The 52,580-nt window shown below is 43.0% G+C and carries 45 protein-coding genes and 1 pseudogene; 27 read left to right on the forward strand and 19 right to left on the reverse strand.

What is annotated here, in order from left to right; genetic code table 11:
• The coding region (locus V7K36_RS05380; RefSeq protein WP_335113817.1) for a COR domain-containing protein at nucleotides 1–2,230 on the forward strand (2,230 nt) is incomplete at its 5' end.
• A 472-nt stretch (nucleotides 2,231–2,702) separates the two neighbouring features.
• On the opposite strand, the gene V7K36_RS05385 is transcribed toward V7K36_RS05380, so the two are convergent.
• Complete coding sequence (locus V7K36_RS05385) at nucleotides 2,703–3,410, reverse strand: Uma2 family endonuclease (protein ID WP_335113818.1); 708 nt, start codon at nucleotides 3,408–3,410, stop codon at nucleotides 2,703–2,705.
• A gap of 118 nt (nucleotides 3,411–3,528) precedes the next feature.
• Here V7K36_RS05385 and V7K36_RS05390 point away from each other — a divergent pair, with 118 nt between their 5' ends.
• The 7 genes from V7K36_RS05390 (at nucleotide 3,529) to V7K36_RS05420 (ending at nucleotide 16,765) form a co-directional block, all read left to right on the forward strand.
• Nucleotides 3,529–4,521, forward strand: coding sequence for a helix-turn-helix transcriptional regulator (locus V7K36_RS05390; RefSeq protein WP_335113820.1), 993 nt, complete (start codon nucleotides 3,529–3,531; stop codon nucleotides 4,519–4,521).
• A gap of 227 nt (nucleotides 4,522–4,748) precedes the next feature.
• A complete protein-coding gene (locus V7K36_RS05395) occupies nucleotides 4,749–5,330 on the forward strand; it encodes an AMIN domain-containing protein (protein ID WP_335113822.1) in 582 nt (193 codons plus the stop codon).
• Nucleotides 5,331–5,395: 65 nt separating this feature from the next.
• A complete protein-coding gene (locus V7K36_RS05400) occupies nucleotides 5,396–7,381 on the forward strand; it encodes a TonB-dependent siderophore receptor (protein ID WP_335113824.1) in 1,986 nt (661 codons plus the stop codon).
• 903 nt (nucleotides 7,382–8,284) lie between these two features.
• Nucleotides 8,285–9,043 (forward strand): sucrose-phosphate phosphatase, encoded by a 759-nt coding sequence (locus V7K36_RS05405; RefSeq protein ID WP_335113826.1) that lies wholly within the window; start codon nucleotides 8,285–8,287, stop codon nucleotides 9,041–9,043.
• Complete coding sequence (gene ruvA, locus V7K36_RS05410) at nucleotides 9,043–9,675, forward strand: Holliday junction branch migration protein RuvA (RefSeq protein WP_335113828.1); 633 nt, start codon at nucleotides 9,043–9,045, stop codon at nucleotides 9,673–9,675. Before V7K36_RS05405 ends, ruvA begins: the two co-directional genes overlap by 1 nt.
• A 79-nt stretch (nucleotides 9,676–9,754) precedes the next feature.
• Complete coding sequence (gene bioF / locus V7K36_RS05415; protein ID WP_335113830.1) at nucleotides 9,755–10,921, forward strand: 8-amino-7-oxononanoate synthase; 1,167 nt, start codon at nucleotides 9,755–9,757, stop codon at nucleotides 10,919–10,921.
• 768 nt (nucleotides 10,922–11,689) lie between these two features.
• Nucleotides 11,690–16,765: a PAS domain S-box protein gene (locus V7K36_RS05420; RefSeq protein ID WP_335113832.1), complete on the forward strand. Its 5,076-nt coding sequence runs from the start codon at nucleotides 11,690–11,692 to the stop codon at nucleotides 16,763–16,765.
• A 517-nt stretch (nucleotides 16,766–17,282) separates the two neighbouring features.
• Here V7K36_RS05420 and V7K36_RS05425 read toward each other — a convergent pair.
• The 6 genes from V7K36_RS05425 to V7K36_RS05450 form a co-directional block, all read right to left on the reverse strand.
• Nucleotides 17,283–18,371 (reverse strand): sensor histidine kinase, encoded by a 1,089-nt coding sequence (locus V7K36_RS05425; RefSeq protein WP_335113834.1) that lies wholly within the window; start codon nucleotides 18,369–18,371, stop codon nucleotides 17,283–17,285.
• A 5-nt stretch (nucleotides 18,372–18,376) separates the two neighbouring features.
• On the reverse strand, nucleotides 18,377–19,087 hold the full coding sequence (locus tag V7K36_RS05430; RefSeq protein WP_334829170.1) for a response regulator transcription factor: 711 nt from the start codon (nucleotides 19,085–19,087) through the stop codon (nucleotides 18,377–18,379).
• The gene (locus tag V7K36_RS05435; protein WP_334829168.1) at nucleotides 19,088–19,786 is read right to left on the reverse strand and encodes a LabA-like NYN domain-containing protein; all 699 of its coding nucleotides are present in this window, start codon (nucleotides 19,784–19,786) and stop codon (nucleotides 19,088–19,090) included.
• Between the two features lie 604 nt (nucleotides 19,787–20,390).
• The gene (locus V7K36_RS05440) at nucleotides 20,391–21,470 is read right to left on the reverse strand and encodes a fatty acid desaturase (RefSeq protein WP_335113836.1); all 1,080 of its coding nucleotides are present in this window, start codon (nucleotides 21,468–21,470) and stop codon (nucleotides 20,391–20,393) included.
• A 217-nt stretch (nucleotides 21,471–21,687) separates the two neighbouring features.
• Nucleotides 21,688–22,740 (reverse strand): fatty acid desaturase, encoded by a 1,053-nt coding sequence (locus V7K36_RS05445; RefSeq protein ID WP_335113838.1) that lies wholly within the window; start codon nucleotides 22,738–22,740, stop codon nucleotides 21,688–21,690.
• A gap of 208 nt (nucleotides 22,741–22,948) precedes the next feature.
• Entirely contained in the window at nucleotides 22,949–23,770 is an 822-nt protein-coding gene (locus V7K36_RS05450; protein WP_335113840.1) for an acyl-CoA desaturase, read from the reverse strand.
• A gap of 86 nt (nucleotides 23,771–23,856) precedes the next feature.
• On the opposite strand from V7K36_RS05450, the gene V7K36_RS05455 reads away from it, so the two are divergent.
• The gene (locus V7K36_RS05455; protein WP_335113842.1) at nucleotides 23,857–25,089 is read left to right on the forward strand and encodes a methionine gamma-lyase family protein; all 1,233 of its coding nucleotides are present in this window, start codon (nucleotides 23,857–23,859) and stop codon (nucleotides 25,087–25,089) included.
• 139 nt (nucleotides 25,090–25,228) lie between these two features.
• Here the strand turns inward: V7K36_RS05455 and V7K36_RS05460 are convergent, their stop codons facing one another.
• The 9 genes and pseudogenes from V7K36_RS05460 to V7K36_RS05500 form a co-directional block, all read right to left on the reverse strand.
• Nucleotides 25,229–26,500 (reverse strand): toll/interleukin-1 receptor domain-containing protein, encoded by a 1,272-nt coding sequence (locus V7K36_RS05460; protein ID WP_335113844.1) that lies wholly within the window; start codon nucleotides 26,498–26,500, stop codon nucleotides 25,229–25,231.
• A gap of 48 nt (nucleotides 26,501–26,548) precedes the next feature.
• Nucleotides 26,549–27,673, reverse strand: a complete 1,125-nt coding sequence (locus V7K36_RS05465) for a TIR domain-containing protein (protein ID WP_335113846.1) — start codon at nucleotides 27,671–27,673, stop codon at nucleotides 26,549–26,551.
• A 717-nt stretch (nucleotides 27,674–28,390) separates the two neighbouring features.
• Nucleotides 28,391–29,290 carry an oxidoreductase gene (locus tag V7K36_RS05470; protein ID WP_335113848.1) on the reverse strand — a complete coding sequence of 300 codons (900 nt, stop codon included), beginning with the start codon at nucleotides 29,288–29,290 and terminating at the stop codon, nucleotides 28,391–28,393.
• Between the two features lie 300 nt (nucleotides 29,291–29,590).
• Complete coding sequence (locus tag V7K36_RS05475) at nucleotides 29,591–29,941, reverse strand: cupin domain-containing protein (protein WP_335113850.1); 351 nt, start codon at nucleotides 29,939–29,941, stop codon at nucleotides 29,591–29,593.
• Nucleotides 29,942–29,961: 20 nt separating this feature from the next.
• Nucleotides 29,962–30,138: a hypothetical protein gene (locus tag V7K36_RS05480; protein ID WP_335113852.1), complete on the reverse strand. Its 177-nt coding sequence runs from the start codon at nucleotides 30,136–30,138 to the stop codon at nucleotides 29,962–29,964.
• A gap of 371 nt (nucleotides 30,139–30,509) precedes the next feature.
• Nucleotides 30,510–30,908, reverse strand: coding sequence for a hypothetical protein (locus V7K36_RS05485; protein ID WP_335113853.1), 399 nt, complete (start codon nucleotides 30,906–30,908; stop codon nucleotides 30,510–30,512).
• 62 nt (nucleotides 30,909–30,970) lie between these two features.
• Nucleotides 30,971–31,299, reverse strand: a pseudogene (locus V7K36_RS05490) (zinc-binding dehydrogenase); the annotation flags it as partial.
• A 21-nt stretch (nucleotides 31,300–31,320) separates the two neighbouring features.
• Nucleotides 31,321–32,019 (reverse strand): SRPBCC family protein, encoded by a 699-nt coding sequence (locus V7K36_RS05495; protein ID WP_335113855.1) that lies wholly within the window; start codon nucleotides 32,017–32,019, stop codon nucleotides 31,321–31,323.
• A 142-nt stretch (nucleotides 32,020–32,161) separates the two neighbouring features.
• A complete protein-coding gene (locus V7K36_RS05500) occupies nucleotides 32,162–33,259 on the reverse strand; it encodes a DJ-1/PfpI/YhbO family deglycase/protease (protein WP_335113857.1) in 1,098 nt (365 codons plus the stop codon).
• A 358-nt stretch (nucleotides 33,260–33,617) separates the two neighbouring features.
• Here V7K36_RS05500 and V7K36_RS05505 point away from each other — a divergent pair, with 358 nt between their 5' ends.
• The 3 genes from V7K36_RS05505 (at nucleotide 33,618) to V7K36_RS05515 (ending at nucleotide 35,593) form a co-directional block, all read left to right on the forward strand.
• The gene (locus tag V7K36_RS05505; RefSeq protein ID WP_335113859.1) at nucleotides 33,618–34,016 is read left to right on the forward strand and encodes a DUF6335 family protein; all 399 of its coding nucleotides are present in this window, start codon (nucleotides 33,618–33,620) and stop codon (nucleotides 34,014–34,016) included.
• A gap of 422 nt (nucleotides 34,017–34,438) precedes the next feature.
• Nucleotides 34,439–34,930 carry an orange carotenoid protein N-terminal domain-containing protein gene (locus tag V7K36_RS05510; RefSeq protein WP_335113861.1) on the forward strand — a complete coding sequence of 164 codons (492 nt, stop codon included), beginning with the start codon at nucleotides 34,439–34,441 and terminating at the stop codon, nucleotides 34,928–34,930.
• Nucleotides 34,931–35,335: 405 nt separating this feature from the next.
• Nucleotides 35,336–35,593, forward strand: a complete 258-nt coding sequence (locus V7K36_RS05515; protein ID WP_335113863.1) for an orange carotenoid protein N-terminal domain-containing protein — start codon at nucleotides 35,336–35,338, stop codon at nucleotides 35,591–35,593.
• Between the two features lie 42 nt (nucleotides 35,594–35,635).
• Here the strand turns inward: V7K36_RS05515 and V7K36_RS05520 are convergent, their stop codons facing one another.
• Nucleotides 35,636–38,116 carry a hypothetical protein gene (locus V7K36_RS05520; RefSeq protein ID WP_335113865.1) on the reverse strand — a complete coding sequence of 827 codons (2,481 nt, stop codon included), beginning with the start codon at nucleotides 38,114–38,116 and terminating at the stop codon, nucleotides 35,636–35,638.
• 846 nt (nucleotides 38,117–38,962) lie between these two features.
• The gene (gene shc, locus V7K36_RS05525) at nucleotides 38,963–40,879 is read right to left on the reverse strand and encodes a squalene--hopene cyclase (RefSeq protein WP_335113867.1); all 1,917 of its coding nucleotides are present in this window, start codon (nucleotides 40,877–40,879) and stop codon (nucleotides 38,963–38,965) included.
• Nucleotides 40,880–41,015: 136 nt separating this feature from the next.
• On the opposite strand from shc, the gene V7K36_RS05530 reads away from it, so the two are divergent.
• From V7K36_RS05530 to V7K36_RS05540, 3 genes are read left to right on the forward strand one after another with little or no spacing between them, the layout of a single operon-like run.
• Nucleotides 41,016–42,227, forward strand: a complete 1,212-nt coding sequence (locus V7K36_RS05530) for a glycosyltransferase (protein ID WP_335113869.1) — start codon at nucleotides 41,016–41,018, stop codon at nucleotides 42,225–42,227.
• A 45-nt stretch (nucleotides 42,228–42,272) separates the two neighbouring features.
• On the forward strand, nucleotides 42,273–42,509 hold the full coding sequence (locus V7K36_RS05535) for a hypothetical protein (RefSeq protein WP_335113871.1): 237 nt from the start codon (nucleotides 42,273–42,275) through the stop codon (nucleotides 42,507–42,509).
• On the forward strand, nucleotides 42,506–43,285 hold the full coding sequence (locus tag V7K36_RS05540) for a nucleotidyl transferase AbiEii/AbiGii toxin family protein (RefSeq protein WP_335113873.1): 780 nt from the start codon (nucleotides 42,506–42,508) through the stop codon (nucleotides 43,283–43,285). Before V7K36_RS05535 ends, V7K36_RS05540 begins: the two co-directional genes overlap by 4 nt.
• A 129-nt stretch (nucleotides 43,286–43,414) precedes the next feature.
• Here the strand turns inward: V7K36_RS05540 and V7K36_RS05545 are convergent, their stop codons facing one another.
• On the reverse strand, nucleotides 43,415–43,765 hold the full coding sequence (locus V7K36_RS05545; protein ID WP_335113875.1) for an ArsR/SmtB family transcription factor: 351 nt from the start codon (nucleotides 43,763–43,765) through the stop codon (nucleotides 43,415–43,417).
• A gap of 81 nt (nucleotides 43,766–43,846) precedes the next feature.
• Here V7K36_RS05545 and trxA point away from each other — a divergent pair, with 81 nt between their 5' ends.
• The 12 genes from trxA (at nucleotide 43,847) to V7K36_RS05605 (ending at nucleotide 52,387) form a co-directional block, all read left to right on the forward strand.
• Nucleotides 43,847–44,170 carry a thioredoxin gene (gene trxA / locus V7K36_RS05550; RefSeq protein WP_104906809.1) on the forward strand — a complete coding sequence of 108 codons (324 nt, stop codon included), beginning with the start codon at nucleotides 43,847–43,849 and terminating at the stop codon, nucleotides 44,168–44,170.
• A gap of 208 nt (nucleotides 44,171–44,378) precedes the next feature.
• On the forward strand, nucleotides 44,379–45,173 hold the full coding sequence (locus tag V7K36_RS05555; protein ID WP_335113877.1) for an SDR family NAD(P)-dependent oxidoreductase: 795 nt from the start codon (nucleotides 44,379–44,381) through the stop codon (nucleotides 45,171–45,173).
• A 118-nt stretch (nucleotides 45,174–45,291) separates the two neighbouring features.
• A complete protein-coding gene (locus tag V7K36_RS05560) occupies nucleotides 45,292–46,404 on the forward strand; it encodes an alkene reductase (RefSeq protein WP_335113879.1) in 1,113 nt (370 codons plus the stop codon).
• A gap of 166 nt (nucleotides 46,405–46,570) precedes the next feature.
• Nucleotides 46,571–47,236: a nitroreductase family protein gene (locus V7K36_RS05565; protein ID WP_335113881.1), complete on the forward strand. Its 666-nt coding sequence runs from the start codon at nucleotides 46,571–46,573 to the stop codon at nucleotides 47,234–47,236.
• 6 nt (nucleotides 47,237–47,242) lie between these two features.
• Complete coding sequence (locus V7K36_RS05570; RefSeq protein ID WP_335113883.1) at nucleotides 47,243–47,551, forward strand: hypothetical protein; 309 nt, start codon at nucleotides 47,243–47,245, stop codon at nucleotides 47,549–47,551.
• 215 nt (nucleotides 47,552–47,766) lie between these two features.
• The gene (locus V7K36_RS05575) at nucleotides 47,767–49,065 is read left to right on the forward strand and encodes an MFS transporter (RefSeq protein ID WP_335113885.1); all 1,299 of its coding nucleotides are present in this window, start codon (nucleotides 47,767–47,769) and stop codon (nucleotides 49,063–49,065) included.
• A 246-nt stretch (nucleotides 49,066–49,311) separates the two neighbouring features.
• Nucleotides 49,312–49,536 (forward strand): hypothetical protein, encoded by a 225-nt coding sequence (locus tag V7K36_RS05580; RefSeq protein WP_335113887.1) that lies wholly within the window; start codon nucleotides 49,312–49,314, stop codon nucleotides 49,534–49,536.
• A gap of 119 nt (nucleotides 49,537–49,655) precedes the next feature.
• On the forward strand, nucleotides 49,656–49,751 hold the full coding sequence (locus tag V7K36_RS05585; protein WP_335113889.1) for a hypothetical protein: 96 nt from the start codon (nucleotides 49,656–49,658) through the stop codon (nucleotides 49,749–49,751).
• A gap of 132 nt (nucleotides 49,752–49,883) precedes the next feature.
• Nucleotides 49,884–50,006, forward strand: coding sequence for a hypothetical protein (locus tag V7K36_RS05590; RefSeq protein WP_335113891.1), 123 nt, complete (start codon nucleotides 49,884–49,886; stop codon nucleotides 50,004–50,006).
• A 125-nt stretch (nucleotides 50,007–50,131) separates the two neighbouring features.
• A complete protein-coding gene (locus V7K36_RS05595) occupies nucleotides 50,132–50,821 on the forward strand; it encodes an SDR family NAD(P)-dependent oxidoreductase (RefSeq protein WP_335113893.1) in 690 nt (229 codons plus the stop codon).
• A 34-nt stretch (nucleotides 50,822–50,855) separates the two neighbouring features.
• Nucleotides 50,856–51,632: a class I SAM-dependent methyltransferase gene (locus tag V7K36_RS05600; protein WP_335113895.1), complete on the forward strand. Its 777-nt coding sequence runs from the start codon at nucleotides 50,856–50,858 to the stop codon at nucleotides 51,630–51,632.
• 56 nt (nucleotides 51,633–51,688) lie between these two features.
• Entirely contained in the window at nucleotides 51,689–52,387 is a 699-nt protein-coding gene (locus V7K36_RS05605; RefSeq protein ID WP_335113897.1) for a glutathione binding-like protein, read from the forward strand.
• Nucleotides 52,388–52,580 lie beyond the last annotated feature (193 nt).

Consider the following 52,580-nt stretch of genomic DNA (forward strand, 5'->3'; position numbering starts at 1 on the left):
CCTCAGTAGCAACCAAATAACCCAGATTCCAGAGGCGATCGCTAATTTAACCAATCTGAGGGAGCTTCACCTCAGTAGCAACCAAATAACCCAGATTCCAGAGGCGATCGCTAATTTAACCAATCTGAGGGAGCTTATCCTCGATGGAAACCAAATAACCCAGATTCCAGAGGCGATCGAAAGTTTGCTGGAATTGGAAACACTAGATTTACGGGGAAATCCGCTTCCTATTTCACCAGAGATTTTAGGATCTTCTGATAATGTTGGTTCAGTTAAAGACATTTTCAATTACTTGCGATTACTCCGTAGCGGTGAAGTGCGTCCACTCAACGAAGCCAAACTCTTACTCATCGGACAAGGCAGCGTCGGTAAAACATCCCTCATTGAGCGACTAATCCACAATAAATATGATAAAAATCAACCCCAAACCGACGGACTCAATGTAGAAACTTGGAACGTGCAGGTCAATAGCAAAGACATCCGCCTGAATGTTTGGGACTTTGGCGGACAGGAAATTTATCATGCCACCCATCAGTTTTTTCTGACTAAGCGCAGCCTCTATCTCCTCGTTTGTAATTGTCGCACCAGCGAAGAAGAAAACCGCATCGAATATTGGCTGAAACTAATCGAAAGCTTCGGGGGAAAGTCCCCCGTGATTATCGTTGGCAACAAAAAAGACGAACAACCCCTCGACATCAATCTCAAGGCGTTACGCGAAAAATATCCTAACATCCAAGCGATTATCGAAACCTCCTGCCAAAACAATATCGGCATTGATGAACTTCGCACCGCTATTTTGCAGGAAGTTGGCAACCTCAAAGAAGTCTACGGCCTTCTACCCTTGACATGGTTTGAGGTTAAACAACAACTCGAATCCATGACTGAAGACTTCATCAGCTACAATCGCTACATCGGCATCTGCCACCAAAAAGAGATTCCCGAAGAACAAAACCAAGAGCAACTAATCGACTTGCTGCATCGACTTGGCTTAGTTCTCAACTTCCGCGATCATCCCATCCTCAAAGATACCAACGTCCTCAAACCCAACTGGGTGACAGAAGGTATTTACGCGCTCCTGAGCGATGAAAACCTCAAAACTAAAACCAAAGGCATTTTCACCCCCGACGATCTCACCCGCATCCTCAATCCAGAGCGCTACCCCACCAAGCGTCACAAATATCTGATCGAACTAATGAAGGAATTCGAGCTTGGCTTTGAACTAGAATGTGAGCCACCACAATTCCTGATTGCGGGACTTTTGCCTAAAGACCAACCAGACGAAACAGAACTCGACGACCGAACCCTGGAATTTCAATACCATTACAAAGTTCTCCCCGAAAGCATCATCTCCCGCTTCATTGTCATCACCCACGAAAAAATTCATAACCAAATCTATTGGCGCAGTGGCGTAATGCTTGCCTATCAAGAAAACAACGAAATCTACAACATCGCTCGGATCAAAGCCGATCCCGAAGACAAAAAAATCTTCATCACCATTAGCAGACGTAAAGAAACCCGCCGCTTATGTCTCGGCATTCTCCGCGATGTGTTCCAAAAAATCCACAAAAGTCTTCCCAATCTCGAAATCACCGAATGGGTTCCCGTCCCCAATCACCCCAATGATCCGCCCCTTGACTACCAAGAACTTCTCGGACTTGAGAGAATGCGCGTTGTTGAATATCCAATTGGTAAACTCAACATAAACATTAATATCCGTCAACTTTTAGATGGCTATGAATCACTAGAATCGCGTCAAAAAATACCAGAAAGCGATCGCTTTACAATTGTCAACCAGATTTACAATAATAACCAGCAAGGAGAATATAAACCTATGACAGAAAACACAAACAACTTTCAAGGCGCAAACATCGGTAACTTTGCCAAGGAAGTCAAAGACAACGCCAGACAGCAAGCCTCTAACTTCAACCAAACAAGCGGCGCAAACATCAGCGAAATTCTGCAACTGATCGGCAACCTGCGCCAAACTGCCGCCCAATTCCCACCAGATGACCGCGAAGGTATCATCATTGATATTGATGATGTAGAAGTAGAAGTTCAAAAGCCAGAAAAAGAACGCAATTTACGCAAATTCCAAATCCGTCTACTAGCTTTACTAACTGCTGCTACTGTAGTCGCTGCCCCGATCGCAAGTATGACAGATTTTACAAAGAATGTTCTGGAAATAGGGAGCAAATTAGGCATAGAACTAAAGCTTCCCTCTGCTAAATAGACTTTGCTAACTCCAGGGGCGATCGCAAATTCAAGTTTTACAGCTATTAAAGAACAAATAAGCGATCGCTATTCATCAATAACTTTTAGAGGATGTTTGAAAAGTCATGATTGATGTATCAGATATTTTTTACCCCACCCTAACCCTCCCCTTATAAAGGGGAGGGAACCGGATTTTCTTATTTCCCCCCTTTATAAGGGGGGATTAAGGGGGGTAATAATTCGATTAAAATCACAACATACCACTTTTCAAACAACCTCTAAGGCGATCGCATAGCTTGAAATGATGCCCGCCTTTGATTTGATGAGAATTGAACTAGCGCTCGCCGAAATAACAAATGGGTTCCCCGAAATAACAAATGGGTTCCCCGAAATAACAAATGGGTTCCCCGAAATAACAAATGGGTTCTCCGAAATAACACAACCCAACCTACGAATCAAGGCATTTTTTGATTTGGCAAAGGTATTGTAAATCAGCTATTGTTCAACTGCTGAGTAAACGCTTGATGTTCAACTGAAGTTAGTCCTTTGTGCAATACTGCCAACACCTGTTGCATATTTACCACAACTAATGCTGAGACATCAAGCCACAATCCTGGAAACACTTGACTTTCAATTATTCCTGACGTATTTGGTATCAATGCCACATATTCACCATCCTGTAAGCTGAACCAACTAACAGTACTTTCAAAAACCTGCCAAACAATATATTCCTGAATGCCATTACGGCGATAGGCGCGTTTTTTCTCATGCAAATCTTTGCTAGCACTGCTGGCGGCAACTTCTGCTACTAATTCTGGCGCATCTTCCACGTAACCATCAGCACCTAAATAAAACAATCTGCCATAGGCTGCATCGATTAATAAAATGGCATCAGGCTGGGGTTCGTTATCTAAATCCAGCCGCACAGTTGGATTATCGCCCAGTCTGACACCGGGCGTAGCTACTTTATAATTTCCCAGCCAAATCATCAAATTACCATGTGTTTCGGCGTGGGCTTCAAAGCGCAAAGGTGATGTCACGTAAACGACTCCTTCAATCAATTCGGCTTTCTTGACATTCGGCATGGCATTGTAGCGACGCTCAAACTCTGGACGAGTGAGGAGATCGCCACTCTCAAGAGGCGGAATGTAGGACGGAGAATTGTTTGGAGTCGGATGTTGTCCAGACGTGTTGACCACGAAAGCAGGCGGTAGAGGTGGTTGAATTGATTGTATCGTAACCTGAGTTCGGGATAAATAGCAGTAAAATTATTGAAAATAATTAGCATTAATTCCGACCATTTACTAGTCGCTAACTATGACTATTACCCTAACGCCGCAACAGGAAAGAGAACTTTGGGCAGAAGCTAAACAAAACAGCCAGCAAAACTTATCAGAGCCTTATGAATCCTATTGTCAAATACCCAGGCAACTGGGTAAAGGATATACGCGAAGCATAGAAGTGCATCCCCAAGTGTGGCTGGGGATTGGTAACTACGAATACTACGATGAGATACTGGAACCAAGCTGTGAATGCGTTCACCCTTTGGAATTTGCTGTCTGTCTTTCAGGAAAAATAACAGATGAATTTGGAGGGCAATTAGGAGAAGGATACACACTCATTTCAGGTGGCGGCATTCAACGAAAGATGACTTTTTTGGATTCTCAAACGCATGTGGATATTGGCTTTAGTATGCCTCCTGAGTTGTTGGCAACCTTTTTCCCGACAGGAGACGGAGAAATTTCACCGCAACTACGTTTTTTGGCAAAAGGTAACGAGTGGCAGACATTGCTCTATCCAAAAACCACAACAGCAATACAGAGAGTGGCACAGCAAATAGTCAACTGTCCTTACCACGGGATGGCGAAGCGTTTGTATTTACAGGCGAAGGTGCTAGAGTTAATGGCGTTGCAACTTGCCCCCTTCTTAGCTGAACAAGCTGGAGTGCAACCATCACCAAGATTAAAGAATACAACGATCGCTTGCATTCATCAGGCTAAGGAAATTTTGCTCTCTCGTCTAGAGAATCCGCCATCGATACTAGAATTGGCGCAAATGGTGGGGGTGAGCGATCGCACTCTCCTGCGTGGTTTTAGAGAATTATTTAACACAACGGTCTTGGGCTACCTGACCAAAAAACGTATGGAGCTAGCACAGCAATGGTTACAGCAAAGCGATGATCGCACTATAAAAGAAGTCGCTAATTTACTGGGCTACACAAATCCTGTTCACTTTGCTGCTGCATTTAAACGCCAATTTGGGATCACACCCAGCGAGTGTATGTTGGGCAAAAAGTCGGTTAGGCGATGATGTGGCGGTTTTTTGTGGCTAGACATGACACCTATTGTCTCTATAAGATACACTCCAGTCTTATTAATAACTGTTGTCATTTATAGGACTTACGGATTCAGATCCCCCAACCCCCTTGACAAAGAGGCTTTAGAAGTTCCTCCCTTGTCAAGAACGGTTAGGGGTGATTTTCAGTGCGTAAGTCCTAATTTAATCAGAGTTGGTTCGGTGGAGTGTGAGGAATAATTTTGAAAATTCAGCGATCGTTGTCTAATACTTCGCTATGGTTAGTAATAAGTTTTCTGCCTTTGTTGATGGCAGAATCTGTACGGGCAGAAGTGAAACAGAATGAACAAACAGTAATTACAAGAATTAAGCGATTGAGCGAGATTGAACGCCCAGCCACCAATGTTAGCGAGTTGTTTTCTCAATCGTCAACACCTTCAAGTGAAGTCGTGGAAGTGACGGCAGTGAAGGCAAATCCTACCGCCAAAGGTGTGGAAGTGATTCTACAAACTACCAAAGGTCAGCAGTTACAAATTACGAATCGCAGTGCTGGTAATAGTTTTATTGCTGATATTCCTAATGCCCAGCTGCGCTTACCATCAGGCGAGGCATTTACATTCCGTTCCGAAAAACCACTTACGGGAATTACTGAAATAACAGTCAATAACTTTGATGCCAATACTATCCGGGTGACAGTCATAGGTGAGCCAAGCTCACCGACAGTCGAGTTATTTGACAGTGATGAAGGTTTGATTTTCGGGTTGACAACTGCTGCATCTACTGCACAGCAGCCACCAATTCAACCAACACCTCAAGTCAAGTAGAGCAGCCAACAAACCAAACTCAGCCGAAGCAACCATCAGCGCCGGATGGTCAGCCAATTGAACTAGTGGTGACAGGGGAACAAGATGGATACAGTGTACCAGATGCGACCACTGCCACCAAAACCGATACACCCTTGCGCGACATCCCGCAATCAATTCAAGTTGTACCCCAACAGGTACTCCGCGACCAACAAGTCACCCGCTTGAACGATGCTTTGAGAAATGTTCCCGGTGTGACTACAGTATTTGGATCACCTGGGAATAGCGAAGAAAGTTCATTTACCATTCGGGGCTTTGAGTTTGCGAATCCGCTCAGGAATGGTCTGGCAGATCCTTTGGGTGGACGCTCACTGGAACTCTCCAATATAGAGCGAGTGGAAGTCCTCAAGGGTCCGGCTTCAGCTTTGTTTGGTAATGGTAGTCCTGGTGGCACAGTCAACTTGATTACCAAGCAGCCCCTCGCCACTCCTTACTATGCCCTTGAAGCAACTGTTGGAAGTTACAGCTATTATCGGGGCGCTATAGACCTGTCTGGGCCTTTAAACGATGACAAAACAGGGCTGTATCGACTGAATGTGTCTTATAAAGATGCAGGCAGTGTTATCGATTTTGCTCATGATAAAAATCTACTCATTGCCCCAGTTTTTAGTTTTGCAATTGGTGAGCGAACAAAACTAACTCTGGAAGGAGAGTATATAGATGCAGACACCAATCGATTGTCGCTACCAGCCGTCGGCACTGTACTACCTAACCCAAATGGGAAAATACCACGCAACCTTAACACGAGTGGACCTAACAGGAGTGACAATTATGTTCATGAAGACATTGGTAGAATTGGATACACCTTAGAACACAAATTCAGCGACAACTGGTCATTAAAAAACGCTTTTCGAGCAGAGCTTTATCATTTTGAAACCGGCAGTTACTTTTTTACTAGTCTCAACCCTGATAACCGAACACTAAATCGAGGATTTGGTGTAACAATCTTTGATACCGAGGCTTACAATCTGGCAACAGACATCATTGGCAAATTCTCAACTGGCTCCATCCAGCATCAGTTGGTGTTTGGATTTGACCTGAGTAGAAATGATACTAAATCTTCCGATACTGATAAGGATGGTACATTCCCCATTGACCTGTTTAACCCAGTGTATACCCAACCCTCTGGTGAAAACTTGAGTCCTGTAAAACAGTCCTATCTAACAGAGGCACTTGGTATTTATGTCCAAGATCAGATCGCGCTGAGTGAGAATCTGAAGTTGCTGTTGGGTGTACGGTTTGATGCCTTTAAAGAGACGGATGGAGATTTGGTAGCAAACACCGAAAGCAGCCAGTCAGGAGACGCGTTTAGCCCTCGTTTCGGTATTGTCTACCAACCAATCCAGCCAATTTCACTCTATGCCAGCTACAGTCGTTCCTTTACCCCATCGATTGGAACTAGCTTTGATGGCAGCCTTTTTGAACCAGAACGTGCCACGCAGTATGAAGTCGGGGTTAAGGCAGATTTGAATGAGAGAATTTCTACAACACTTGCTTTCTATAATCTGACTCGCTCCAATGTCTTGACTGAAGACCCAAATCATCAAGATTTTTCGATTCAAACAGGTGAGCAGCGCAGTCGGGGTATCGAATTCAACATTGGGGGTGAAATCTTACCCGGTTTGAATGTGATTGCAGGTTATGCTTACACGGATGCCACAATCACCAAAGACAATACTTACACACCAGGTAATTATCTCAACAATGTCCCAAAAAATAGTTTCAATTTGTGGACGAAGTATGAAATTCAATCTGGTAGTCTCAAAGGACTCGGCTTTGGTTTGGGATTATTCTATATAGGCGAACGGCAAGCAGATTTAGAGAATAGCTTTCAGTTGCCGAGCTATTTCCGTACTGATGCTGCTATTTTCTATAAACAAGGACAGCTTGGCGCACAGCTTAACTTCAGAAATCTGTTTGATGTGGATTATTTTGAGTCTGCTAGGAGCATTTTGCGTGTTTATCCTGGCGAGCCGTTCACCGTGCAGGGCACGATTTCGTGGGAGTTTTAATAATCTGTGGGGAAAGTAAGGGAATGGCGGGGTCAATCAATTTTGGATTTTAGACTTCGGCGTGAGGGCTATATTTAGAGGAGGTCAAAAACAGTAGCCTAAATCTTCTCTTAGTCCACGGAGGTGGACGAGAGTTTGTGTAGTCGCGAATTCTATTCGCCCAATACTTTTCAAACATCCTTTAACTTCTCCCACTGTTTATCGATATTACTCATACGCCTTCTGAATACGTTAAAAGTTTTGTCATGTTTGCTAGAGTGCTGTAGGAAATCGCTTCACATTCAGTTTCTCAAGCCATCATTACCAACTATGAGCCAAATAGCTTAGGCGTAGCCCGTCGTAGACATCGCTCAAATTCAAATACTAATTGTCAAAGTTTGAGCGTTTGCAGCAAATGCTTAAACTTTGATAAGTAATGTTTAAGCGTTTGCAGGAAATGTATAACTAATTGTCAAAAATGCTTCATATTTTGCAACAAATGCTCTTTAAACTATAAGTAATGCTTAAGCGGTTGCAGGAAATGTATAACTAATTGCAGCAAATGCTTTATACTTTGCAACAAATGCTCTTTAAACTATAAGTAATGCTTAAGCATTTGTAGTAAATCTATAACTAATTGCAGCACATACTTCATACTTTGCAATAAATGCTCTTTCATTTATAAGCAATGCTTAAGTCATTGCAACAATCATTGTAATGAAATTATAGTAGGAACAAAAAATTCAGTTCTATCCAAATAAAAGCCCATCCTGAAGCTTACAGGGTGAGTTTTTTTGTGTTTCACTGGACGCATTACAGCGCCAGGACTGAGCAGATCAATTGATGAGCAGTTGTGGGGCGTTGCTAAATAAGTGCAAAAAGGACATAAACTTTTTGATGGTAAAACTGGCAAAAGAGGTGGTTATGGCTAAATTTCTTTTTGTAACTGACTTGGATGACACTCTCGTGTATCGCACGGTGGGCGATGACAGCGCTTTACCAGAACTAAATCAACTGCTGAAGAGACATCGCCAAGAATACGGTACGAAAATTGTTTATTCTACTGGGCGATCGCCTGTACTTTACAAAGAACTCCAAGCTCAAAAAAATCTTTTGCAACCCGATGCTCTTGTCCTCTCTGTGGGTACTGAAATTTACCTTGATGGTACTGATACTCCAGACTCAGATTGGTCAGAAATCCTCTCTCCGGGATGGGAACGGGAAACTGTATTATCTATTACTGAAAAATATTCTAAGTTAGTTCAGCAACCAGATTCAGAACAGCGTCCCTTCAAAGTGAGTTTTTTCCTACAACAAGAAGCATCTGCAAATGTTCTCCCACAACTTGAAGCGGAGTTGCAGAAATTTAAATTAAATGTAAAGTTAATCTACAGTAGCGATATTGACCTTGACATTGTACCCCATAGCAGCGATAAAGGTCAGGCAATGCAGTTTTTGCGCCAAAAGTGGAAATTTGCAGCAGAACAAACAGTTGTCTGTGGTGATTCAGGTAATGATATTGCTTTATTTGCTGTAGGCAACGAACGGGGAATCATTGTGGGGAATGCCCGAAAAGAGTTACTCCAATGGCACGATGAGTATCCCTCTGACCACCGCTACCTGGCAAAAGGTTTTTGTGCAGGTGGAATTATCGAAGGATTAAAATATTTTGGCCTCTTGTAATGATTAGTTATCTAAAAGGTATAGTCGCTGGTATCCAAACAATTGGCGCTAATCGCGTGATTCTGACTTTGGAAGTGAATGGCTTGGGGTATGATTTGCAGGTTCCCCAACGCCTAGCAAACCAGTTACCAGAGTCGGGAGGAGTGGCACAAATTTTTACCCATTTCCAAATTCGGGAAGAAGTGCCGTTACTATATGGCTTTGCTTCGCCAGCCGAACGAGATTTATTTCGCCAGTTGCTGACTGTCACCGGTATTGGTGCAGCCTTAGCGATCGCACTATTGGACACTCTGGAACTACCAGATTTAGTCCAAGCAATTATCGCTGGCAATACCCAAATCTTAATTCAGGCTCCCGGTGTCGGCAAGAAAATCGCCGAACGCATCTGTTTGGAACTGAAAAGCAAATTAGTCGAGTGGCGCAAATCAGCCGGGTTCTTCGTCGCCACAGGTGGCCCAGCACCAGGAATTCTCGAAGAGGTGCAAATGACCCTCTTCGCCTTGGGATATACTGCCCATGAGGTAAGTCACGCCCTGCATGTGGTGAGTGAAGATATCGGACTACCCAAAGATGCCTACGTGGAAGATTGGATTAAACAAGCGATCGCTCATCTCAGCAGCGAACAAGTTTAATAGTCATTAGTCATTAGTCCTTTGTTATTCTTCCCTTGCCTCCCCTGCCTCCCCTGCCTCTCTACTCCCCACTCCCCCCATGCCCACTGACCCTTATGCTTGGCTAGAACAGTCCTTAGCAACAATTCATCAAGCAGATTGGTATCGTTCAGTACAAACAATCCACAGTCTTCCGGGTGCAACTGTGGTTTTAGCTGGACAAGAGGTAATTAATTTTGCCAGTAATGATTATTTGGGACTTGCAGGGGATCAGCGCTTAATCGCAGCCGCGATCGCAGCGATCAAAGAGTTTGGCACTGGTAGTACTGGTTCTAGATTACTCAGTGGGCATCGAGAATTACACAGTGAGTTAGAACAGGCGATCGCATCTACCAAACAAACAGAAGATGCCTTGGTATTTAGTTCCGGGTATCTAGCCAATTTGGGTACAATTACCGCTCTGGTTGGCAAGCGTGATTTAATTTTCTCTGACCAGTACAATCATTCCAGTCTGAAAAATGGGGCGATTCTCAGTGGTGCAGCAGTTGTGGAATATCCGCACTGTGATCTTGCAGTATTAAAAACCCAGTTGAGTCAACAGCGCCAAAACTACCGACGCTGTTTGATTCTGACTGATAGCGTCTTCAGCATGGATGGCGATTTATGTCCAATACCCGCACTGTTGGATCTCACTGATAAATTTAGCTGTATGCTGCTAGTTGATGAAGCTCATGCCACTGGGGTGCTAGGAAAAACTGGCGCGGGATGTGTCGAACATTTTGGATGTACGGGAAAGCAGTTAATTCAAATTGGTACCTTGAGTAAAGCTTTGGGTAGTTTAGGCGGGTATGTGGCGGGAAGTAGCGCCCTAATTGACTTTTTGCGGAACCGCGCACCCACTTGGATTTACACCACTGGGCTTTCACCTGCTGATACGGCGGCAGCCTTAGCAGCAATCAAGATAGTGCAACAAGAACCGCAACGCCGTGCCCAATTGTGGGAAAATATACATTACTTGAAAAATTTACTGCAACAACAGTTACCTAATCTAAAATTGCTGCGATCGGAATCAGCCATATTATGTTTTCAATTGTCCAGTGCCACAGATGCCCTTAAAGCTGGAAAACAGCTAAGAGATGCTGGCATTTTTGCTCCAGCAATTCGTCCCCCCACAGTCCCCACAAGTCGGATCAGAATATCTTTAATGGCAACTCATGAAGCAGCACATATTGAAAAATTGGTAGCAGTGCTGAAAGATATCTGTTAATTCGTGAGTTTCCAAGTAGAGCATTTTATTAATTTGTAGTAGATTCTCTGAGTGATCTTACTCTGCGGTAACGTTTAAATTTCAACCCTCAATTGCCACGATTTTACGCAAAACTGTATGTATTACAGCATAATTCAAGTATTTGAACCACATCTGTCGTAGGGGCACAGCATTGCTGTGCCCTTACTGCGTGGTCTATTTACCTGAAAATAGCTGTAATACCATTTCACTTTAATAATGATACAAATAGGTTGGTAAAGGCATGGCAATGCCATGCCCCTACGAGAAATCTATGTGTATCAAGGTTATCGTGAAATGGTATAAGTAAGTGGGCGTCAATATTAAAGGTTTCTAGTAAAGGCTTTAGCCCGGAAAATATGACTGGAGATGATTACTACGAACCAATTTAATTAATTTTATATCGCGTAATATAGTTTGATTTATTCTTACCCACTTACTGATAGCAAGGGTGCATCTCACTCACTTTTGTAAAAATATCCTTAGACCTAACGAATGGAATTCCCGCACCAGTTCCTTCAAGTTGCGGATTTGTGGCTTTCAATTTTTACAAATTAAACAGGATTGCTGTATATAAAATTAACCATAATTTTTTACCTTTCATAGTACATTGTTGAGAAATTGGCTTCTAACAAAAGGAGTTTTTAAAACTAAAGAAAAATCTATCTGTGGATAAGTTACTAAAATTTACAAACTAGCTTAGGGTATGTAGAGCCTCTGCAATAAGTATTGCTTCTTCCAAGACATTTCATGCCCTATATTAATTATTCCCAATTACTGCGTTATGGCATTGTTGTATTAATTGTCGCACTTGCATTAGTGCTAATGTTGATACTAGACCCCTGCTTAAGCATGAATGGAACTCCTTTTCTGCTGTTTTTTAGCGCTGTAATGGTGAGTGCTTGGTATGGTGGTTTGAAGTCAGGGCTGTTAGCAACCGGCTTGTCTGCGTTACTGAGCGATTACTTCTTTCTCCCCACAGCTTATGATCTGAGTTTTGACTTATCCAATTTTGTGCGAATTGGATTGTTTGCATTACAAGGATTGCTCTTTAGTATCCTATGTGATGCATTAAAGACTGCTAAAAGAGGCGCTGATGAAAATCTCCAAAAGCTGAGAGTTAGTGAGGAGCGATTTCGATTAGCGTTAAGTAGTTCAGATATCGTGGTTTTTCAGCAGGATCGTGATTTGCGATATCAGTGGATTCATAATCCTCAAGGTCTAGATACTACTGAGGAAATGTTAGGTAAGTCAGATGATGAAATATTTCCAGTTTTAGTAGCAGAACAATTGAGGGCAATTAAGCTGAAGACACTAGAGACTGGTGTTTCAACCCGTGAAGAGGTTTATCTAACAATTTCTGGAGAAGACCGTTACTATGATTTGCTGGTTGAACCGCTAAAAAATGCAGACAATAGCATTCAAGGTGTTACTTGTGCGGCTGTGAATATTACCGAGCGCAAGCAGGTAGAACTCGAAAAAGCCACGTTGCATCAGGAACTCCAGCAAGCTATTAGGCAAAAAGACAAATCCCTGGCGTTACTCAATGCTTGGCTTACTAGTTCACCAGTGGGGCTAGCTTTTCTCGATACTGAACTGCGCTACATTCATGCTAATGAAGCCCTTGCCGTTATCAACGGTGTACTGCAAAGTCAACATATTGGCCGCACCATTAGGGAAGTACTACCGGAATGGGCAGAGCAAATCGAGCCTATATTTGAGCAAGTGATGAAAACTAGGCAGCCCTTGCTTAACCAGGAAGTTAGCGGTGAAACCTATCCGCCTGGGGTCTATCGTTATGGTCTTGTCAGCTATTATCCGGTGTGTTTAACGGATGGGCAGTTATTGGGAGTGGGCATTAGTTCAATTGATATTACGCAACTGAAACAAACTGAGCAAGCACTGCGGAAAAGCGAAGCGAAGTTTCGCAGCGTGGTTGAGTCAAATATGATTGGTATTGGCTTTTGGGATAGAGACGGCAGCATCACAGATGCTAACGATACCTTGCTGAATATGGTGGGTTATTCTCGTGAAGAATTAGTTTCTGGAAAACTTAACTGGCAAAACTTGACTCCTACAGAATATCTGCCACTTGATGAGCAAGCACTGACTCAATTTCAAGACAGCCCCTTTTGCACCCCCTATGAAAAGAAATATATCCGTAAAGACGGCTCACGCTTGCCGATTTTGGCAGGTGCTAGCCATTTTGAAGGGACTGTAGATCGAGGAGCTTTTTTGATCCTAGATATTACTGAGCGCAAGCAGGCTGAGGAAAGACTCGGATATATCGCCCAAATTAGTAGTTTACTCTCTAGTTCGTTAGATTATGAACAAACTTTACAACAGATCGCTAAAATATCAGTTCCCCAGCTAGCTGATTGGTGTAGCGTTGACATTTTAAATGAAGATGGTTCCATTCGCCGCCTACCCATTGCCCATGCAGACCCATCCAAAGGGGACTTGGCGCGTAAACTTGAACAGTATATCCCAGATCCCAAGGGTGCAAATGCGTTGGCTTTGCCCGCCTTCGGCATCGCTAAGGTACTGCAAACTAGGCAACCAGAATTAATTTCAGAAGTATCTGACTCGCTATTGGTGGCGACTACTCAGAATCACGAACACTTAGAACTAATTCGGCAAATCGGGATCAAGTCTTTGATGATTGTGCCTTTAATCGCACACCAACAAATACTCGGCTGCATCACCTTTGCCACAGCAGAATCAGAGCGTCGCTACGATCACTCTGACTTAACTTTAGCAACAGATATTACCCATCATGCTGCCTTAGCAGTGGAAAATGCCCAACTTTATCGAGATATCCAGCAGGCTTTTGTCCATTATGCCGAATCTCTATCTCTTCTAGATGCGCTACTAGGAGCTGCTCCTGTTGGTGTATGCTTTTTGGATCGGGAACTCCGATATATCCGAATTAATCAAGTTTTCGCTGATATTAATGGTTTGACCATAGAAGAGCATCTCGGACGCAAATTTGGGGAAGTGTTGCCAAAAATGGCGGCTGAGTTTGAGCGGCAGTTTCAGCGCGTGTTGGATACTGGAGAACCCCTAGTAAATATGGAAATTAGCGGTGAGACAAGGGGACAACCCAAGCGTTACGGCTACTGGCTGGGCAACTATTACCCAGTCAACAACGCAATGGGTGAAACGGTAGGAATTGGAATTATTTTGGCAGATGTGACAGCAGCAAAGCAAACAGAAGTTGCCTTGCGGGAAAGCGAAGAAAGGTTTCGGGCAATGTTCAATCAGGCAACTGTCGGCATTAGTTTAATAGCCTTGAATGGACGATTTATTCAGGTTAATCCTGCCCTATGTGAGATTACTGGATACAGCTATGAAGAGTTAATCGAGATCAACTTTCAGGAAATTACCCACCCTGAGGACTTAGAAGTTGATTGGGAGAATGCTCGGCGAGTTTTGGCAAAAGAAATTAGTGGTTATTCTTTGGAAAAGCGCTACATCCGCAAAGATGGTTCTATAGTTTGGGTAAACCTAACATCATCAGCAGTTTGGGATGCTAAGGGACTTGCAAAGTATGCATTAGGCATTATTGAAGATATTAGTGAACGCAAACGAGTTGAAGCCACACAAAACTTTTTAGTCGAAGCTAGCACCTTATTAGCTGCCTCATTGAATTATGAAATCACCTTGGAAAGTGTGGCACATCTAGCAGTTCCTACCCTAGCTGACTGGTGTATTGTAGATGTTTTCCAGGCAGATTGGTCAAGTAAACAAATTGCGATCGCAATTGCCGATCCCACAAAACTAAATACTTTAGACGAAATTCGACGGCGTTATCGACCCAAAAGCAGAGCCAAACAGCTGATGCAGCAGCTACAGTTGGGAATATCTGTCTTTTATCCCGAATTATCTGAATCTCATCTTGTGCAGATGGCTCAAGACGACGAACATCTGCAATTGCTGCAAAGTCTGGGTATTCATTCTCTAATGGTGATTCCAGTTCGTTCCCGTGGGCAATTGTTTGGAGCAATCTCTTTTTTTACAGCCGAGTCAGGTCGCTACTACCAACAAACAGACTTGGCTTTAGCAGAGGATATTGCTCGTCGGGCGGCGACAGCCATCGACAACGCCAGACTTTACCAGGAAACTCAACAAGCAAAACAGGCGGCTGAACGGTCTGTCAATCGCACAGTACTTTTACAAAGAATAACTGCTGCCCTCTCGGAAGCGCTAACTCCCCAACAAGTGGCTGATGTAGTGGTGAACCAAGGAATTGCCGCCTTGTCAGCCACTGCTGGTTCTGTTGTCTTACTCGCCGGAGGTACTACCCTGAAAATTGTGCAAGCAATTGGCTATCCGCAATCGCTCATAGATAGTTGGGCAGATTTTCCGATCACTGCACCTAACCAAATAGCGGAAACAGTCAGAACTAGGCAGCCGATTTTTTTAGAAAATTTAGCAGCCATGATTGCTAAATATCCGAACTTAGCAGATGTTGTGACTCTTACAGGGAATAATGCCTGGGCTTCCATTCCCTTGATAGCAGAAGGCAAAGTAATTGGGGCACTGGGATTAAGCTTTGCCACTGCCCAAATATTTAACGAAGAAGACCGGGGATTTATATTGACAATTGGGCAACAGTCTGGACAAGCGATCGCCCGCGCTCAACTTTACGAAGCCGAAAAGACTGCCAGGGCACAAGCCGAGACAGCCAACCGGATTAAAGATGAATTCCTCGCTGTCCTTTCCCATGAACTCAGAACTCCCCTGAATCCGATTTTAGGGTGGGCAAAGTTACTCAGAACTCGCAAATTTGACGAAGCCACTAGAATCCGGGCTTTGGAAACAATCGAGCGGAATGCAAAGTTACAAACTCAACTGATTGGAGATTTACTTGATGTTTCCCGAATTTTACAAGGTAAAGTCAGGTTAAATCTGTATGCAGTGGATTTGAAAGTAGCGATCGCATCTGCACTAGAAACGGTGCGTTTAGCAGCAGAAGCTAAATCAATTGAAATAAAAACGGTACTGAGTAATCATATCGGCAAAGTTCTCGGCGATAGCGATCGCTTGCAACAAGTGATGTGGAATCTCCTCTCCAATGCCGTTAAATTCACACCCACAGAAGGACATGTAGAAGTGCGTCTAGAGCAAGTTGGATTAGATGTCCAAATTCAGGTGATTGATACAGGTAAGGGAATCAGCCCGGAATTTTTGCCCTACGTATTTGATTACTTCCGACAAGCAGATGCCAAGACAACCAGAGTATTTGGCGGACTGGGATTAGGATTAGCAATTGTGCGTCATCTAGTAGAACTTCACGGTGGTACAGTTCAGGCAGAGAGTCTGGGAGAAGAACAAGGAGCTACTTTTACAGTCAGGCTACCTTTACTCAAAAATTCTGAGTTGCGAGTCAGCAGTGATGAGGCTTCTGAACCAGAACTCACCACTGAGGAGACATTACTTGCTGGAGTGCAAATTCTGCTTGTGGACGATCAACCTGATGTGCGAGAGTTTTTTAGCTTTGCACTGGAACAATATGGAGCGACTGTAACGGCAGTTGAATCAGCAACCGAAGCGCTGGAAACATTAGCTCAATCAAAGCCAGATATTCTGTTAAGCGATATTGGAATGCCCTTGATGGATGGGTATATGTTGCTGCGCGAGGTGAGAAAATTACCGCCAGAGCAAGGTGGACAAATTCCCGCGATCGCTTTGACTGCTTATGCTGGAGAAATTAACTACAACCAAGCAATGGCCGCAGGATTTCAAAAACACCTACCTAAACCCGTCGATCCTGGGGAATTAGCTACAGCGATCGTTAATCTCATTCAGCACAATCAACTTTGATCTGACTTTTCACGTCAGAAAAACCAACGCGAAACCTAACCCCCTAATACAACACGGCGTAAATAAACCACCCATTCCAAATTCATGAAACGCATCGGCTGTATTTATTTTGAATTGTTGTTTGCTCAGTCTTGAGAACGATTTCGAGGGAACAGGTAGGCGATCGCAGCGTAACCCGAAAGACTGAGTAAACCTACCAAAAAAACAGCCAGAATAAAAGTAGACATAATATTATACTCTATGCATTTCCAAAATCTCGACATCCATCAAAAAAATAAGATTTCGGATACTTTCAAATTAGCAATTGCGTATGACACAGCCGTGACTAGCTTATGTCAATCCCTTGTATCTCAAAGGTTTTGACCAATGATTCCTTGATGGTACAGACCAAGCGGATTTAAACGCGAGAATCAATCCCTTCGGCTTGGTGCAGTCACTCATGGGGGAAACCCCCAAGATTGCGCCGCGCTGCTTCAGCAAAATCCAAAATCTAAAATCCAAAATTGTTTGACTCAACTCAAGCTAAAGGCAGGAAAAACCGAAAAGTACTACCAGCTCCCAATTCACTTTCTACCTGAATCTGACCGCCTTGTAGTTCAATTAAACGACGGGAAATAGTTAAGCCAATACCAGTGCCTCCCGAATGGCGATCGCGCGATTGGTCAGCTCGCCAGAAGCGTTCAAACACATGAGGCAAATTTTCTGGAGCGATCCCAATACCTGTATCCATAACCGCAATCCAGAGTTGAGATGCTTCAATTCCAGCATGAATGCAAATTAAACCTTCATGAGTATAACGCACTGCATTACCTAACAAATTAACCAATACCTGTTCTGTGCGGTCAATATCTGCCAATACAGGAGGTAGCACAGATGGACATTGTAAGAGCAGAACTGGCCCATCTTCTAAGAGTTGGTCGGTAAATTTCTCCACTAATGATTCTAACAACGGACGCACATTTACCCGTTGGATATTAATTGGTAGATAACCAGCTTCTGCTTTAGACAGTTCTTGTAAATCGTTCACTAACCGCTCTAAACGCCTAGTTTCTCTAGCTAAACGCCGATAGATTTCAGGAGACGCTTCAATTTGTCCATCAGCCAGTTCTTCCAAGTAACCGCGCACAACTGTTAACGGTGTTCGTAGTTCATGGGTCATGTCTCCAATCACTTCTCGCCGCCGCGCTTCAACCCCTTCTAAACTAGCTGCCATCCGGTTGAAACTAGCACTCAGTCCACTGAGTTCTGGAATGTCAGACACAGGTAGTCGGGCATCCATCTGACCAGCAGCAAATTTTTGAGTGATTTGTTCCATCTCCGTCAATCGCTGCATAATCCGTATGGACACCCAGTAACTCAATCCTCCGGCGGCGGTGGTGCCGACTAAGACTGACCAAATAGTGCTTCGCTGCCAAGCAAGCTCAAATCCTGCAACCAATTCAGTACGGACATCGATTAAGTCGAATCCCTGATTTTCTAATCGCTCCAAATGCAAGACAAACAAGCGGGGAGAAGAGATTTTGCTGATGCTTACCAGACTAGCTACCCCCACGAGCATTACTACTAAGTGGGAAAAAAATAGGCGCGTTCTCAGCCCCATCTTCATAATATTTACGCTATCGGAGGATCTTCAAATTTATAGCCAACCCCAACAACAGTTTTAATAAAAGTAGGATTTGCCGGATCAGGCTCAATCTTTTTTCGCAACCGAGCTACATGAGTATCCACCACTCGTTCATCGCCAAAAAAGTTATCTCCCCAAAGTTTATCAATTAGTTGAGTGCGGTTCCAAACTCGACCAGGATTGCTGACAAAGGTAGTTAGCAAGTTAAATTCTAGGGTAGTTAAGTCCAAAATTTCAACTTCCTGAGAATTCAGCTGACGACTGGCAGTGCGCTGATCTACATCGACAAAAAAGTGTTGGGTACGATTGACTTGATTTTGTCCCCCTTGGCGGAGACTACGCCGTAATAGTGCCCGCACCCTAGCTACCAACTCTCTGGGACTAAAGGGTTTGACCATGTAATCATCAGCACCAGTAGACAGACCAATCACGCGATCAATTTCTTCACCCTTAGCCGTGAGCATCAAAATGTAAGGATCTTTTGCACCTGGTTTCTGGCGAATTCTGGCACAAACTTCTAAGCCATCCAAACCAGGAATCATTAAATCTAGAATGATTAAATCAGGTGGTTGCTCGTGAAACATCCGCAAAGCATTTATGCCATCGCGGCTAGTGCGACAAAAAAATCCTTCTTTTTCTAAAGAGAGTTCGATCAAATGAGCAATTTCTGGTTCATCTTCAACTATTAAAATATCCATTTAAAGATTTGAATTTGACGACGTGCGATAACTATAGCCAAGATGAGAATCTTTTTGAATGTGTACTTTAATACTATCGAGGTCAATGAAGCAGTCAGCAACATCAATCAAGCTTTCACTAGTGGACGTTTGCAGACTGACCACTTCCACTCGAACTCCCATTCTACTGACAGCGTTTACAGCATAGGCTAAATCTCCATCCCCACTGACTAAAACCGCAGTATCATAATAAGGAGCTAAAGTGATCATGTCTACAGCAATTTCTACGTTCAGATTTGATTTTTTGAAATTCTCTGCTGCCATAAGTAGCTCTTTTGCCACTACACGATAGCCATTACGGCGCATCCACAATAGAAAACCCTGTTGCTTTTCATTGCTGATATCAACCCCAGTATAGAAGAAAGCCCGCAACAGTCTTGAACCGTTGGTTAAATGACAAAGCAATTTAACGTAGTCAATTTCTATGCCGAGTTGCAAAGCTGTATGAAATAGGCTTAAGCCATCAATAAAAATAGCAACTCGACCACGATTAAACCTATTGAAAATCGAACTATCAGGTGCAGTATCTTGCATTTTCTTAGTATCTTTACCTTTGACAGCAGCATCGCTCAAATTTTGCCCTTGCCAATGGGGTTTAGCTTTGAGAACTTTAGTTTCCTTAAATTCATTTCTTTGTTTGCTAAAATTAGTTATAATCATTGATACCTCTGATTTTAAAGCTGGAAAGAGTTTTGAGTAAATTGTCTATAGTATAGTCTGTGCTGATTTATAATCGCTTTTCAATACTCCTTTTTTAAAAAATGGTGTAGCCTTAGCTGACTTAATCCAACATTCGTTTAGCCCCACTTGGAGTAGTTGGCATTAGGGGATGATTATTTTGCTCAACTACTGGTACAAACATTTACAATAAATCCTATTGCTAGGTGTATATTTCCCATCGCTACTGACTGCCTAAGAGGTTAAAAACTTGGGAAGCATTCTTAACGTTTTGTGGGCTACCACGCCCAGGCAATTCAGTAATGGTTGTGAACCTGTAAGCTAGATACTGTTTTAGTCTTGCATTTCAAAGGTGGTAAATCTTTTTCTTGCAAGCCCCGTGTCTTCTCCCAAAGTGAGATGCCCCGCGAACAGACGGGGTTTGTGACCTATCTATATTTTATTTTACCTCTCTATTTTGATAACTTTACAGCCAGAAAATTGAGATTTACGCAGGCTAAGGATACTCAAATACTTACAGAGTTAGAAACATTATTGACGAAAATACCAGATTCCCGACTTCATTCAAAAGTCGGGAATCTCAATCTTAGCCTTTAGCTAACTTATTCTTAGAGGTGTAGTAAACCTTACTACCAGTATCAGGTACAAAATGGCAGATAATAGATGAATTCCATAATGACTTCCAAATCGGTTCTTCCGATTTGTGGAAATACTCACCCATCACTGGTTTTATTGCCTCAGTTGCCTTCAGCAAATTGTAGTGAGGGATGTTAAGGAATATATGGTGAGCAACATGAGTACCGATATCATGATGGATATGATTGATCAAACCATAATTACGGTCAATGCTAGAAATCGCGCCTTTCAGGAAAGTCCAATCTTCTCCACGATACCAGGCAAGGTCTGGCTCAGTGTGGTGCAAGAATGTCACCAAATCCAGCCAAATTACGAACACAATGTAAGGTACAGCGTAATATTTCAATAACCACATCCAACCCCATTGGTAGGTGAGGAAACCGAGCAAACCTACCATGCCAATCAAAAGTACAGTACTAGTGATCACATCCCATTTTTCCGATGGTTTGAAAAGCGAACTGCTGGGCAAAAAGTGGGAGCCTTCCTTATTAGGAGAACGCTTAAACAAATACAGAGGATAAGCCAAGAGAAAAACATAATATCTGCCGATCTTTTGGGCTAAAGGCATCTCCTTATATTGTGATTCTGTCACAGGATACCAGCTTTCATCGTTATCGATATTGCCAGTATTTTTATGGTGAGTTCTGTGGCTAATCCGCCAACCATGATAAGGAACAAGTATTGGTGTGTGAGAAAGATGTCCAATCAAATCATTGAGCCATTTATGCTTAGAAAAAGATTGGTGTCCGCAGTCATGTCCGACTACAAACAAAGCCCAAAACATCGTTCCTTGCATTAACCAGAAAATCGGGAAGAAAAGCCAAGAATCCAGGTAATAAGCAACTGCATAAAGCAGACCGATAATCAAGATGTCACGGAAGAAGTAAAAAAGTGATTCTGTCACATTGGGTTGAAAGCATTCAGCAGGAATTGCAGCTTTTAAATCCTGAAGAGTAAAAGGTAATTTAGTCGTATTCTCAGAGGTTTCACAACTAGGAGAGTTATTGAAAGCGATAGTATTTGATTGCACTGGATTCTGTTGTTGGATATAAATCGGAACTTTATTTGAGAGAAGATCATCTCACTTCTAAGATGCCCACAAAACTAGCGATCGTTAACACACAATCGGATCATTTCTGGCAATTTACCTAAAATTTTAGTTAGTAAACAATTGCCAGATTCTATTTAAACACAGCATAATAAACGCTCTTGTCGGTTCAAGAGCGTGAGTGTAATCACAGTGCTATTTATCGCTCTGTATAATATTCGTTGAAAGTCTTATAGCCACCATCAGTTGTGTATAGTTGACACTGGTCTGTAATCTGCTTCATTAAAGACCAAGAAAACTGAGACTCATCATGTAGATAAGGCTGCCAATTTTCTTTGATGCTGCTGTAAGCTAGCCGCAAATTATAAGAAGGAATCGCAGTGGAAATATGATGAGGGACATGAACATTGATATCATGACACAGGATTTCTACCCAACGGGGATAATCGCAATGGATAGTGCCAAATAGCTGTGCTAGAGCCTCATTCCACTTGTTCGCTGTCACAAAAGGAACATCTGCGGCAGTGTGGTGAACAATAGTAAAAGTACTCATCCAAAAATGGTAAATCATCCAGGGTACTAGCCAAAACTTGACAAATCCCCAGATACCAGTTGTGGCGATCAGAATCGGGAAAGCGATCGCTGCAAACACAACGACTACAGCCACAGAAAGCTTGATACTCGATTGGTCTTTAGTTTTGAAGTTCCGCCAATCAAAATGCACCACAGCCCAATGTCCAATGGAACCTACCCACCACAAGCGTTTACGCATGAACAGTTCAAAAGCAGACTGCCGGCTTTTATCCCAATTTTCAAACGCTTCTGGGGTGATTGGATGCCAAGCGTTGTCCTCATCTAGCTTGTTGGTATGAGTATGGTGATAATTATGCTTAATGCGCCAACTGTGAAAGGGATAAATTAACGGCATCATAAAGAAATGCCCCACCAAATCATTTACCCAACGACGTTTGGCAAAAGACCTATGACCACAATCATGGGCAATTACAAAAAAACCTGTTAAAGCAGTGCCCGTAAAAATCCAAGCTAGGGGCAAAAGAAACCAAGGAGTGATGGTCAGGCTGTAGTAGCCCAAGGCAACTGCCAAGACACTGATTATTACTTGTGTCCAAGCTTTGCGACGGCTCTGCTGAAAACATTCCCGTGGTACGGTTTTGACAATATCTTTGAGCCTAAAGTCGGAATTACCAGGCTCGTCACTTACTTTCTGGCTGTTAATTATTGATGTAGTCATGGACACCTAAAAAACAAAAAACTCCTCCACCAAGTCACCAAAAAGCAACTTGCCTCAAATATTCTTCACATTAGCGCTTCGGATTATAGCAATCTAACCGACACAAGCGCACCCGTAAATAGCTTTTTTTAAAAATAAGGAGTTAGAAGCGATGAGCTAAAAAAGGTAGACATCCTAACTCCTGTACAGACGCGATTAATCGCATCTCCTAACTAACTTTTGTTGGGGCTAACTTCACATTAGTAGCCAGACCAACTGCTTGCAGCAATTGAACAGTCATCCAAGTTAAATCGATTTCCCACCATTCCAGCCCATGACGAGCTGAGTATTGAAAAGCATGATGGTTATTGTGCCAGCCTTCACCAAAAACTAGTACGGCTACCCACCAGCAATTAGTCGATCTATTACCAGAATCATAGCTCTGATAGCCAAATTTATGAGTAGCACTGTTCACCAACCAAGTGCAGTGGTAAACCCAGACAATGCGAACAAAAATTCCCCAAACAACGAACGGCCAGCCACCCAGAAGCAAAAGCAATACACCCAGAGCAACCTGGATCAAAATGAAATATTTTTCCAAAAACTGATAAAATGGGTCTTCGGCAATGTCTTTGGTGAAACGAGGAACTTCAGCGTGAGCGGGACAATAGTGAATCAGCCAATCCATGTGGCTCCACCAAAAGCCTTTATTGGAATCATGGGGATCAGCGTCAGTATCTGAGTGCAAATGATGGATACGATGTGTTCCTATCCACTCAATTGGGCCTCCTTGACACGAGAGTGTCCCGAAGAAAACCAGGAGATACTCTAGCCACTTGGGAGTTTGAAAACTGCGGTGAGTAACAAGGCGGTGAAATCCTAGAGTAACTCCTAAACCACCAGTTACCCAATACAGCAAGAAACCCACACCAACTGCCGTCCAGCTAAAGTTACCAGGAACAAAGGCAAATAAAGCGCCGATATGCAGTCCAATGAAAAACAGGGTATTAACCCAGTTAATTTGAGGTTTAGTTGAAGTAGCAATTGTCATGCAGTAACCTGAATTTGAATTTTCCAGCCTAGTCTGTGGGATCTAGAAATCCGCATATCTATAATTTTATTTTGAACGAGGAACTGATGAACAGCTTAGAACAGCTGCGGCAAGCAGAACAGGCACTATTAGAAATTTTTTCTGGAATTGACACTCAGGTCAAGCATAATCTAAAACGGGTACTGGATGCCTTTCGTAATCACCGTGTGGGCGCACACCACTTTGCGGGTGTAAGTGGCTATGGTCACGATGATTTAGGACGAGAAACTTTAGATAAAGTTTTTGCCGAAGTTATGGATGCCGAAGCTGCGGCGGTGCGAGTGCAGTTTGTTTCGGGAACTCATGCGATCGCCTGTGCTTTGTTTGGTGTCCTCCGTCCTGGAGATGAAATGTTAGCAGTGGTCGGTTCTCCCTACGATACGCTTGAAGAAGTGATTGGTTTACGGGGTCAAGGTCAAGGCTCCCTTATTGAGTTTGGCATAAATTACCGCCAATTGGAGCTAACGCCCCAAGAAACTATAGATTGGCAAGCTTTAACTACTAGTGTGGCTGAAAACACGCGTTTAGTGTTAATTCAGCGTTCTTGTGGCTATTCTTGGCGTCCGAGTTTATCAATTGCCGATATTGAAAAAATCGTCCACTTAGTCAAACAGCAAAACCCGAACACCGTTTGCTTTGTGGATAACTGCTATGGCGAATTTATTGAAACCAGGGAACCTACAGCCATAGGTGCTGATTTAATGGCAGGGTCATTAATTAAAAACCCTGGTGGCACCATTGTCAGCGCTGGCGGTTATGTCGCCGGTCGCGCCGACTTAGTGGAAGCCGCCGCCTGTCGTCTCACTGCTCCCGGTATCGGTAGTTATGGTGGTGCTACTTTTGATCAAAATCGCCTGCTGTTTCAAGGCTTATTTCTAGCGCCGCAAATGGTCGGAGAGGCGATGAAAGGGACATACTTAACTGGTTATGTATTTGACAAACTTGGTTATCCAGTGAATCCCGCACCCCTGGCTCCCCGTGGGGATGTGATTCAGGCAATCAAACTCGGTTCTGCTGAAAAGCTAATTGCTTTCTGTAAAGCTATACAACAACATTCTCCTATAGGTTCCTACTTAGATCCTGTTCCAGATGAAATGCCGGGGTACGAGAGCCTGGTAGTAATGGCTGGGGGGACATTTATTGAAGGGAGTACTTTGGAATTATCAGCAGATGGGCCTTTGCGTGAACCGTATGTGGTTTATTGCCAGGGGGGAACTCATTGGACTCATGTGGCGATCGCCTTGGAGGCTGCGATCGATGCAGTCGGAAAGGCTGGCTAGATATTATAGCATATATTCCGCACAGCATGAGGTTTATTGAGAAATTAGTGAAAAGCGATCGCATTACTTAATCTTGTGACAAGTTCAAGGTGATTCTTATTTCTCGTCATTATCCGATCTGGTAGAGGTTAGGATAAATTTAATTGGAAGATTGGGGCTTTCTCTGCTGAAGCTTCTGGATTTTATAAATAATTTTTTTGTACTTATCTGTTGCTCCTTGTTTTTTGTAAAGAGTCGCTGCTTTCTGATAACTTTCAATTGCTTCTTGTTTATTTTGTAAGTTATTCTCATAAGCAAAACCACGACTTTTGTAAGCATCAGCTGAGTCAGGAGAGAGGCGAATAGCTTTGGTATAGTCGTCGATTGCTGCCTGATATTTTTTTAGAGGATATTGAGCATCACCACGTTTTATATATGCCTTAACATTTTTAGGAGCAATTTGAATAGCTTGGGTATAATCTTTAATTGCTGCCTGATAATCTTTTACAAAATAGCGTACATGACCACGTTTTATGTATAAATTAACATTTTTAGGCGCAATTTGAATAGCTTGGGTGTAATCTTTAATCGCTGCTTGATAATCTTTGAAGAAATAGTGGACATCACCACGTTTTATGTATGAATTAACATTTTTAGGCGCAATTTGAATAGCTTTAGTATAATCTTCAGATGCTCCTTGGTAATCTTGTCTATCAAGCTTATCTTGCCCCTGAATTAATAAGTTATTGACCTGCATCTTTGGTGAAAAATTACAAAATCCTAATAACGCCGCAACTCCAATAACACTAGCAGCGATACCAAGTGAGAAAGTCGGTACATTTATACCTCGAATAATTCGGTTTAAAGAGTGGTTGGAAATCAAACGGTTGATAGATGCAAAAAATTCAGCTTTTTGTTGTTCTTGAATCAATAGTCGTTGTCGCTGATCTTTTTGTATTTTCTCGACTTCTTGCCTAATTTTTTCAACAATATTTACAAATGCATCATCCCGTGTTCGCCAAAACTTACTAGTTATAGGTTCACCATTGTCAGGTAAACACTGTAGATGTCCGAATGGTGTAGCTTGCCAGTTATCAATTGGGCGGAGTTTAACAGGGATTACACGGGCTTTTTCAGTGCTGCACCGTTCCATTGCCCGCTTCGTAATGTCCCTACAATCATCTGCTGCCAAAAAGTCCGGACTAACCAGCAATACAATCACTTGAGATGTATTTAGATGTTCGTAACTTTCGTGCTTCCAGTCTCTTCCGGGCAACATTTGATTTTTCTGCCAGTTTATGATTACTCTTAGTGATTGCAAACTACATTTAAGGTGCGATTCTAGGTCTTGCCGCAAGTTTTTATCTTTGGGAGAGTTAGAATGGGCGAAAAAAAGTTTTATCGTTTTGGTAGATGTCAGCAAAAAAGACATAAATTCTGATTTACGTGGGTTTTATTGGAAAACTTTTAAGAGCCGTATTTAATGTGATTCGGCAGCTATTTGCTGCACTGCTTCTGCAAATTCTTCAGCAATCTGAACGAATGCTTCATTTTGATTTTTCCAAAACCTACTGTCAGTTATAAATTTGCCATTTTTAGGTAAATACTGGAGATCGCCAAGCTGTAAATCACCAAACCTTATACTCTGCCAACCTGCAATTGAACTGACAAGTACAGGAATAACGTGGGCTTTTCCGGCATTCTGTCTTTCCATTGCTTGCTTAATCTCAAAGTTGCGGTGGTACTCCGAGTTGAGAAAATGCCGAGTAATAAGTAAGAGAATTATACAGGCTGAGTTCAGATTTTTATTAATTTCAATATTTCTATTGTTGCCAGCTCTTATTTTCTCATCATGCCAAATACTAATAACACCTTGTTTCTCCAAAGTACTGAGAGACTCTTCTAGGTCTACTCGGAGTTTTTTATTTCTGGGAGAGTAAGATAAAAAAACTGTAAACTTCCGTGTTGGAAGTTCAACATTAACAGTAGACAATGGAGTAGTTGTAGTTACGCTTTCTTCTCTCTTTAACTGGTTTTTTGTGAGCAGTTTAGGAGTTAGATGCTCTGGAATACCTGCTGTACGTATGACTCTACAGCCAAGTTTGTGTGCAAATTCAACAGATTTACCCGCACCTAGAGCATCGTAAAAAGCGACGGCAAATTCAATTGCTGCCTTATCTCCGATTGCCTGACTCATGCCAATGACGTAATCTATATATTGCGCGATCGCCTTAGCTTGAATCTCGGAATAACAAGCGTTGAGTAATACGCACTTTACATGATCCGCGAATAACTCAAACAGTCCTGCGAGTGCTTCTCCATCTACTAGCTTCACCCCTCCTGTTAAATCCTCAAATATCAAGCCATCCTCTCCTGCTCCATGTCCAGAAAAATGGACAATCTGCGGCTCGAAGTCCATAATTTGGCGGTGAATATCTCTATGACGTACTGCTAATGCTGACTTGATTAAAAATTTCTCACGTTTCTTTGCCCTTAGTAAACCTTCCTCAATGTCACGCAACTCCTCGTCTAGACGCAGTTTACTCACGCCTTGCGGGTTCGCTGCCAAAATCAGGATTTTGTTCACTGGGGTTTGATTGTTCATTAGATGATTTTGATGTAGATAGCATTTGACAGCACAAAGTTTAGTTGAGTTTTGTGCTGGCTTGGTAGATACTTTGCCGCCCACATCCACTCAACAGGAGAAATACTGTATTTAATAATTACATATAAGTAAATGCGTTCCGTAGAAACGAAACGCACTTAAGACAAAATTTACAGTTGATAAAGAAATCATGAAGCGATCGCAAGCTTATTCACCCTATCGTGTAAGTGCGATCGCGAAAAAATTCGCTTATACCCATTTTCCTTTTCTTTGGAGAAGTCAACAGATAAGAATTTATTTCTAGCATTGCTCTCACTACTTCCACGTTCCTAATCTATCAAACTACCAAGTGACTGCTAGCTAGCTGATACATGTTCATCTGGCAAAAATCCCCCCAACCCTCCTTTACAAGGAGAATTGAGGGAATCAAGTATTATTGACAATGCCTTGTCCTAAAGGACACGCTACGCGAACACCAATTTACGAGGCTGAGTTGGTGTATTAACTCTTTTTTCTCCAAGGCTTGGCAAAAACAATAAGTCCTAAAAATTCCTTCAAGGATTCCCGCAAGGTTTTTTTAGCGTATTACCTGTAGTATAAGGAGTTTGAGACTCCAAGCTAGTACTTTTGTACGCAACTTTGCCGTTTATAGTCAGCCCTTCGGCTGACGATGGACGCACCTGCCCCAGCGGCCGGGCGTGATTTCAGGACTCGATCTCAGTGCATTTCTGCTGTCACCCCAGCGTTTGCACCGATCGAGTCCAGATCGGCGATCGTTTCTGGAGTCAGCTGCAGAGTCGCGGCTTTAAGATTTTCGCGCAGATGCTCGACCGACGACGTGCCTGGGATGAGCAAGATATTAGGGGAGCGCTGAAGCAGCCATGCAAGCGCAACTTGCATGGGTGTAGCTTTCAACGAGGCTGCGGCTGCTTCAAGTGCTGAGGATTGCAGCGGCGTGAACCCGCCAAGTGGAAAGAATGGCGTGAACGCGATATTGAGCCGTGCAAGTTCGTCGATCAGCGGATCATCGTCGCGGTGCGCTAAGTTGTATTGATTCTGGACGCAAACAATCTCAGTGATCGACTGAGCCTCTGCTAATTGCTGGGGTGTGATGTTGCTGAGACCAATATGGCGGATAAGACCCTGACGCTTCAAGTCAGCAAGTACCGTCAGCGGTTTTTCGATGAAAACTTCAGCCGATTCCTGTTGGTCTGGGAGGCGGAGATTCACGACATCGAGCGCTTCCAGACCAAGATTTTGAAGATTATCGTGAACGGCATCGACGAGTTCCTTGGGCGAGAGGGCTACTTGCCACGATTTATCCTCGCCCCGGCGAGCTCCTACTTTAGTGACGATCACTAATCCCTCCGGGTAGGGGTGCAATGCCCGCCGAATAATCTGATTGGTAACGTGCGGACCGTAGAAATCGCTGGTGTCGATGTGATTGATTCCAAGCGCAACAGCTTCGCGCAGAACGGCAATGGCGGCGTCAACATCGCGTGGGGGTCCCCAAACACCAGGCCCCGCGAGTTGCATAGCGCCATAACCCATACGCTTGAGAGACATTGAAGTGCCTGGGAGTGTAAAACTGCCGCCGAGGTTCGTTTGATTAGTCATCTTGTCTTTCCTTCAGTGTTTTTGAATGTGGCATACATTGATAATTAGCTCTATGAGTTTCATCTTTTCTTAGTACCATTCGACTATGGGTATTTTATTACGAGTTTGTACCTTACTAAACTAGATAACAAGTCAAAGTAAGCCTTGCGAGCGCCTGACATTTTGGGCAATTTTTTCTCAGCCGCAAAGGACAGTAAAAAGGGGAACAACATTCTTGTTCCCCTACGAAGGTTCTATATTCCATGCAATTGAAAGCGGCCATAAGTTTTTAGCGATCGCAAAATTTTAGATAACTGCAAATCAGTTTTCGTCTCGCCCGTGAACTTCAGCGGGTGGACTGGTTGCCTCAACAGCAGTGAATGGTTCTAAAATTTTATAGGTGTGGCTGGCTCCTTTTGGTACTACCCAAGAACTCCCAGACTCTAGTAAAATCGTTTGCCCTTCAATATGTAATTCTGCACGACCAGTGATTACATAACCAACAGTTTCATATTCTCGCGCTGCTGGCTCTTTAGGTTCATTCGGTTGCTCATTCTCCCACAGGCGCATGGAAATGGTTTTGCCAGATGCAAGATATTTCTGACCAAGTTGACCTTTAGGGGAATGGCTAGAGTCTACTTTGATAACGCTTGTATCAGATGTATCAGACATATTTTTTGCCTCTTTTACTTTTAAACTTTGATTGTTTTACCAGTGCGAGCTGCTTGGTAAATTAGCTGCATCAGCCTGACATCTTGCCAACTTTGCTCACCAGGAGTTTTAGGCTGTTTATTCGCCATGATCGACTCGGACAAATGATCCATCTCTAGGGCGAATTGCTTCTTTTCCTCAATGATTCTGTTGTTCATTGCTGTTTTTGCGTTTGATCGTCAGCCGATGTTGGTAGTAGTCGGTAGCTGGGCTATGCTTTCAGCTTTGGCGCGATGTCCAGACTACAAGCTGCAGCTCTACCAGACGCTTTGCGAAAGCCTCTACACCACTGACTAACCCTACCAACTTTGAGCGCTTACATTCACCAAACGACGAAATAATCTGCTGCGTAGCAAACTACTTTCATAATTATTTAGTCCTTAATTATGATTTTTGGCTCGTTAATATCAAGATAAAAACTCGATTTAGCTTAATATTGAGACGCGATAATTATCGCGTCTCAGTAACTGCTCAAAACTTATTCAACAATGTATAAGTCAAAAATTTAGACTCAACATTTCCTACAAGTCTACCTTCTATTTCTCAGTTGCTTGCTAGAAGGATTTTGGTAATAACCTTCTTTTTCTCCAGTCAATGGCTCAACTGTTTTTTCGACTTTATTTTCTGTAGACTTAAGAAACTCTTTTGTAGCTCTAGGAGTTTTTTCATCCAAGTTGAGCTTTTCGCGGATATTATCAACAGCGCCTTTTATGGGATTTTGGGTATTTTTTATTTGGGTATCGTTTCTAATTTCACCTTGCTCATCTGGGGTTATTTTATAATAAGTACCCTCTGGAGTTTTAACATCAGCTTGGGCAACATGAATGTCGCTAAAAGCCTGACCTAATAAAAACATAAATCCTACCAGAGGAACTACAAGGATTTGCGAAATGCGAATATTTCGTAGCCATGAAATTACTCGATTCATAAAAAACCTCAATTGCATTATGTTGGGTATACAATTCAAAAGACTGAATGACTATTCACCATTCAGGGTTTAAGAACAACTTTGATGCAGTTGTCCTTTTTTTGTTGAAAAATCTGATAGCTGTGGGGTGCTTCCTCTAAAGGCAATTGATGGGTTACAACAAAGGATGGATCAAGTTTTTCATCCCAAATCATCTACATAATAAACTAACGACATCAATGCAAGCATCGGCCCCACGGCCACCAGTCATCTGTTTCAACGCTTCGCCAGCATTAACTTCTTCATAGTTAATCACTTCTGCTTTGGCAAACTTTTTCGCCATTTCCAGGCGTTCGGGAAAGCGATCGCTATTGATCGCTTTTTCGGCTCCCATCATGTAGGCACTAATCATGTGGCGTCATTGGCCAAATAATTACTTGCGTCCACTTGGTTGACTTTCGGTGGTGGCAATTTCGCCTGCTTCCATTAGCATCTTGAAGCGGTGCAATTCATCACCAATTTGCTGTTCTGGTTCTTCACCAAAAAGTTTAGCTACCGTAGCTCCCAATGCTCCACCTGGTGGGTTATACTCCAAAACAATCTTAACTTCTGTGCCGCGTTCAGCTGGTGCTTTTTTGAAGCGAACAAAACCAGAATTATCAACGTCTGCACCTTCTACAGAAGCCCAAGAAATAAATTCATTTTCGCGATCTTCGAGAATTTCTGCATCCCATTCCACGCTGTTACCCAAGGGTGCATTGGCTATCCAGTGAGAACGTTTTTCGTTGTACACTTTGACAGATTTAAGATGCTTCATAAATGTGGGCAGGTTCTCAAAGTTGTGCCAAAAGCGATACAATTCTTCTACCGATTTATTAATTGTTACCGTCTTTTCAACTTTGATGGGTTGGTTTATACCTATTGCTTCTTGTGCTTGTTGAATCGTGCTTTGTTTAGTTGCACCTTGATAGATCAAACCGCCACCCGCTAAAGCCGTCAACGCTCCCCGCAAAGAACCTTGTCTTAAACCCACCAGCACCATAGCACCGCCACTGATGAGAGATGCCCAACGCTCTACTTCACTAGCTTCAGCCTGACTTGTACTTAGTTTATCGTCTGATGTTGAAGTCACTTTTTTATATCTCCATCAAAGTAAATTATGCACCGAGGCGCAAATACTTTCTTCTTTTATCTCTGTGTTGTTTGCTCCTAGCGAAGTTCAGAGCGGCAAAAGCCGCCACTCCGATTTCTTCGTCCAGTTCATTCAAAAAACCTTACATTGATACAGCAGCCCCTGTAGTCGGCTTAGGAGGCTGAATCTGAACACCTATCCGCGCCCGATATACTTCTGCCAATCGCTGTTCGGATTTCAATAAATCATGGTAAATTTCTTTGAAAACAGCAGTTGCTACTGGATCAGTGAACATTGCTGACAAATTACCAATATCGCCAATACCTGTTTGAACATCCCCCAAAGCGGAACGTAACTGATATATATCATCACTTCCGGTTAAGGCAGTTTTTACTTTGGCATACTGATTGGCAATATTTGCCCCTAAAGAGGGTTTTTCGTCCAGTAGCTGAAGATAAGTTTCCAGTTTTCCAATGTGGCGCTGTTTATTAGCAATGATTTCTTGAAAGACTGATTTTACTTCGCTATCTGATTCCTTTTCTAAGTACTTCTCAAATGCTTCTAGGGAATAACGTTCACCACCAAGGGCACTATTTAAACCTTTGGCAATATCACCTTTAGTTGAGCCACCCCAAGCATCAGCCAGCTTCCACCATTCAGCAGTTATGTCTTTCTCATTTGGTAATGCAGCATCTTTGCCACCATAACCCAAACGACTTAAAATAGCTGTTGTGAAAATTGGCAAGTCTCCGGGTTCACGAGATGTAATTAAATTCCCGTCAACTACCACCGGCTCATTTAAATAATTTCCGCCAGCGTTAATTATATCTTTGGCAATAGCGCTAAAGCCAGTAACTTGTTTACCTTTGAGCAAGTCACCTTCAATCAAAACTTGTGGACCGTGGCAAACCGCAGCTACCAATTTTCCTTGTTGCATAGCCTCTTGGACAAACCTTACTGTGTTAGGGTTGCGCCGCATTTTATCGGGAGCCATCCCACCAGGAATCACCACTGCATCAAATTCGGCTGCGATCGCTTCTGTCGTAGTAGCATCAGCTTCTACGCTAAGTTTGCCCTGTTTACCCTTATATTTTTCATTCATTCGGGAACCGAGGACTACTACCTCCATTCCTGCTTGTTTTAGTCCATTATAAGGAACTGTGAATTCTGCATCCTCTACTGCCTGTTCAATGAGGATGGCAACTTTTTTATTACTGGAATGATTGTTATGGTCAGTCATAGATGTTATTACCTGTTTATTTTTACTAGTTTTTAACTAGCTACAATATTCATCGATTGGGACAGTTAAACAGCGAGGAATTTTATTTTTAATCAATGATAAAAAATAGTTAATTTAGTTATTAAGTCAGAAGTTGGGTACTGACTAATTTCGGTTAGATAACCCCTAACTCATAACTAAAAACTTCAACTACAAATTGTTTGACCATGATTTCATATTTCCAATGATATGATGCGATCGCTAATTTAGCTTCGTTCCAAGGGGATAGATTATTTTATTTCTAAAGCTATACCTCTCTAGTTAGAGAACTTGGTTACAGGAAAACGTTATTGTGAGAATGCAGAAAAGGACGAGTATCATGGCAGAAAAAAATCATCATGACGAAATTAAAAGCAATGATTTGCCACAGGAAATTACCGAATCCTACGGTACTGGTGTAAAAGACTTGTCGGGATACAATGTTGGCGGGCGCTCAACGGCAGCAGAAACACAGGAGTACACAGAAACTAGTCCTGAATTCACTGCTGGGGATGTTGATACTTATTGGGAAGATGCAGATGCAGTTGGGGATAAAGCTGTTGGTGGTAGTACTTCCAATCCCGATCAAAATGTAACAGAGGAGCTAGAAGCAGCAGTGGGGCTAGAAATGGATGACTCCGAGTTTCTGCATACCAACGATATTTTAGAGGATCGTGATGGCGATCGCTGGGAGTTAGATCCAAAGTCTTCTGAAGATTATCAAGACCGACGAGAATAAGCTCAATAAAAGTAGAAGGCGTATTCCTACTGTATATCTGTATATTCACAAATTGGATGTCGCCGTTAATAAATTAATTAATGTCGCTGAATTGGGCAGTGCTTGGAAAAGTGCTGTCCCTATAAAGCTAACATCTATCTACCGAAATAGTCACCTATCTATAATGTCTCAAATTTACCACATTTCAACTGCCAAATTATTCACTTTGCCCTTGTCAAGCATTATTTATTTTGGCTCTTGATGGGGAATTTTTATCTAAATATAATCTTTCTAATGTAGGACTACACTATGCCAGATTTATGTTTTGTTTATAATTGTTCTTCTTTCTGATTCCAATACATCTGTCTTCAGTAGGGTAAAATTGCAATTGTAAATTTGATAACGTTGTTAAGAATACTGATGAATTGTAATGGGAATTAATAATGACATACACGCAAACTAACGATCCAACTATTCATGAACATGTTCAAGCTTGGCAAAAGTTGGATGTGGATCAACAGCTTGCTTTGTTTTGGTTCATTTACAAAGAAATGGGGGGTTCAATTACTCCAGCCGCCCCTGGTGCCAGCACTGTTTCCCCAGAAATAGCTGAAGGTTTATTTAATCAAGTTAAGGAATTATCTCATGAACAACAATTACAAGTTCAGCGTGATTTGATTAATAAAGTAGATACCCAAATTTCTCGTGAATATGGGTCTTTGGGTGATACCACCAAGCTACTATTTTGGTATCGATTATCTCAAGGTATGGAAAATGGCACTATCATTCCTATACCAGATGATTATCAACTTCCTTCAGAAGCTAAAGTATTGTTTGGCCGAATTCAAGGATTAGCCTTTGAGCAACAAATTACTCTTTTCCGTGATTATGTTTCGCCAATGGGTGCCGAAGCAAAAGCAGGTGCTGGAATTTAGCACTTTTGAAGTTTTTAGGCTGCTTGAGGTTATCTATTTAGCCTCCAAATGAGGATAGGATGGCTGTTATACCAAGTTCATTTACTTGCAAAGTAGCTTTATACGCATCTATACCTCTCTTCTTAAAGCTTGTTATATCCGCCAGTCGCTTAATATAAATCTCAATTTTGATGACTGGCGTATTCATTTTTTTGATAAAAAACCACAGAGTCAAAACTAAAATTCTTACTCTATGATCATCTATGTCCTTTTGACGTGAATTGTTATCAACAGAAGAAACTTCGCAAAATGAAGTGATGTTCCCTCGTTCTGTTTATTAGCAAAGCCAGAGTCGAACTTGTTTCAGGCAAGATTATAATTTTCACTTAAAAATTTTCAGTTAATTAAGTAGTTAATTACTTTGAGGTGCTTATCACTTCTACGAACATCAATTTTTTAGAACAAAGTGTAATAAAATTTCAGAGTTTGGATATAGACGATCGCCTGACAGTTCTAGCGTTACTGTATACTGAGATTTCTGATGAAATTCCGGCGCTCTGTCTCAATAATGTACCAAATGAAAATACTGCGAATTTAGTTGCACAAATTCAAAACCTGCCACAGGCAAAACAGTTGTTTGCAGTAACCAAAACGATGTCGAAGTCGTTCTTTATATACATTTGAGGCTCTTTTGTGGGTGTTTTTTGTCTAAGTCCCATTAATCAACTACGCTTGAACGATGAAGTCTGAACCTATCAAAGTCGGCGCACCATTCAGAGTCGCAAATAGACCACCGCTACCAAAACCAGGCGCGCTGCCATTTTGGTTGTAGAACAACTGCCCACTCACAGCTTCATACACAATTTTCGCCGTGCTAGTCGCTGCTGTAGAAGTAATTTTAAAATCACTGGCATTACTAAAACCTGTTCCCACAGCAGAAGTAATAGCACTAAAGGTAGTCTTATCCAGAATAATTTTATCACCTTGGGAGTGTTGGAAATCAGCGATCGCATCTTGACCAACAGCAACACTGGCAAAAGAAGCATTAGTATTGTACAGAAATCTGTCAGCACCCGCACCACCAACAAGAGTATCATTGCCTGCACCACCAATGAGGGTATCATTCCCAGTACCACCACGAAGATAATCGTTGCCACTTTTGGCATCGATGATGTCATCACCTCCCTGACCATTAATCACATCGTTAGAATTGTAAAAACCCGTGATCTTATTGTTAAGGTCATTGAGGAATGTAACCGTATTTTTGTTAAACAAGTTAGTTTGAGTGGAGTTGGCATCGAAGACATCAAAACTATCGGTGATGGTGGTTTGCCCATCAAACAGGATATTGTCAATAGCAGGTCTTGCTTGATAAATTGGCAAGTTATCCAGATTTTCTAACTGAAAGTTTTGCAGGGTGACTTTGGTATCAGCTACATTTTCAAAAGTGACTTCTAAATTATTGCCGTTTTGAGTTAATTGCAGATTTTGGGCTGTTAAGCCACTCCCTGTAAATTCCAACGTGTCCACGTTCCTAATCACAGCCCTTGATGGATTTTTGCCTTTATCTACACCACCAAAATCAGTGATGATGTCATTGCCATCGCCCGGGCGAATCACAAACTTATCTTGACCACCATTGCCTGTGAGAGTATCGTTACCAGCTAAACCATCAATGATGTTGTTGCTAGCTGTGTCTACAAGAGTATCTGCACCAAGAGTTCCTGTAAGATTAGGAGTGTCGACCCCGATATTTGGCCCCCCAAATAATACATAGCTTTGCCCAGCATTGGGGATGTCGTTTGATGAAGTAAAAGGTGCGCCTATAATCAAGTCGTCAATACCATCAGCGTTAACATCCCCCGCATTACTGACTGAAAGACCTATGGCACCATCCCCAGGAATGGTGAAGCCATTAGTGCCATTCAAGTCGGAGAGGTTTAAGCTGCCACCACTGCCTACATTCCTCCCCCCAAACACCACATAGGTTTGCCCAGCATCAGGTGCGCCTATAATCAGGTCGTCAATACCATCAGCGTTGACGTCCCCCGCATTACTGACTGAGGTGCCTGAGAAGCTATTCTCAGTAATACCGTTAATGGCAAAGCCATTAGTGCCATTCAAGTTAGAGAGGTTGAAGGTGCCGCCACTACCGACATTCGTCCCCCCAAACAGCACATAGGTTTGCCCAGCTTGAAAGATGCCGTTGGCGGGGGCACGAGGTGCGCCAATAATCAGATCATCAATGCCATCACCGTTGATGTCCCCCCCATTGCTGACTGAGGTACCTGATTCGTTACCCGCAGCAATGCCATTAATGGCAAAGCCATTAGTACCGTTTAAGGAAGAGACATTGAAGATGCCGCCACTGCCGACATTTTTCCCTCCAAATACCACATAGCTTTGCCCAGCATTCTCGTTGCCGTTGGGGGAGGCACGATATGACCCAATAATCAGGTCGTCAACACCATCGTTGTTAATGTCCCCCGCATTGCTGATCGACCAGCTGTCAAAGTCACCAATGCTGGTAATGGTGAAGCCATTATTGCCATCCAGAGATGAGGGGTTGAAAGTACCGCCACTGCCGACATTTGTCCTCCCAAACACCACATAGCTTATCCCATATCCCCCAATAATTAAGTCGTCAACACTATCGTTGTTGATGTCCCCTGCATTGCTGACCGACCAGCCTATTGTGTTATTTTGACCAATTCCGGTGATGGTGAAGCCATTAATGCCATTCAAGTCAGAGAGGTTGATAGCGCCGCTACTGCCAACATTCGTTCCCCCAAACACCACATAGCTTTCCCCACTTTGACCGATGTCGTCACGAGAAGCAAAAGGTGCCCCAATAATCAAGTCGTCAACGCCATCGTTGTTGATGTCCCCCCCATTACTGACCGACCTCCCTGAGAAGTCACTTCCAGTAATACCGTTAATGGCAAAGCCATTAGTGCCATTCAAGTCAGAGAGGTTGAAGATGCCGCTACTGCCGACATTCGTCCCCCCAAATACCACATAGCTTTGTCCAACAAAATTTTTGCCGTTGCGGTTGGTATAAGGTGCCCCTATAATCAGGTCGTCAATGCCATCATTGTTGATATCCCCTGCATTGCTAACCCTGTAGCCTGACTCGCCACTAAAGCCGTTTATAGTAAAGCCGTTGCTGCCATTCAAGTCAGAGAGATCAAATGATGAATTAGCCATGATTTTCTCCTATAGTCAGGGAGTAAGCTTCAAAGGTCTAAACTTGAAATTCCGTGTTATGAAGTACCAAGTAGAGTTCGTGCGATGCTGATAGCGTACCCCTACGGGGATCTTGCTACGCGCAACGTCTCCAAGAGTTGCGTTAGCAAGTATTCCTACCCCTGCGGGGAAGCTAGCTACGCGCAGCGTCTCGTAGAGAGCGTCATAGCCCGTCGTAGACATAGCTGTTTCTAAAACATGGCTCAACCATAAATCAACAAAACAAGGCACTTTTATATGGAATTTCTTAATCAAAAAAACTGCGATGTCTACGACGGGCTATGCCTACGCTAACCATCTACTACCTACATTTGCGCTTGTAAGTTTATACTGCTTTTTCAACTGTCACAATCAGCTTCTTCATAACTTTACGAAAAAAATATACATTATTTATCCAAAAAATATTATGTAATAACTAGTGAATAGATCCGAAAAAAAATGCGATCTTCTATGGGATTTCTGCATCACCAGAACAGCGATCGCAACTATAGCCATCCTGAATCATTCGTGAGCAACAACATCCCCGACTTCTTTAATAAGTCGATAATCTACAGGTTACAATTCTTACAAATCATATCAGATTCGGTTAAACACTTATAATATCTGCTTTGTTGGGTTGAGGAACGAAACCCAACATTTGATCCTTGTTCATGTTGGGTTTGACTGCCGTTCAACCCAACCTACATTGATAGATTTTATTACAAGTAATCATCCGAACTTGATATCAAATAAGATTGCTATATATTAACTACAGTAATACGCATTCGGGGCACAAACAATCTTGTGCCCTTACCACAGTCACAACAATTAACCTTTTTTAATCACTGCTTGGTAGCGACCCAGAGCGATTAAAGGAAAGTATTGTTGATACATGTGATACTTGAGATAAAAATGGCAAGGGAAGCCAGTACCTGTAAAATCTGCCTCAAACCAAGTACCATCGGGCTGTTGAGTTGCCACTAGATAGTTAATTGCCTGCTCAATAGCTTCAAGAGCTAATTTATCAGTTGCTTCACCTGCTGCTATTAACCCAATTAAAGCCCAAGCAGTTTGAGATGCAGTACTATTTCCTTTCCCTTTTAGACTGGGATCATCATAGCTGCGGCAAGTCTCGCCCCAACCACCATCTGGGTTTTGACATCCCACTAACCAAGCTGCTCCCCGTTCTATACTGAGTTTATGCCTTTGAGGATCAATTAACGCCAAGGCTGATAAAACGCCACTGGTGCCGTAGATATAATTTACACCCCAACGACCAAACCAACAGCCTTCGGTTTCTTGTTCGCGCAGAAGATAAGTAAGCGATCGCTCTAAATTATAACTATCAATTGACAAATCACAAGCACCCAGCATTTCTACAACTCTAGCCGTAACATCTGCGGTGTTTGGATCAATCATGGCTTTCAAGTCGCCATAGGGGATGGAGTTAAGCCAATCCTGATCGTTATCCAAATCGAAAGCAGCCCACCCGCCTGGTTTACATTGCATAGATGCAATCCAGTTTAACGCACGAGTGATCGCAGCCTCTTTGATTTTTTCATTAGGGAGTTTCGCCAAATGTAAAGCCATCACCACCACCGCCGAGTCATCTACATCGGGATAAAAGCGATTGTCAAACTCAAAAGCCCAAGCCCCTGGTTTTCCTTGGCGATTTTTGACAGCCCAATCTCCGTAATCTAAAATTTGTTTTTGCAACAACCATTCTCCAGCCTTTACCACAGCCGGATCATCTGGTGCAAAACCAGATTCTACTAAGGCACGTATCACCCAAGCTGTATCCCAGACGGGTGAAACACAGGGCTGTACCCGGTAGCTATCCTCTGTTTCAATCGCAAAGTTATCAATTGCTTGCAAACCTCGTTCCACAATGGGATCGTTTCCGTCATAATCCAGACAGCGTAAAGCTAGCATTGAATTCAACATCGCCGGAATAATGCCGCCCCAGTCGCCTGTAGCTTCTTGGCGCTCTAAAATCCACTTTTCGGCGGCTTTGATGCCTTCTTCACGGAAGGGTACTAAATTCAGGCGTTCTGCCCACTTGAACCCTTGATCAAGGATGAGGAATAAATCAGTCCAATCACCACTTTGGGGTAATTCCCACCGGACTTGATCAACACCTTCAACGTATAGTTCATCTAGGTTGATAGTTGGATTGGTGATAAAAACAGGTTTGCGATCGCATACAATCAGCAACGGCACAGTACTAGAACGTGCCCAGCTAGACATCTCGTAGATATTGACGGGGAAAGCTTTTGGTAACAACATCATCCAAGCTGGTAGCGAGGGAATACCACGCCAGTTGTAGCAGCCAATTAAAGCTAAGTGTAACTTGGTAAAAATCCGAGTTTTGCTAATACCACCCCGTTGGAGAATAAAGGCTTGCGCTCGAATCATTGCCGGATCGGTTGCTGGTACACCTAGCAGCCTCAGCGCCATGTAGGCTTCAACTGAGGTGCTAAGTTCTCCGCCATCACCGTAGAAAAGTTCCCAACCGCCATGCTGTCGTTGCTCTTGACGCAGATATGCTGCAACTTTGTGTAAAGGTCTGCCTTGGTCTGTTCCCCAAATTTTATGCAGGAGGACGACTTCAGCAGTGATGGTGACATTAGATTCTAACTCTGCCCACCAGTAACCTGCCAGATTTTGAATCGAAAGTAAATATTGTTGACTGGCTGCGATCGCCGTTGCGACTTGATTGACTTTTACCCTATCTTGTGTTTGCATTAAATACTATTCAACCTCAAATAATTCGTAATTCGTAATTAAAACTAGTTATGAACACGGCACTACAGTAAAAAATTTTTTCCTATATCGGTAGACATAGTATTCTGTCTGAGTTACTGAGAATTTGCAATAGGTTATGGGTGTGATTGTATTAGGATTGATGCTCTTATCCTTAACAATTTGGTTGGGGTTACTGTGTTTTTGGGGGCAGTTTTGGCGAGTAGACCAGCAATTAGAGATTGGAGAAACTCAGCTAAAATCGTTGCCTGTAGTTTGTGCGGTGGTTCCAGCCCGTAACGAAGCTGATTTGATCTCAACCAGCTTGCGATCGCTCCTGCTTCAAGACTATCCTGGTTCTTTCAACGTGTTTTTGGTAGACGATCGCAGCACAGACCGGACAGCAAATTTTGCCGAAGGGGTTGCACACGCTGTAGGTAAACCTCAGCAATTGCATATTATCTCAGGCGTTTCACTGCCTCCTGGTTGGTCGGGCAAACTTTGGGCAGTTGAGCAAGGTATAAACAGCGCGAGTTTATTTGCACCTGACTATTTTTTGCTGACCGACGCAGATATTGAACATGATCCTGGTAATCTTCGCCGACTAGTTGCGAAAGCTGTTCAAGAAGATTTAGACTTGGTTTCGGTAATGGTGCGACTTAGGTGTGAAAGCTTTTGGGAAAAACTTTTGATTCCGGCTTTCGTCTTTTTCTTCCAAAAACTCTATCCCTTTTGTTGGGTGAATAATCCAAACAATCCCACAGCCGCCGCAGCTGGGGGATCTATTCTGATCGCCCGTGAAGCTTTAGAGCGAATCGGGGGTATTCAAGTGATTCGCCAAGCTTTAATTGACGATTGCGCCCTGGCTCAGGCTATTAAGAGGAGTGGGGGAGTGGGAGATAACACGACAAGCCCAATCCGCAGTCAAGGGCGTATCTGGCTAGGATTGAGTACTTTAACTTGCAGTCTGCGTCCCTATGATTCCTTAGTGACGATTTGGGATATGGTTGCTCGTACTGCCTATACCCAACTGAATTATTCTCCATTACTACTAGTGGGAACTTTGGTGGGAATGCCTCTGATTTATCTAGCTCCCCCTCTGTGTGTAATTCTAGGTGCAGTTTGGAGCAATTGGGCGATCGCATTTACAGGTTTATTAGGATGGCTGTTAATGTCCTTGGCTTACTACCCGACGATCCGCTTTTATAAATGTTCTCCTTGGTTAGCATTTAGTTTACCAGCGATCGCTTTTCTCTATACCCTGATGACTCTAGACTCAGCACTACGTCACTGGCAAGGGCGCGGCGGCGCTTGGAAAGGAAGAGTTTATCCTAGTTCTGATAATTTATAGTTGGGATAAAATTAAAGTAAGCCGAAAGTGGTTGATAAAAAAATTATGACGACCGCAACATCAACAAATAATCCTGTTATTGTCCCCAAAAAGCTGCCTTTTCTGGAGTCAATTTGTTGGCAGACTGCCGATGTATATCGGTTTACTTCAGAACAAATGCTGAGTCGCTACGAGCGTGGCTGGCAATATCGCAAACTATTTAATAATCTTGAGGGTGAAGAACTCAATTTCCTTAAGGAACTCGCCAGAGGCTATAAATCCTGGTTGCAAGTTTGTTTATGACCTTCAGATTTGAACACCATAATAAAATTCTCACAGTTCTTGAATGCTTAGATTCTGACATACTTAAGAAGGGTTCTGCTTATTTCGGTGGCGGAACCCTTCTTGCATTTGAGTTTAAAGAATATCGCTGGAGTCAGGACGTTGATTTTATCGCTTCTGTTGGTACAGAAGGCTACAAGTATCTGCGTACAGTGGTATTTGAGGGTGGGCATGAAGCATTATTTCGAGATTTAAGTAAAATTCAAGTTGGACGTAGCACAACTGACCAATATGGAATTCGGATGATAGTTTTTGTGGATGATATGCCGATTAAAACGGAAATTATTGCCGAAACTCGTTTTCAACTAGACCCACCAAGATATCCAAACTGGTCACTCGTTCCCTGCTTAAGCTTCAATGACTGTTTTACCTCTAAGCTACTGTCAAATTCTGACCGTTACGCAGATGACAGCGTTGAAGCAAGAGATTTAATTGATCTAGCAATTCTCAGGGTACAATCTCCAATCTCTCAAGTATCAATTGAGAAGGCTGAAAAAGCCTATGAGGTTATGCGCCCTTTGAAAAGAGCAGTCGAACGCTTTCAGGAAAGACCGGATTACAGGCAGAAATGCTTTCTCGGTCTGCAAGTTGATCAAGCTCAGATACCCAAAATTATCGACGGTATTGATTTACTCTCTACAGATTTAGGTTTATCTCACACTCCAAGGGTTTTTCGAGAACAACATGATATCTTTGCTGATTTAGAAACACAATTTGAAAAACGAGAAGATTCTTAAACAGGTAGAGCCAATGCCCCATGCCCCTCATCAGTGCTGAGTTTTGAGTGCTGAGTGCTGAGTGGGGAATCTCACTTCTTTACTCGGAACTCGGAAAAGAGGAACTCGGAACTGTTTTGCCCAATGCCCCTAAATCCTTGAAGCTGTTTGTTGAGTACTGGCAAGGCCAACAGGCAATGGTTGGGCGGCTTTCAATACCACATCCAGCAACCCTGGAAACAGCACCTCCAAATCTTCATGCCGCAGGATGTTAATGTGATGTGTCCCCGATTTCCGTGTCAAGACTATCCCCGACTGCCGCAAAATCTTGAAGTGATTGGACATGGTAGACTTAGCGATCGCAAAATCAAATCTGGCACAGCATTGTTCACCCTCAGTCGCCAACAGCCGCACAATCTCTAGCCGCACTGGGTCGCCCAATGCATACAGCACTCCCGGTAAAGAAATATTTTTTTGATCTGGATGATAAAGAAATCTCATACTTGCATTATCTCATCAGGTGGCATATATTTTCATTATTCGATATTATCGAATTATAGAATTAATTAGGAAGGCAATTTTATGTCATCCATTACAAATGTCACAGAAGCCACATTCAAGCAAGAAGTCTTAGAAAGTGAAATTCCGGTCTTAGTAGACTTTTGGGCACCGTGGTGCGGTCCTTGCCGGATGGTCGGCCCAGTCGTCGATGAAGTTGCTACTGAATACGAAGGACAGGTGAAATTTGTGAAGCTGAACACAGATCAAAATCCTACTGTCGCTAGCCACTATGGAATTCGTAGCATTCCGACGCTGATGGTTTTTAAGGGAGGTCGGCAGGTCGATACTGTCGTTGGGGCAGTCCCAAAAACTACCTTGAATAAGACCTTAGCACAGCATCTTTAATCTAAGTTAAGGGCATTAATCTAAGTTAAGGGCATTGGGCATGGGGCATTGGGCATGGGGCAATTCAATTTTGGATTTTGGATTTGAAATTTTGGATTAAATTTCAATCTAAAATCCAAAATCTAAAATCTAAAATTCTTGCTCCCCCTGCTCCCCAGTCGCTACTCCCAGAGTATTCTGTTTCTTCACCTAACGGGGAAAGGGCAAAATGGACTTGAAATTGCATGGTAAATCCGCGCTGGTAAGTGGCTCAACCGCAGGTATTGGTTTTGCGATCGCCCTGGGGCTAGCTCAAGAAGGTGCATCAGTGATTGTCAACGGTCGCTCTGAAGAACGAGTAGCAGATGCGATCGCTAAAATTAAGCATTTTACACCCGACGCGAAAGTTTCTGGTGTTGTTGCTGATGCAGGCTCTGCATCAGGGGTAGAGCAACTCATTCAAAAAATTCCTCATGTTGATATTCTGATTAACAATGTCGGTATTTATGAGCCAAAAACCTTCTTCGATATTACTGATGAAGACTGGTTAAAGATATTTGAAGTTAACGTCCTCAGTGGAGTTCGTTTGAGTCGGCAATATCTGCAAAAGCAGCTAGAGCAAAACTGGGGGCGGATAATTTTTATCTCCAGCGAATCTGCGATTCAGATCCCAGTGGAAATGATTCACTATGGCACAACTAAGACAGCGCAGCTTGCCATTGCACGAGGTCTAGCAGAAATCACCGTCGGGACTGGAGTCACGGTCAACTCTGTCCTACCAGGACCAACCCGCTCAGAAGGAGTTGAAGACTTTATTACCAAGTTGGCGCAAGAACGTGGTATCAGTCCAACTGAAGTTGAGGCTGAGTTTTTCCAAAATGTGCGTCCAACTTCCCTAATCAAACGCTTTGCAACTAATGAAGAAGTAGCAGCGATCGTAGTTTACCTTTCCAGTCCTGTAGCATCAGCAACTAATGGTGCAGCTTTGCGGGTAGATGGTGGTGTTATTCGGTCGATTATTTGAACCATATCTGTCGTAGGGGTACAGTCAACTTAACGTTAAAAGGGCGGTTAGAAACCGCGTCTACACAAACAAAACCCACCGACCTGGGTTAAAAAACTTTGAATTGGAGCAAAGCAAAATGACTAGTGATATCAACTTATTCTCTTCTTACCAATTAGGGAATCTGGAACTCCCTAACCGGATTGTGATGGCACCCTTAACCCGAAACAGGGCAAGTGAAGGAAACGTACCATATCAACTTAATGTTACCTACTACGTCCAACGTGCTTCCGCCGGACTGATTATTTCGGAAGCAACACAGGTAACTCCTGAAGGACAAGGCTATCCCGCTACACCAGGAATTCATTCACCAGAACAGGTGGAGGGATGGAAGTTAGTAACCGATGCCGTACATCAGGAGGGAGGAAGAATTTTTCTACAACTATGGCACGTAGGCAGGATTTCTCACCCAGACTTACAACCGAATGGAGCTTTACCTGTGGCACCTTCTGCAATTGCTCCTAAAGGTGAAGCTGCAACTTATGAGGGGCCTAAACCCTTTGTTACTTCCCGTGCTTTAGAAACTTCAGAAATACCGCAGGTAGTCGAACAGTACCGTCAAGGAGCAGCAAATGCCCTAGCGGCTGGGTTTGATGGGGTAGAAATTCACTCAGCTAATGGTTATTTAATAGATCAGTTTCTCCGCGATCGCACCAATCAACGTACAGATAAATATGGGGGTTCGATTGAGAATCGCGCCCGATTTCTGTTGGAAGTGACAGAGGCGGTAACTAGTGTGTGGGATTCTAACCGAGTCGGAGTACGTCTTTCTCCCAGTGGGACTTTTAACGATATAGGTGACTCCAATCCCCTGGAGACATTCGGTTATGCGGCTCAAGCCTTGAACCAGTTTAATTTGGCATATCTGCATATTTTTGAGGCAACAGAAGCAGATATCAGACATGGCGGGATAATTGTACCCACCAGTCATATACGCGATCGCTTTACAGGTACACTGATCGTCAATGGTGGTTATACCCGTGAAAAAGGCGATGCGGTGCTGGCAAACAAAGCAGCAGATTTAGTTGCCTTTGGCACACTATTTATCTCAAATCCAGATTTACCCCGACGCTTGGCTTTGAATGCACCATTAAATCAAGCAAATCAAGCAAGCTTTTATGGTGGCGGCGAAAAAGGATATACAGACTATCCATTTTGGTCAGCTGCTAACGAGCCGGTAGCTAACGCATAATAATTGGTAATTCGTAATTCGTAATTATGACTTCACGACTGTTTATTGTGCGGGCTGTAGGCAAGTCGTTTATTCTCAAACAAGGAATAATTTTTATTTTGTTTGATGAATAAATACATTCGCTTGTATCCTAATTTGGTCAAAACTCAACTATCAGGAGAATCTCATGAGTTCCATCACCCAAACTCAACCTTTAGATGTACCTAGTGCGATCGCTCAACGTCGTTCCATCAAAACTTTTAAAACAGACCCCATCACCCCAGAACTACTCAAGCAACTGGTAGAGTTAACCGTGGCTGCACCCAGCAGCTATAATATTCAGGACTGGCAAATTATTCTCGTGCAAGATGAGGCGCAAAAGGCAGCACTGTCAGCAGCATCTTTTAATCAACAGCAAATTGTTCAAGCACCTGTAACCTTTGTCTTTGCCGCCGATCCTAACGCAGGCGAACAAAACTTTACTCCAATTCTAGAGCAGGGAATCGAAACTGGCGCATGGAATGAAGGCACAGTGAACTACTTTAAAACCGCCGTCCCGCAATTTCAAGCATCGCTGGGCGACAAGCGGCGCGAATATGCCATCAAAGATGCGATTATTGCCGCTACCCATTTGGTGTTAGCAGCAGAAAGTCTGGGATTATCCACTTGTTTTATGAACGGTTGGCTTGAAGACAAAGTAAAGGAAGTAATTGGTGCTGGGGATAATCCAGATTTAGCGATCGCAGTTTTAGTTCCTGTTGGCTATGCAGCAGAACCACGCTTAAATCCAGGTCGTTTGCCATTCTCCTCCAACGTCTCTGTGGACAGAATCGGCAACCCTTATGCAGGGTAGCTTTCCGTGAACTACTCAGACTTGCCTAAGGCTGAAGTTGATCGCTCCCAATTCATCGGGAATAGCCATCAATTACTCCGCAGTTTTTTTGGTCTGACATTCCCTCCAAGGGCAGGAGTCCTGGTTCCCAAGACCCAAATCTTTTTCTTGGACATGTACCCTTACGGGTTCGGCACTTCCTTCAAGTCGGGGAACCGCAAGGGCGGAGTGCCTCACCTATTCGCTTGGTTTTCGCTTGTGGCATTGATGGTCAAGACATCACCTCTCTTACCAGAAAATCCTGGGGATTCGTCATACATCCAGAATTTGTTTTGACAATTCGTTTAAAATCAATTCCAGATGCAATCCTAAAAGCTTGGCTCACAATCCCCACTTGTGCGTGTACGTTGAGGGTGGGGACTTGGGCGTTACGTTAAATTGGTCATGGGGCATGGAGAATAAGGGATGAGTCTTTGAACTCCATTAATGAGTCTTTGGAACTCCATTAATGAGTCTTTGAACTCCCCTGCCCCCTGCCCCCACTCCCCACCATGTCCCTAGCCTCCTATCTAGAGCGTCGTTCGTTCCACTATGGCTGGCTCGTCGCAGGCTTAACATTCCTAGCCTTGCTGGTGGCGGCCGGAATTCGCTCTGCTCCTGGAGTTTTTATAGTGCCTCTCGAACAGGAGTTCGGCTGGAGTAGAGCAACTATATCTTTGGCAATCTCCATTAACTTAGTACTTTACGGACTGATTGGCCCTTTTGCCGCCACACTGATGGAGCAGATCGGCATTCGCCGGATGATGGTGTTCTCACTTGCTGTCATTGCTCTCGGTGTGGGTTTAACCACATTGATGTCAGCTTCTTGGCAGCTAGTCTTGCTATGGGGTGTAGTTGTGGGTTGTGGTAGCGGAGTTATCGCCTTGGTTTTGGGTGCTATTGTTGTCAATCGCTGGTTTTTGGAAAAGCGGGGTCTAGTTCTGGGCATTTTAACTGCCAGTACAGCCACGGGGCAACTAGTGTTTCTGCCCATGCTGGCCTCAGTAACCGATCGCTTTGGGTGGCGAACTGCGGCTCTGGCTCTTAGTGGTGCAGCACTTCTAATTATTCCAGCGATCGCAGCCTTTATGCGCGATCGGCCGGCGGATGTCGGTTTGCGACCTTTTGGCGACAACAGCGAAACTGTGGAAATATCACAGCCTAGAGTGAATTCCATCGCCTCCACCCTCAACGCCCTCTGGGTAGGAATGCATAATCGAGACTTCTGGCTGTTATTTGGTAGCTTTTTTATCTGTGGCGCAAGCACAAATGGGTTGATTGGAACTCACCTGATTCCCGCTTGTATTGACCACGGTATTCCTGAAGTCAAGGCTGCTGGTCTTTTGGCAATCATGGGACTATTCGATTTTTTTGGAACTACTATGTCCGGTTGGCTATCTGACCGATGGAATAATCGCTACTTATTATTTTGGTACTACGGACTGCGGGGTTTGTCTTTGATTTTCTTGCCCTTCAGTTTCGACTTTTCCTTCTATGGACTTTCCATTTTCGCCGTCTTCTATGGACTTGATTGGATTGCCACCGTACCACCGACAGTCCGCCTTGTTGCCAACGTCTTCGGTAAAGAAAATGTCGGTGTGATGTTCGGTTGGATTGTCGCAGGACACCAACTCGGTGCAGCCACAGCAGCATTTGGAGCCGGAGTGTTGAGAACTTGGACGGGTAGTTATTTACAAGCGTTTATTTTATCAGGCGTTCTCTGTTTGATTGCCGCAGTTTGTGTACTGCAAATTGGTCAAACTCCCACTAAAGGCAATTCACGATTATCTTCAGTTACGCTCAATCCTTAATCTATAGCTGATATGTACCTTGATTTGATCAAATAAATCCTTTGGTTCATAACGCTCTGGCAGTAAAACAGACTGTGGTTGAATCAGCTGCTAGATATAGTCGTTCAGACAATTAACAAGCTGAATTTTTGCTTAAAGTTGGTTATTTGCATACTCTAGGCGTAAAAATAAGTGATATGTCTGATGCTGACATACTGAACAAATTTGATAAAGTGTCAAAACAATTAATTGCAGAGGAGAGTAAAAATGAAAACCGAACACGAACGTGAACAATTAATTAAAGATATCAATGTACTGCTTAATCAAGCTTATGACAGTACTTTAGAGGAAATTTACGCTCTATTAAAGCGTATAGATGATGAAGAGGATGAAGAGGATATAAAAGCTATTACAGAAGCTAGGGAAGATAGACGCATCAACGGTACTGTGTCTTGGGATGAATATAAAGGATATGATAAAGAAACTGCATAATGTATCAAATTGAATTTACAAAGGGTGCAACAAAATAACTAAATAAACTCCCAATCAACATTAAAAACCGCATCGATTCAAAAATTTTAAATTTAGCTACAGAACCCCGTCCCAAGGAGATGACAAAATTAAAGGATGAAGAAAATACTTATCGTATTCGAGTAGGCGAGTACCGAGTATTTATGAAATATATAGGAATCCGATTTGATTTCTGAAAACATACTGAGACTGAAAATCCCGTTTGATCAGGGTTTTATCCGAAATCTTGTTCAAAAATCAGATATGAGTCCTATATGACAATATTTTGTTAATAAGTGTAGTTAAAATAGGGCATCGCAGTAATCTTTATGAAGATGAAAGTTGATATACAATCAAAACTAAGAGCTTTCGACATTATCAGCGATCGCCAAAGCAAAACTTATCAATCAGCAACCGTAGAACGTATCTGCTATCCATCTCGACCAATATAATATTGTGAGCGCTGCCCTCCGGCAAAGTCTAAAGATCAGCAAGTTTCGCCCAAGGAATTTGATCAGAAAAGAGGCGCTTGAATAAAATGCTTTAACTGTTAATCCTAATAAGGAGAATTAAATTTATGGCAACAACAGCTTTAATTGTCGGTGCAGGTAGTGGACTGAGTGCTTCTTTAGCCCACCTATTTGCCAAAGAAGGATTCACCGTAGCTTTAGCGGCTCGTCAAATTGAAAAACTTACTCAATTGAGCAGTGAAATTGGCGCAGTTAGTTTCGCTGCTGATGTCTCAAAGCCAGATCAAGTAGAACAGTTATTTATTAATATTGAAAAAAAACTCGCTTCCCCGAATATTGTCGTTTACAATCCCAGTTTCCGGGTGAGGGGTCCTCTTGTTGATCTAGACCCTGGTGAGGTGGCAAAAACCCTAGATGTAACTGCCTATGGTGGCTTTCTTGTCGCCCAAGCTGCTACTAAAAGGTTTTTGCAACTTGGCGGTGGTGCTATATTCTTTACTGGAGCCTCAGCGAGTGTTAAGGGTTATCCTCTGTCTGCTCCCTTTGCAATGGGTAAATTTGCACTGCGCGGTTTGGCTCAGAGTATTGCTAGAGAATTAGCACCAAAGAATATCCATGTGGCACATTTCGTGATTGATGGTGCAATCCGCTCCACAGACCGCCAAGATCCAGCAGATAATCCTGATAGTACTCTTGACCCGGATGCGATCGCTCAAACTTATCTCAGCATTCTCAGCCAACCCCGCAGTGCTTGGACATGGGAAGTAGAACTACGTCCGTGGGTAGAGAACTTCTAGCCTAGACAATTGTTACAAGAATATTTTTGCAGGTATGAAAATTGATTTTGGTGCAACTGCTACTGATTATGCAAAACACCGCGCTGGCTTTCCCAGTTCATTATTTAACAAACTGTCTGAATATGGTATAGGTTTACCAGGGCAAAACATTGTTGACCTTGGCACAGGAACAGGAACACTAGCGCGGGGCTTTGCCGATAGAGGTGCTTATGTAATTGGCATAGACCCATCACTTTCACTTTTAGAACAAGCAAGCCAGTTAAGTGAATTAGCCCAACTCAAAGTAGATTATCGAGTTGCAACTGCCGAGAATACCGAGTTACCAGATGCAAGTACGGATGTGGTAACAGTTGGACAGTCTTGGCATTGGTTTGATCGTCCGCGTGTCGTCCAGGAAATTACTCGGATATTGAGAGGAAATGGCTTGCTTGCGATCGCTCATTTTGATTGGATACCTTTAAAAGGTAATGTGGTGGAAGCAACAGAACAACTGATCAAAACTCATAATCCCGCGTGGAATCTAGACGGCGGTAATGGATTGTATCCCCTGTGGTTAAAAGACATTGGAGAAGGAGGATTCCGAGAAATCCGCACATTTTCTTACGATGTATTTGTGTCTTATATACACGAAGATTGGCGGGGGCGAATTCGTGCTAGTGCTGGGGTGGGAGCCAGCTTGACACCAGAAAAAGTAGAAATATTTGACCAAGAATTGGCAACATTACTCGAAGCAAAATATCCCACACCAATTCTTCAGGTTCACCACAGAGTTTGGGCAGCGATCGCAAAATCACCGCCATCTAATTCGTAATTCGTAGCGAATTCTCTGAGTTTAAATTCCAACTCTCAATATCAGGAAAACTAATCATGATTGATCTTTACTATTGGACAACCCCAAACGGTCATAAAATTACCATTTTCTTGGAAGAAGTCAGCTTACCATATACCATAATTCCGGTGAATATTGGGGCTGGGGATCAATTTAAGCCGGAATTTCTGAAGATTTCTCCTAACAATCGTATGCCCGCGATCGTTGACCACGAACCAGCAGATGGAGGTGCGCCGATTTCCGTCTTTGAGTCTGGTGCAATCTTGCTATATTTGGCAGAAAAAACCGGGAAATTAATCCCCCAAGATTTACGTAATCGCACTCAAGTTTTAGAATGGTTGTTCTGGCAAATGGCAGGGCTGGGGCCAATGGCAGGACAAAATCATCACTTTAGCGTCTATGCTCCCGAAAAGATCGAATATGCCATTAAGCGCTACGTGAATGAGACGGGACGCTTATATACAGTCCTGAATAAGCAACTAGCAGATAGAGAATTTGTGGCTCGCGATTATTCCATCGCCGATATTGCTGCCTATCCCTGGATTGTGCCCCATGAACTTCAAAGTCAGAATCTAGAGGATTTTCCTCACCTCAAGCGCTGGTTTGAGACAATTAAGACCCGTCCGGCAACAATTCGCGCCTATGAGAAAGCAGAAGCATTCAAAACTCAAGCGCCTGATCCAGATAAGTTACGAGATTTGTTATTTAACCAGTCGGCGAAGACTATTCAGCCTTGAGCCTTTTGAATTTAGGACTTACGCAAAATTGTCTCAAAAACCTGATTTGTCGTAGCGGTAATTCATGAATTACCGCTACTTCAGAACTTTTTTGCGTAATATCATGTTCGGTAAATCACTTACGATTAAGCTCCGATTTTAATCCACCAGTGAAAACCCGTTAACCCTTGAATCAAATCTTGCTGTTGAAGTA

This window comes from Nostoc sp. (assembly GCF_036919555.1).
Lineage (GTDB): Bacteria > Cyanobacteriota > Cyanobacteriia > Cyanobacteriales > Nostocaceae > Nostoc.

What these genes read in the sequence shown, in the direction of transcription:
- V7K36_RS05390 (WP_335113820.1), top strand. Translation starts at nt 3,529, where the DNA reads ATGACTATTACCCTAACGCCGCAACAGGAAAGAGAACTTTGGGCAGAA.
- V7K36_RS05405 (WP_335113826.1), top strand. Translation starts at nt 8,285, where the DNA reads ATGGCTAAATTTCTTTTTGTAACTGACTTGGATGACACTCTCGTGTAT.
- ruvA (WP_335113828.1), top strand. Translation starts at nt 9,043, where the DNA reads ATGATTAGTTATCTAAAAGGTATAGTCGCTGGTATCCAAACAATTGGC.
- bioF (WP_335113830.1), top strand. Translation starts at nt 9,755, where the DNA reads ATGCCCACTGACCCTTATGCTTGGCTAGAACAGTCCTTAGCAACAATT.
- V7K36_RS05420 (WP_335113832.1), top strand. Translation starts at nt 11,690, where the DNA reads ATGCCCTATATTAATTATTCCCAATTACTGCGTTATGGCATTGTTGTA.
- V7K36_RS05425 (WP_335113834.1), bottom strand. Translation starts at nt 18,371, where the DNA reads ATGAAGATGGGGCTGAGAACGCGCCTATTTTTTTCCCACTTAGTAGTA.
- V7K36_RS05430 (WP_334829170.1), bottom strand. Translation starts at nt 19,087, where the DNA reads ATGGATATTTTAATAGTTGAAGATGAACCAGAAATTGCTCATTTGATC.
- V7K36_RS05435 (WP_334829168.1), bottom strand. Translation starts at nt 19,786, where the DNA reads ATGATTATAACTAATTTTAGCAAACAAAGAAATGAATTTAAGGAAACT.
- V7K36_RS05445 (WP_335113838.1), bottom strand. Translation starts at nt 22,740, where the DNA reads ATGACTACATCAATAATTAACAGCCAGAAAGTAAGTGACGAGCCTGGT.
- V7K36_RS05450 (WP_335113840.1), bottom strand. Translation starts at nt 23,770, where the DNA reads ATGACAATTGCTACTTCAACTAAACCTCAAATTAACTGGGTTAATACC.
- V7K36_RS05455 (WP_335113842.1), top strand. Translation starts at nt 23,857, where the DNA reads ATGAACAGCTTAGAACAGCTGCGGCAAGCAGAACAGGCACTATTAGAA.
- V7K36_RS05460 (WP_335113844.1), bottom strand. Translation starts at nt 26,500, where the DNA reads ATGTCTTTTTTGCTGACATCTACCAAAACGATAAAACTTTTTTTCGCC.
- V7K36_RS05465 (WP_335113846.1), bottom strand. Translation starts at nt 27,673, where the DNA reads ATGAACAATCAAACCCCAGTGAACAAAATCCTGATTTTGGCAGCGAAC.
- V7K36_RS05470 (WP_335113848.1), bottom strand. Translation starts at nt 29,290, where the DNA reads ATGACTAATCAAACGAACCTCGGCGGCAGTTTTACACTCCCAGGCACT.
- V7K36_RS05475 (WP_335113850.1), bottom strand. Translation starts at nt 29,941, where the DNA reads ATGTCTGATACATCTGATACAAGCGTTATCAAAGTAGACTCTAGCCAT.
- V7K36_RS05480 (WP_335113852.1), bottom strand. Translation starts at nt 30,138, where the DNA reads ATGAACAACAGAATCATTGAGGAAAAGAAGCAATTCGCCCTAGAGATG.
- V7K36_RS05485 (WP_335113853.1), bottom strand. Translation starts at nt 30,908, where the DNA reads ATGAATCGAGTAATTTCATGGCTACGAAATATTCGCATTTCGCAAATC.
- V7K36_RS05500 (WP_335113857.1), bottom strand. Translation starts at nt 33,259, where the DNA reads ATGACTGACCATAACAATCATTCCAGTAATAAAAAAGTTGCCATCCTC.
- V7K36_RS05505 (WP_335113859.1), top strand. Translation starts at nt 33,618, where the DNA reads ATGGCAGAAAAAAATCATCATGACGAAATTAAAAGCAATGATTTGCCA.
- V7K36_RS05510 (WP_335113861.1), top strand. Translation starts at nt 34,439, where the DNA reads ATGACATACACGCAAACTAACGATCCAACTATTCATGAACATGTTCAA.
- V7K36_RS05520 (WP_335113865.1), bottom strand. Translation starts at nt 38,116, where the DNA reads ATGGCTAATTCATCATTTGATCTCTCTGACTTGAATGGCAGCAACGGC.
- shc (WP_335113867.1), bottom strand. Translation starts at nt 40,879, where the DNA reads ATGCAAACACAAGATAGGGTAAAAGTCAATCAAGTCGCAACGGCGATC.
- V7K36_RS05530 (WP_335113869.1), top strand. Translation starts at nt 41,016, where the DNA reads ATGGGTGTGATTGTATTAGGATTGATGCTCTTATCCTTAACAATTTGG.
- V7K36_RS05535 (WP_335113871.1), top strand. Translation starts at nt 42,273, where the DNA reads ATGACGACCGCAACATCAACAAATAATCCTGTTATTGTCCCCAAAAAG.
- V7K36_RS05540 (WP_335113873.1), top strand. Translation starts at nt 42,506, where the DNA reads ATGACCTTCAGATTTGAACACCATAATAAAATTCTCACAGTTCTTGAA.
- V7K36_RS05545 (WP_335113875.1), bottom strand. Translation starts at nt 43,765, where the DNA reads ATGAGATTTCTTTATCATCCAGATCAAAAAAATATTTCTTTACCGGGA.
- trxA (WP_104906809.1), top strand. Translation starts at nt 43,847, where the DNA reads ATGTCATCCATTACAAATGTCACAGAAGCCACATTCAAGCAAGAAGTC.
- V7K36_RS05555 (WP_335113877.1), top strand. Translation starts at nt 44,379, where the DNA reads ATGGACTTGAAATTGCATGGTAAATCCGCGCTGGTAAGTGGCTCAACC.
- V7K36_RS05560 (WP_335113879.1), top strand. Translation starts at nt 45,292, where the DNA reads ATGACTAGTGATATCAACTTATTCTCTTCTTACCAATTAGGGAATCTG.
- V7K36_RS05565 (WP_335113881.1), top strand. Translation starts at nt 46,571, where the DNA reads ATGAGTTCCATCACCCAAACTCAACCTTTAGATGTACCTAGTGCGATC.
- V7K36_RS05575 (WP_335113885.1), top strand. Translation starts at nt 47,767, where the DNA reads ATGTCCCTAGCCTCCTATCTAGAGCGTCGTTCGTTCCACTATGGCTGG.
- V7K36_RS05580 (WP_335113887.1), top strand. Translation starts at nt 49,312, where the DNA reads ATGAAAACCGAACACGAACGTGAACAATTAATTAAAGATATCAATGTA.
- V7K36_RS05585 (WP_335113889.1), top strand. Translation starts at nt 49,656, where the DNA reads ATGACAAAATTAAAGGATGAAGAAAATACTTATCGTATTCGAGTAGGC.
- V7K36_RS05590 (WP_335113891.1), top strand. Translation starts at nt 49,884, where the DNA reads ATGAAGATGAAAGTTGATATACAATCAAAACTAAGAGCTTTCGACATT.
- V7K36_RS05595 (WP_335113893.1), top strand. Translation starts at nt 50,132, where the DNA reads ATGGCAACAACAGCTTTAATTGTCGGTGCAGGTAGTGGACTGAGTGCT.
- V7K36_RS05600 (WP_335113895.1), top strand. Translation starts at nt 50,856, where the DNA reads ATGAAAATTGATTTTGGTGCAACTGCTACTGATTATGCAAAACACCGC.
- V7K36_RS05605 (WP_335113897.1), top strand. Translation starts at nt 51,689, where the DNA reads ATGATTGATCTTTACTATTGGACAACCCCAAACGGTCATAAAATTACC.